General features: G+C 59.2%; 56 protein-coding genes (1 of these 56 cut by a window edge). 10 read left to right on the top strand and 46 right to left on the bottom strand.

Annotation, left to right across the window (positions count from 1 at the left end; genetic code table 11):
- The 8 genes from M516_RS0116935 to M516_RS0116900 form a co-directional block, all read right to left on the bottom strand.
- A protein-coding gene (locus M516_RS0116935) for a Ger(x)C family spore germination protein (protein WP_051188264.1) crosses the window boundary here: on the bottom strand, positions 1-575 show its 5' portion. It extends 511 nt beyond the left edge of the window; only the first 575 of its 1,086 coding nucleotides appear in the window; its start codon is at positions 573-575; its stop codon lies off the left edge, out of view.
- Entirely contained in the window at positions 559-1,692 is a 1,134-nt protein-coding gene (locus M516_RS24405) for a GerAB/ArcD/ProY family transporter (protein ID WP_051188263.1), read from the bottom strand. Before M516_RS24405 ends, M516_RS0116935 begins: the two co-directional genes overlap by 17 nt.
- Entirely contained in the window at positions 1,689-3,194 is a 1,506-nt protein-coding gene (locus tag M516_RS0116925; RefSeq protein ID WP_238550991.1) for a spore germination protein, read from the bottom strand. The genes M516_RS24405 and M516_RS0116925 overlap by 4 nt, the downstream gene beginning before the upstream one ends.
- Positions 3,195-3,352: 158 nt before the next feature.
- Entirely contained in the window at positions 3,353-4,354 is a 1,002-nt protein-coding gene (gene ftsY, locus M516_RS0116920; protein ID WP_029100172.1) for a signal recognition particle-docking protein FtsY, read from the bottom strand.
- 12 nt (positions 4,355-4,366) lie between these two features.
- The gene (smc, locus tag M516_RS0116915; RefSeq protein WP_029100171.1) at positions 4,367-7,939 is read right to left on the bottom strand and encodes a chromosome segregation protein SMC; all 3,573 of its coding nucleotides are present in this window, start codon (positions 7,937-7,939) and stop codon (positions 4,367-4,369) included.
- A gap of 467 nt (positions 7,940-8,406) precedes the next feature.
- Entirely contained in the window at positions 8,407-9,753 is a 1,347-nt protein-coding gene (locus M516_RS0116910; protein ID WP_029100170.1) for a glutamine synthetase family protein, read from the bottom strand.
- Between the two features lie 45 nt (positions 9,754-9,798).
- Positions 9,799-11,127, bottom strand: coding sequence for an APC family permease (locus tag M516_RS0116905; protein WP_035289970.1), 1,329 nt, complete (start codon positions 11,125-11,127; stop codon positions 9,799-9,801).
- Positions 11,128-11,138: 11 nt separating this feature from the next.
- Positions 11,139-12,296, bottom strand: a complete 1,158-nt coding sequence (locus tag M516_RS0116900; protein ID WP_029100168.1) for an amidohydrolase family protein — start codon at positions 12,294-12,296, stop codon at positions 11,139-11,141.
- A gap of 257 nt (positions 12,297-12,553) precedes the next feature.
- Between M516_RS0116900 and M516_RS0116895 the strand changes: the two genes are divergently transcribed.
- The gene (locus tag M516_RS0116895) at positions 12,554-14,338 is read left to right on the top strand and encodes a sigma-54-dependent Fis family transcriptional regulator (RefSeq protein ID WP_051188262.1); all 1,785 of its coding nucleotides are present in this window, start codon (positions 12,554-12,556) and stop codon (positions 14,336-14,338) included.
- Between the two features lie 59 nt (positions 14,339-14,397).
- On the opposite strand, the gene rnc is transcribed toward M516_RS0116895, so the two are convergent.
- From rnc to M516_RS0116820, 16 genes are all read right to left on the bottom strand, one after another.
- Positions 14,398-15,099, bottom strand: coding sequence for a ribonuclease III (gene rnc, locus M516_RS0116890; RefSeq protein ID WP_176703237.1), 702 nt, complete (start codon positions 15,097-15,099; stop codon positions 14,398-14,400).
- Between the two features lie 39 nt (positions 15,100-15,138).
- Entirely contained in the window at positions 15,139-16,374 is a 1,236-nt protein-coding gene (gene fabF, locus M516_RS0116885) for a beta-ketoacyl-ACP synthase II (protein ID WP_029100165.1), read from the bottom strand.
- Positions 16,375-16,512: 138 nt separating this feature from the next.
- Entirely contained in the window at positions 16,513-16,746 is a 234-nt protein-coding gene (acpP, locus tag M516_RS0116880; RefSeq protein WP_029100164.1) for an acyl carrier protein, read from the bottom strand.
- A gap of 93 nt (positions 16,747-16,839) precedes the next feature.
- The gene (gene fabG, locus M516_RS0116875; protein ID WP_029100163.1) at positions 16,840-17,580 is read right to left on the bottom strand and encodes a 3-oxoacyl-[acyl-carrier-protein] reductase; all 741 of its coding nucleotides are present in this window, start codon (positions 17,578-17,580) and stop codon (positions 16,840-16,842) included.
- Positions 17,574-18,524 (bottom strand): ACP S-malonyltransferase, encoded by a 951-nt coding sequence (fabD, locus tag M516_RS0116870; RefSeq protein WP_029100162.1) that lies wholly within the window; start codon positions 18,522-18,524, stop codon positions 17,574-17,576. The genes fabG and fabD overlap by 7 nt, the downstream gene beginning before the upstream one ends.
- 15 nt (positions 18,525-18,539) lie before the next feature.
- Positions 18,540-19,544 (bottom strand): beta-ketoacyl-ACP synthase III, encoded by a 1,005-nt coding sequence (locus tag M516_RS0116865; protein WP_029100161.1) that lies wholly within the window; start codon positions 19,542-19,544, stop codon positions 18,540-18,542.
- Between the two features lie 5 nt (positions 19,545-19,549).
- The gene (plsX, locus tag M516_RS0116860) at positions 19,550-20,557 is read right to left on the bottom strand and encodes a phosphate acyltransferase PlsX (protein WP_029100160.1); all 1,008 of its coding nucleotides are present in this window, start codon (positions 20,555-20,557) and stop codon (positions 19,550-19,552) included.
- A 21-nt stretch (positions 20,558-20,578) separates the two neighbouring features.
- Positions 20,579-21,163, bottom strand: coding sequence for a transcription factor FapR (gene fapR / locus M516_RS0116855; protein ID WP_029100159.1), 585 nt, complete (start codon positions 21,161-21,163; stop codon positions 20,579-20,581).
- Between the two features lie 136 nt (positions 21,164-21,299).
- A complete protein-coding gene (locus tag M516_RS0116850; protein ID WP_029100158.1) occupies positions 21,300-21,992 on the bottom strand; it encodes an ATP-binding cassette domain-containing protein in 693 nt (230 codons plus the stop codon).
- Positions 21,989-22,537 (bottom strand): ABC-2 family transporter protein, encoded by a 549-nt coding sequence (locus tag M516_RS23735; protein WP_051188261.1) that lies wholly within the window; start codon positions 22,535-22,537, stop codon positions 21,989-21,991. The genes M516_RS0116850 and M516_RS23735 overlap by 4 nt, the downstream gene beginning before the upstream one ends.
- Positions 22,538-22,544: 7 nt before the next feature.
- Entirely contained in the window at positions 22,545-23,093 is a 549-nt protein-coding gene (locus tag M516_RS23730; protein ID WP_238550990.1) for an ABC-2 family transporter protein, read from the bottom strand.
- Positions 23,094-23,505: 412 nt separating this feature from the next.
- Entirely contained in the window at positions 23,506-24,270 is a 765-nt protein-coding gene (locus M516_RS0116835; protein WP_029100157.1) for a DeoR/GlpR family DNA-binding transcription regulator, read from the bottom strand.
- A 275-nt stretch (positions 24,271-24,545) separates the two neighbouring features.
- A complete protein-coding gene (gene rpmF / locus M516_RS24925) occupies positions 24,546-24,716 on the bottom strand; it encodes a 50S ribosomal protein L32 (protein ID WP_081656575.1) in 171 nt (56 codons plus the stop codon).
- A 138-nt stretch (positions 24,717-24,854) separates the two neighbouring features.
- Positions 24,855-25,370: a YceD family protein gene (locus M516_RS0116830; protein ID WP_029100156.1), complete on the bottom strand. Its 516-nt coding sequence runs from the start codon at positions 25,368-25,370 to the stop codon at positions 24,855-24,857.
- A gap of 85 nt (positions 25,371-25,455) precedes the next feature.
- A complete protein-coding gene (locus tag M516_RS0116825) occupies positions 25,456-26,523 on the bottom strand; it encodes a SepM family pheromone-processing serine protease (RefSeq protein WP_029100155.1) in 1,068 nt (355 codons plus the stop codon).
- On the bottom strand, positions 26,520-27,314 hold the full coding sequence (locus M516_RS0116820; protein WP_029100154.1) for a patatin-like phospholipase family protein: 795 nt from the start codon (positions 27,312-27,314) through the stop codon (positions 26,520-26,522). Before M516_RS0116820 ends, M516_RS0116825 begins: the two co-directional genes overlap by 4 nt.
- A gap of 220 nt (positions 27,315-27,534) precedes the next feature.
- On the opposite strand from M516_RS0116820, the gene ylbJ reads away from it, so the two are divergent.
- Positions 27,535-28,764 carry a sporulation integral membrane protein YlbJ gene (gene ylbJ / locus M516_RS0116815; protein WP_029100153.1) on the top strand — a complete coding sequence of 410 codons (1,230 nt, stop codon included), beginning with the start codon at positions 27,535-27,537 and terminating at the stop codon, positions 28,762-28,764.
- Positions 28,765-28,768: 4 nt separating this feature from the next.
- On the opposite strand, the gene coaD is transcribed toward ylbJ, so the two are convergent.
- Both coaD and rsmD read right to left on the bottom strand, forming a co-directional pair.
- The gene (gene coaD / locus M516_RS0116810; RefSeq protein WP_029100152.1) at positions 28,769-29,254 is read right to left on the bottom strand and encodes a pantetheine-phosphate adenylyltransferase; all 486 of its coding nucleotides are present in this window, start codon (positions 29,252-29,254) and stop codon (positions 28,769-28,771) included.
- Positions 29,251-29,859, bottom strand: coding sequence for a 16S rRNA (guanine(966)-N(2))-methyltransferase RsmD (gene rsmD / locus M516_RS23725; RefSeq protein WP_051188260.1), 609 nt, complete (start codon positions 29,857-29,859; stop codon positions 29,251-29,253). Before rsmD ends, coaD begins: the two co-directional genes overlap by 4 nt.
- A gap of 381 nt (positions 29,860-30,240) precedes the next feature.
- Between rsmD and M516_RS25705 the strand changes: the two genes are divergently transcribed.
- On the top strand, positions 30,241-30,384 hold the full coding sequence (locus tag M516_RS25705) for a hypothetical protein (RefSeq protein ID WP_176703238.1): 144 nt from the start codon (positions 30,241-30,243) through the stop codon (positions 30,382-30,384).
- 101 nt (positions 30,385-30,485) lie between these two features.
- Here M516_RS25705 and M516_RS0116795 read toward each other — a convergent pair whose 3' ends face one another.
- Positions 30,486-30,986: a GNAT family N-acetyltransferase gene (locus tag M516_RS0116795; protein WP_029100151.1), complete on the bottom strand. Its 501-nt coding sequence runs from the start codon at positions 30,984-30,986 to the stop codon at positions 30,486-30,488.
- A gap of 73 nt (positions 30,987-31,059) precedes the next feature.
- Positions 31,060-31,356: a hypothetical protein gene (locus M516_RS23715; protein WP_035289960.1), complete on the bottom strand. Its 297-nt coding sequence runs from the start codon at positions 31,354-31,356 to the stop codon at positions 31,060-31,062.
- A gap of 133 nt (positions 31,357-31,489) precedes the next feature.
- Here M516_RS23715 and ku point away from each other — a divergent pair, with 133 nt between their 5' ends.
- The gene (ku, locus tag M516_RS0116785) at positions 31,490-32,416 is read left to right on the top strand and encodes a non-homologous end joining protein Ku (protein ID WP_029100150.1); all 927 of its coding nucleotides are present in this window, start codon (positions 31,490-31,492) and stop codon (positions 32,414-32,416) included.
- A 43-nt stretch (positions 32,417-32,459) separates the two neighbouring features.
- Positions 32,460-33,596, top strand: coding sequence for a cation:proton antiporter (locus tag M516_RS0116780; protein ID WP_029100149.1), 1,137 nt, complete (start codon positions 32,460-32,462; stop codon positions 33,594-33,596).
- Here the strand turns inward: M516_RS0116780 and M516_RS0116775 are convergent.
- Both M516_RS0116775 and M516_RS0116770 read right to left on the bottom strand, forming a co-directional pair.
- Positions 33,593-35,074: a YcdB/YcdC domain-containing protein gene (locus tag M516_RS0116775; protein ID WP_029100148.1), complete on the bottom strand. Its 1,482-nt coding sequence runs from the start codon at positions 35,072-35,074 to the stop codon at positions 33,593-33,595. The genes M516_RS0116780 and M516_RS0116775 overlap by 4 nt on opposite strands.
- Before the next feature lie 153 nt (positions 35,075-35,227).
- The gene (locus M516_RS0116770) at positions 35,228-36,106 is read right to left on the bottom strand and encodes a cation diffusion facilitator family transporter (protein ID WP_029100147.1); all 879 of its coding nucleotides are present in this window, start codon (positions 36,104-36,106) and stop codon (positions 35,228-35,230) included.
- Between the two features lie 436 nt (positions 36,107-36,542).
- Between M516_RS0116770 and thiC the strand changes: the two genes are divergently transcribed.
- The 3 genes from thiC to M516_RS0116755 all read left to right on the top strand — a co-directional run bounded on the left by thiC (position 36,543) and on the right by M516_RS0116755 (position 39,675).
- Positions 36,543-38,324, top strand: coding sequence for a phosphomethylpyrimidine synthase ThiC (thiC, locus tag M516_RS0116765; protein ID WP_029100146.1), 1,782 nt, complete (start codon positions 36,543-36,545; stop codon positions 38,322-38,324).
- Between the two features lie 51 nt (positions 38,325-38,375).
- Positions 38,376-38,546, top strand: a complete 171-nt coding sequence (locus M516_RS25700; protein ID WP_162836737.1) for a hypothetical protein — start codon at positions 38,376-38,378, stop codon at positions 38,544-38,546.
- Positions 38,547-38,724: 178 nt separating this feature from the next.
- On the top strand, positions 38,725-39,675 hold the full coding sequence (locus M516_RS0116755; RefSeq protein ID WP_029100145.1) for an ATP-dependent DNA ligase: 951 nt from the start codon (positions 38,725-38,727) through the stop codon (positions 39,673-39,675).
- Between the two features lie 4 nt (positions 39,676-39,679).
- Here M516_RS0116755 and M516_RS0116750 read toward each other — a convergent pair whose 3' ends face one another.
- Genes M516_RS0116750 through M516_RS23710 form a run of 4 tightly spaced genes read right to left on the bottom strand, consistent with a single transcriptional unit; the run spans position 39,680 to position 44,070 of the window.
- Complete coding sequence (locus M516_RS0116750) at positions 39,680-41,038, bottom strand: GerAB/ArcD/ProY family transporter (protein WP_029100144.1); 1,359 nt, start codon at positions 41,036-41,038, stop codon at positions 39,680-39,682.
- 12 nt (positions 41,039-41,050) lie between these two features.
- Positions 41,051-41,287 carry a hypothetical protein gene (locus M516_RS0116745; RefSeq protein ID WP_029100143.1) on the bottom strand — a complete coding sequence of 79 codons (237 nt, stop codon included), beginning with the start codon at positions 41,285-41,287 and terminating at the stop codon, positions 41,051-41,053.
- A complete protein-coding gene (locus M516_RS0116740) occupies positions 41,280-42,443 on the bottom strand; it encodes a Ger(x)C family spore germination protein (RefSeq protein WP_029100142.1) in 1,164 nt (387 codons plus the stop codon). Before M516_RS0116740 ends, M516_RS0116745 begins: the two co-directional genes overlap by 8 nt.
- A 4-nt stretch (positions 42,444-42,447) precedes the next feature.
- Positions 42,448-44,070 carry a spore germination protein gene (locus tag M516_RS23710; RefSeq protein WP_035289956.1) on the bottom strand — a complete coding sequence of 541 codons (1,623 nt, stop codon included), beginning with the start codon at positions 44,068-44,070 and terminating at the stop codon, positions 42,448-42,450.
- A 159-nt stretch (positions 44,071-44,229) separates the two neighbouring features.
- Here M516_RS23710 and ligD point away from each other — a divergent pair, with 159 nt between their 5' ends.
- Together ligD and lgt are read left to right on the top strand one after the other, a co-directional pair.
- The gene (gene ligD, locus M516_RS0116730) at positions 44,230-45,135 is read left to right on the top strand and encodes a non-homologous end-joining DNA ligase (RefSeq protein ID WP_029100141.1); all 906 of its coding nucleotides are present in this window, start codon (positions 44,230-44,232) and stop codon (positions 45,133-45,135) included.
- 134 nt (positions 45,136-45,269) lie between these two features.
- Positions 45,270-46,070 (top strand): prolipoprotein diacylglyceryl transferase, encoded by an 801-nt coding sequence (gene lgt, locus M516_RS0116725; RefSeq protein WP_029100140.1) that lies wholly within the window; start codon positions 45,270-45,272, stop codon positions 46,068-46,070.
- A 268-nt stretch (positions 46,071-46,338) separates the two neighbouring features.
- Here lgt and M516_RS0116720 read toward each other — a convergent pair whose 3' ends face one another.
- The 12 genes from M516_RS0116720 to M516_RS0116665 form a co-directional block, all read right to left on the bottom strand.
- Entirely contained in the window at positions 46,339-47,124 is a 786-nt protein-coding gene (locus M516_RS0116720; RefSeq protein WP_029100139.1) for a 2-keto-4-pentenoate hydratase, read from the bottom strand.
- A gap of 13 nt (positions 47,125-47,137) precedes the next feature.
- Positions 47,138-48,166, bottom strand: a complete 1,029-nt coding sequence (gene dmpG, locus M516_RS0116715) for a 4-hydroxy-2-oxovalerate aldolase (RefSeq protein WP_029100138.1) — start codon at positions 48,164-48,166, stop codon at positions 47,138-47,140.
- Positions 48,167-48,188: 22 nt separating this feature from the next.
- The gene (locus M516_RS0116710) at positions 48,189-49,076 is read right to left on the bottom strand and encodes an acetaldehyde dehydrogenase (acetylating) (protein ID WP_029100137.1); all 888 of its coding nucleotides are present in this window, start codon (positions 49,074-49,076) and stop codon (positions 48,189-48,191) included.
- Entirely contained in the window at positions 49,069-49,854 is a 786-nt protein-coding gene (locus tag M516_RS0116705) for a 2-keto-4-pentenoate hydratase (protein ID WP_029100136.1), read from the bottom strand. The genes M516_RS0116710 and M516_RS0116705 overlap by 8 nt, the downstream gene beginning before the upstream one ends.
- Before the next feature lie 25 nt (positions 49,855-49,879).
- Positions 49,880-51,349 (bottom strand): aldehyde dehydrogenase, encoded by a 1,470-nt coding sequence (locus M516_RS0116700; RefSeq protein WP_029100135.1) that lies wholly within the window; start codon positions 51,347-51,349, stop codon positions 49,880-49,882.
- 11 nt (positions 51,350-51,360) lie between these two features.
- Positions 51,361-51,822 (bottom strand): RidA family protein, encoded by a 462-nt coding sequence (locus tag M516_RS0116695; RefSeq protein WP_029100134.1) that lies wholly within the window; start codon positions 51,820-51,822, stop codon positions 51,361-51,363.
- A gap of 2 nt (positions 51,823-51,824) precedes the next feature.
- Entirely contained in the window at positions 51,825-52,835 is a 1,011-nt protein-coding gene (locus tag M516_RS0116690) for an amidohydrolase family protein (RefSeq protein ID WP_029100133.1), read from the bottom strand.
- Positions 52,820-53,365, bottom strand: coding sequence for a 3-hydroxyanthranilate 3,4-dioxygenase (locus tag M516_RS0116685; RefSeq protein WP_029100132.1), 546 nt, complete (start codon positions 53,363-53,365; stop codon positions 52,820-52,822). Before M516_RS0116685 ends, M516_RS0116690 begins: the two co-directional genes overlap by 16 nt.
- Positions 53,362-53,571 (bottom strand): 2-hydroxymuconate tautomerase, encoded by a 210-nt coding sequence (locus tag M516_RS0116680; protein WP_029100131.1) that lies wholly within the window; start codon positions 53,569-53,571, stop codon positions 53,362-53,364. Before M516_RS0116680 ends, M516_RS0116685 begins: the two co-directional genes overlap by 4 nt.
- Positions 53,558-54,115 carry an NADPH-dependent FMN reductase gene (locus M516_RS0116675; protein WP_029100130.1) on the bottom strand — a complete coding sequence of 186 codons (558 nt, stop codon included), beginning with the start codon at positions 54,113-54,115 and terminating at the stop codon, positions 53,558-53,560. The genes M516_RS0116680 and M516_RS0116675 overlap by 14 nt, the downstream gene beginning before the upstream one ends.
- A 39-nt stretch (positions 54,116-54,154) precedes the next feature.
- A complete protein-coding gene (locus tag M516_RS0116670; RefSeq protein ID WP_029100129.1) occupies positions 54,155-55,633 on the bottom strand; it encodes a 4-hydroxyphenylacetate 3-hydroxylase family protein in 1,479 nt (492 codons plus the stop codon).
- 167 nt (positions 55,634-55,800) lie between these two features.
- Positions 55,801-57,123, bottom strand: a complete 1,323-nt coding sequence (locus M516_RS0116665) for an MFS transporter (protein WP_152523424.1) — start codon at positions 57,121-57,123, stop codon at positions 55,801-55,803.
- Positions 57,124-57,156: the final 33 nt, after the last annotated feature.

Raw genomic sequence — 57,156 nt, 5'->3', positions numbered from 1 at the left:
TTTGCGGTGAACAGCGGCATCTGCGGATCTGCATAAGGGGAAAAATACGCTTCCATAAACCGGTGCAGATTGGTCACCGTGATTTCCCCCTGCCGCTCATAGTGAGCCAGCATCTTGTACAGATAAAAATCGATCATTTCCTGCTGTTTTTCGACCTGCTGGTTCAAGTACGCGAGAAAATCTCCTTCCACGACGATCAGATACAGGCGGTCGGAGATTTCGGGATCAAGCATCATGGTGTTGACAATGGGCAGGAGGTCTTCCCGGGCGAGACGTTTGGAAATAAAGAGCATGCGCAGCTGCCCGCTTTTCATCTCGCGGTAGTACTTCTGGTTCAGTTGGATTCGTCCTTCCTTCATCAGCCTGACGTTTGCCGTGATCATCCGTTTCTTTTCCTCGCGCAGAGGCGGGATCAAGGTTGCCTGCTCCAGGTGTTTGTCCGCGCCCCGGTCGACATACAGCAGGATTGTCGGCGAGATTTCTTCAATGATGCTGTTTTTCACCGGCCATGAGCCGCAGCCGGACAGCATCAGCAGCATCGGGACGATCATCAGGCTGTTACTGCGCTTTTTCACTTTTTCGCCTCCTGGATTGCATGGCATGCAGCACAAGAAACAGGGCGGGAGTCAATGCAAAGGATGCCCCGCCGACAACCATCTGCAGTTGTTCCCACATGCGTCTTTGGATTTCCGATGTCCACAGCCAGCGATCGACAATCAACAGATACCCTCCCACCGCCAAAAACACCATGAACAACCCTCCCGCATGTGGCGGCTTGCGGATTCGCTTCAGCAGAATGCGAAGGGCCCCGTATACATAAAGCATCAGCAGCGCGATCACCAGGACAACGGGGGCCATGTAAGCGGGCACCACGATCATTTCCACGCGTTCAAAAAAAGGAAGCTGGATGTAACGAACCAGTTGGATCAGCGCAATATCAACGGTTTTCAAATAGGGAGAACCGAAAAACAGCAGCGAAACGAAAAAGAAATACACGTATTCGAAGAGTGACACAACGTGCCCCGCCAGGAAGTATTTGGTCAGCGGCTTTCCCCCTGTCCACGGCCCCAACACAACGAAATATTCCGGCCCGGCAAACGCCGCCCATACGAACAGCAGGGATTCGAGCCAGTGGGAGGGCCACTGCAGCGGGATGATCGGATACAGATGGGAATAGTTCGCTTCCGGCGGCAACAAAAAATACCCGTACAGGACGAGGATCCAGGCGGACATCAGAAAGGCGATCACGCCAAAACGAAGCACCGTCCACATCCCGTGTTTCGCCAAATAATATCCGGCGAACATCATCAGAACGATGAACGTCCCGGTATTGACGGAGGGAAACAGGATCTGGTGCACGATGCCGACATACCCTTTCACGACAATCGTCAATTTCAGCAGCATGATGACCAGGCAGGGGACCATCAACACGCGCATCCACACGCTCCCCATAAACGGCCGCCATCCTTCCGTTTCATGCTGCTGGTAACTGGCTTCCAGGCCCTTTCCGATTACCCACAGGTTGAGAAGAGCCAAACATCCGGCAAGCAAAATGATCCAGACCATATACGGTTGAACCAGCACGTTCGGCAGGATCAGCATGAAGTAGCCGACTTGCATCCTGTTCACCAAAACAGCCCACATCCATGGCTGAAGCGGCTTGTCATGGGCAAACAACGAACTGCTCTTCATCGGATCTCCTTTTTCATTCTCGATTTCGCCACCGGTCGCAGGTGCCCAGGCCGCTGTTTCATCATCTTCAACGGCAGCCGAACGATCGTATCCTTCCAATCTCGCCAATACATCGGGGTAAGGGGAGCAAAATACGGCTGCTTCAAGGACGTGAGCCCGGTTAAATGGATAAGCACCCACACCATTCCGAAAATGATTCCCCACATCCCCAGCCAGGCGGCAAGGATGAGCAGGGCGAACTGGATCAATTTGCTGGAATTCGTCATCAGGTAATTCGGCACCAGAAACGACGCGATGGCGGAGACAGCAATGTGGATGATCAAAATATTGCTCGCGACATTCGCTTCGACGGCAGCCTGACCGACGACAATTCCCCCGACAATCCCGAGCGTCTGGCCGGACTTGGTGGGCATCCGCAAGCTGGCCTCCTTCAGAATCTCGAGGGTGAGCAGCATGAACATGGCCTCCCAGATCGGGGTAAAGGGAATCTCGCTCCTCGACTCCATGAGCAGGTACAGCACTTCCAGCGGAATCGAATAGTAATGGTGCGTGGTCAGCGCCACATACACCGGCGTCAGGACGATGGCAAACAAAAAGGCAAAGAAACGAAGGGACCGCAAGAAGCTGCTGACCATCCAGCGGTGGATGTAATCCTCGGGAGACTGAAACAAATCAAAAAACGTAACGGGGGCAATCAGCGCAAACGGCGTATTGGCGACCAGCCAGACAATTTTTCCGCTGGCCAGTGCGGCGGCTACCGCGTCCGGCCTGTCCGTCTGCTGAAACTGCGGAAAAACGCTGCCCATGTGATCCTCCAAAAACGCACTGACATGCGACGAGTCAAAAAATACATCGAAATCAATGTTCGATGTCTTTTCAAATGCGAGCCGGATGTTTTCCGGATTGGCAATTCCCTCGATGTATAGCAGCGCAACGTTTGTTTTGCTCAACGTTCCCAGGGTAAACAAACAGTACTTCAGTTCCGGCACGGGCAAACGCCTGCGGATCATGGTCAGATTCTGATCCAACTGCTCGCTCAGGCTGTCCTTGGGTCCGTAGACGATGGCTTCCTGCTCCGAGCTTTCAATGGAACGGCTGATGGTGCTGGGAATATGCACGGCAAATACCTGCCCCTCGCCAAACACGATGACGGCGCCCTGCAGGGTTTGTTCAATCGCCTTTTCGAGATTCGGGACCGGCTTGACCTGATCGGAAATGATGGCGCGGCTTGCGCAGTCGTAATCCCCGTGTACCAGCGGGAGCAGAATCCCCTCCCGCAACTGCTCCGCATCGATCAGGGAGCGAACGTAAAACAGCGTGACTGCCTGGGCATTTACCTGCAATTCTTTCACACAGGCATCATGAACATGGCAGAACCGTTTCTGAAGCTCTTCAACCGACAGGGACGAATCGGTCCGGGTCTGTTCGTCCCCGTGTGCAGGTTCGTCTTTGGCATGAAACGCCGAAAACATGGCAGGGAACAGCCTTCGAAGAATGTTCATATGACACACCGCCTTTTCGTGCACCCTAAATAGGGAGTATTTCCTACGAGGGTGACAGGCATACAAACGAATGGGGGAACTTCCGGTTCATCCCATACGAAAAAAAACCCGTATCGCCGTAAAAGCGATACAGGTTTCCTGTCCCTATCTGCATCTTGTTACTGCTGCTCCTCCGCGGTCTCCTGCGCAATCAGCCCGGCAAACAGCGCGTGCACAAACTGCTCAGGGTCAAACGGCTGCAGGTCGTCCATCTTTTCCCCGAGGCCGACGTATTTGACGGGGATGTTCAGTTCGTTGCGGATGGCGATGACGATCCCGCCTTTGGCCGTCCCGTCCAGCTTGGTCAGCACAATGCCCGTCACGCCGGCCGCCTGGCCGAACGTCTTGGCCTGGGAGAGCGCGTTTTGCCCCGTCGTCGCGTCCAGCACGAGCAGCACCTCATGCGGGGCTCCCGGCAGTTCCCGCTGCACGACGCGGTGCACCTTGCTCAGCTCTTCCATCAGGTTCACCTTGTTTTGCAGGCGTCCTGCCGTGTCGCACAGGAGTACGTCCACGCCGCGCGACTTGGCCGCCTGGACGGCGTCGTAGATGACGGCGGCGGGGTCTGCTCCCTGCTGGTGCTTGATCACATCCACACCGACGCGCTCGCCCCACACCTCGAGCTGTTCGATCGCGGCCGCCCGGAACGTATCCCCTGCCGCCAGCAGCACCTTTTTCCCCTGCTGTTTGAACATGTGAGCCATCTTGCCGATCGTGGTCGTCTTGCCCACGCCGTTGACGCCGACGAACAGGATGACGTTCAGCCGCCCGTCCTGCACGTTCAAGCCGGCGTCCCGGCTCTGGTCGTTTTTCAGCAGGGCGACCAGCTTTTCCGACAGGATCGGCTGCAGATCCATGGCGTTCTCGATTTTTTGCTTGCGCACCTCGTCGCGCAGTTCGTCAATCAGCTCCATCACGGTGTTGACGCCGACGTCGGCCGTGATCAGGATCTCTTCCAGTTCGTCAAAGAAATCGTCGTCGATTTTTTTGTACCGGCGAACCAGATCTTCCACCTTTTCCACCAGCAGATCCCTGGTTTTGGCCAGACCTTCGGTAAATTTTTGCGTAACCGCCTCCGACTTTTGCACGATGGCGTCACGCAGACGCTTGAAAAAGCTCATGGTCATCTCCCTTTACGAAGCGGATTCGATGAATGTTTTGGTATCCTCTAGCTTGACCGAGACGATTTTGGACACGCCGCCTTCCTGCATCGTCACCCCGTACAGCACATCGGCGCTCTCCATCGTCCCCTTGCGGTGGGTGACACAGATGAACTGCGTCTGGCTGCTGAACTGGTGCATGTACTCGGCGAATCGGTTGACGTTGGCTTCGTCCAGCGCCGCCTCCACCTCGTCCAGCACGCAGAACGGCACCGGCTTGACCCGCAGAATGGCAAACAGGAGAGCCATCGCGGTCAGCGCCCGTTCGCCGCCGGACAGGAGCGCCAGGTTTTGCAGCTTTTTGCCGGGCGGCTGCGCGACGATGTCAATCCCCGTCTCCAGCAGGTTGTCCGGATTGGACAGCAGCAGGTCGGCGCGTCCTCCGCCGAACAGCTGCACGAACACGTCGCGGAACTGTTCCCGGATGGCATCAAACGTCTCTTTGAAACGGCGGGACATCTCGGTGTCCATCTCTTCGATCACTTGATAGAGCATCGCCTTGGCCTCGTTCAGGTCGGCCTCCTGCGCGCTCAGGAACTGATGGCGCTCAAAGAGCCGCTCGTACTCTTCGATGGCACCCAGGTTGACCGTGCCCAGCGCGGCGATCTCTTTTTTCAGGCGGTTGACGATCTGCTGCTCCTCCGCCATGTCGCCGCGGGGCGGGTATTTCTGCTTGGCCAGGTCGTAGCTGATTTCGTATTCTTCGGAGAGTTTGTTCAGGAGGTGATCCAGTTCCACCTCGAAGCGGTTGGCCTTCACCTCTTCCTGATGCAGTCCTTCCTCGAGCGCCTTCACCTGCTTGCGGATTTCCCTGACCTCCTGCTCCACCTGCTCCTGCTGATGGTAGAGCGTGGCCCTCTCGCTACGCCGCTCCTGGATCAGTCCCGCGACGCGCTCCTTGTCCTGCCGCAGCTCGGCGATCTTCTGCTCCAGTTCGCCGCTGGACGACTCGTTGGTCCGCTCCAGCTCGTCCAGCGAGGCCAGCGTCCGGTTCAATTCCTCCCACTCCCGCAGAAGCGACGCGCGCTGTTCCGCGAGCCGCTCCAACTGCTCCACGCGGGACTGGTGTTCCTGCTTGACCTGGGCGTCCAGCACCTTCAGGCTGGTGATCTTCTGGTTCATCTCTTCCTTGGATTCGAGCTGCTCCTGCCGCTTCGCTTCGGCGGCGGCGATCCGTTCGGACAACTGCTTCTCTTCTTCTTCCATGACGGCCAGGGCGGCCTCCAGTTCCGCCAGTTTCCGTCCGGCTTCCTCCATCTCCCGGCGGTACCCCGCGACGTCCTGATCGACGAGCATGGCCCGTTCCGCCAGCGAGCGGCCTTCCGCTTCCGTCTGCTGAAGCAGCCCCTTTACTTCCTGTTCCTTCAGCCGCAGCGATTCCCCCTGGGTGCGAAGCTGCTCCTGCTCCTGCTCGATCCGCTTGAGTTCTTCGGCCAGTTGTTCCATACGCGTAGTATGCCCGGCAATGGCCTCTTCGATCTCGGCCATCTGCGCCTCCAGCTCTTCCGCCTGACGGCTGCGGCCCAGCAGGTTGGTCGTATTCTTTTTCAGCGCGCCCCCGGTCATGGAACCGCCGGCGTTGACGATGTCCCCTTCCAGCGTGACGACGCGGCAGCGGTAGTTCAGCGCCCGCGCCACGCGGTTGGCCTGCTCCAGCGTCTCTGTGACGATGACATTGCCCAACAGGGATTCGACAATGGGACGGTACGTCTCCTCAAACGAGACCAGTTCGCTGGCGATGCCGGCCACGCCGTCCTGCCTGCCCAACAGCCGCTTCTCGTCCGGCTGCAGGCTGCGCGGCCGGATGACGTCCAGCGGCAGGAAGGTAGCCCGTCCCGCATTGTGCTGTTTCAGGTAGGCGATCGCCGCCCGGCCGGCAGCTTCGTCGTCGACGACCACGTTCTGCAGGGCGCCGCCCAGCGCCACCTCCACGGCAGTCTCGTACTTTTCCGGCACCGTGACCAGTTCGGCGACGGCCCCGTGAATCCCTGCAAAGCCGCGCTCGCGGGCCTTGAGGATTTCCTTGACCCCCTGCTGGAACCCGGCAAATTCCGCCTGCATCTCCCTCAACAGGTCGAGCCGCGATTTGGCCGCTTCCCGCTTCTGCTCCCACTGACGCAGTTCCCGGCGGGACGCCTCCAGGCGGGCTTGTCCCTCGCGAATCCGCTCGATCGATTCCTTGTAACGGGTGAGTGTCTCCTGAATCGACCGGTCAACCTCCTGAAGCTGTTCGTTCAGCTCGGCCAGCTTGGCCTGGCGGGCCGCCTCTTCCTGATTGAGCCGCTCTTTTTCCTGCTCCAGCCGCTCCGCCCGGGCCTGGCTGGTCTGGCTCAACTGCTGCTGGTGGCGGATTTCGTTGCGCAGATTGGCCATCGCGTTCAGTTTTTCAAAGTAGTCCCCTTTCAATCGCTCCACGTCGTCGGTGAGCGACTGGATCATGGCGGAAAACTGGTCTTCCGCCTCCTTCAGCGACGCCTGTGCATCGGCCATGCGCCGCCTGGTTTCCTCGACCCGCTGCTGTTCTTCTGCCAGCTCGGCCTCGACGGCGTGCCGCTTTTCCGTGATGCGGTGCATCTGTTCCATCGTCTGCTGCCGGTTGGCGGCCAGGTTGCGCAGCCGTTCCTTGAGCACTTCCCGCTGACCTTCCACTTTCTCCGTCTCTTCGCTCACGGAAAGCAGCACTTGCTGCAGTTCCTCGATCGACTGGTCAATCTGGCTGACGTGAAAGCGGGCCTGCTCCAGGTCGGCTTCCCGCTTCGAGGCCTGGGCCGTCTGTCCGGCCAACTGCTCCCGCAGCTCCTGCACGCGGCGGCTCGCTTCCTCCCATTTGGCGTGCGCCGCTTCGATCTGCTGGACGTAGAGCGCCACCTCGTGCTCCATCAGCGTCTGACGCAGTTCGTTGTATCTGCGGGCGGTGTCCGCCTGCTCCTTCAACGGACCGATCTGTTCGTTGATCTCGCTGACGATGTCGTGAATCCGCACGAGGTTTTGTTCCGTCTCGTCCAGTTTCTTCTCCGCTTCCCGCTTGCGGGTTTTGTACTTGACGATGCCGGCCGCTTCTTCAAAAATGCCGCGGCGGTCCTCCGCCTTGGTGCTCAGAATCTCCTCGATTTTTCCCTGCCCGATGATGGAGTAGGCCTCTTTGCCGAGACCTGTGTCCATGAACAGCTCCATGATGTCCTTGAGCCGGCAGGCCCGGTTGTTTATGTAGTATTCACTCTCACCCGAACGGTAGACCCGGCGGGTGACAGAGACTTCCGTATATTCCACGTCGAGAGAACGGTCGGTATTGTCCAGCGTCAACGTCACTTCTGCGAAGTTGAGCGGTTTGCGCGTATCGCTTCCGGCGAAGATGATGTCTTCCATCTTTGCCCCGCGCAGCGATTTGGCGCTCTGTTCGCCGAGCACCCAGCGGATCGAGTCGGACACGTTGCTCTTGCCGCTTCCGTTCGGCCCGACGACCGCAGTCACTCCGGGCACGAATTCCAACTCGGTCCGGTCGGCGAACGATTTGAACCCAACCAGTTCCAGGCGTTTCAAATACATACTGATGGTTCCTCCTTAAAAACCCGTCCGGCGCATGCGATCACACACCCGCTGCGTCCGGCGCTGCCGCCTGCCGAGCGGGCCCGTGTCGCCGCCGGGCGGGGGCCCTGAAAGAAAGCCCCTGCTGGGAAACAGGAGCGAGTCATCTGCGTAAAACCCAATGTGAGATAAGTGTACCATAGAATAACGGCCGAACGAAGACCTTTCCCCACCAGGCATAGACTAACCCGATGCTGCCCGTTTTTGGCAGACGGAAAAAAGTCTGCGCCGCTTGCATGGTTCGTCGTCCCGCCTGCGGTACAGAGGCACGTCCATGGCAAGACCGATCGCGAAGCAGGCAGCGTTTCGAGATGGCCCGCAACTGTAATAGTTTATCACAGAACGGCTGTTTGTCGAAGAACAAAGAAGCTCCTCCCCGGCATCCCGCCGAAGAAGAGCGTGTTCCGTTCGCCTGCGTCCCTTTCTGGTCAAAACCGCTGCGCAAACAGCCGGCGTTCCCAGTCGCTTACGTGCCGGGTGTATTTCTCCCATTCCGTACGCTTTACCTTGATATACTCTTCCCAGATCTCGCGGCCGATCGCCTGAGCCAAAATGGTGTCCTGACTCAGGCTGTCCATCGCCTCCTCCAGCGTCCGCGGCAGGCGGGCAATCCCCCGTTCCTGCATCTGCGCCTCGGTGAGCCAACTGACGTCATCACTCGCCGGTTCGCCGGGATGAATGCGATTGTGAATGCCGTCGAGGCCGGCCGCCACGAGACAGGCGGACAGCAGGTATGGATTGCAGGTGCCGTCTCCCCCGCGGAATTCAAACCGGCGAGTGCGCCGCTTCTCCGGGATGCGCACCAGGACGGAGCGATTGCCTGCGCCGTAGCAGATGTGGGCCGGTGCCCACGTGCCCGGCCGCATTCGCTTGTACGAATTGATGCTCGGCGCTCCGATGGCGATCAGGGAGCGGCCGTGTTTGAGCAGGCCGCCGATAAAATGGTACGCTTTTTCCGACAAATCCAAACCGCGCGGGTCGGTGTTGTCGGCAAACAGGTTCTCTCCCGCGTCGTTGTACAGGCTGATGTGCACGTGCAGGCCGCTGCCGGCCAGGTGCTCGAACGGCTTGGGCATCAGCGTGCCGATCAGTCCCTTGTCGCGGGCGATCTGCTTGAACACCTGCTTGAACGTCACCTGGTCATCCGTCGCCTGTAAGGCATGGGTGTAGCGCAGGTTGACTTCCAGTTGGCCCGGGCCGTATTCGCTGGAAATCTGTTCGGTCCGCACGCCCATCGCCTCCAGCGCGTGAACGAACGACTGGACGAAATCCTCCTGGATATCGACGCCGTCGGAGGAAAAACAGTGGCTGTCGTCGGCGGGGACGAGCCGGCCGTTCTCCTCCCGCAGCAGGTAGGCCTCTTGCTCGTAGGCCATGTACATCCTGCCTCCCATAACCGACTCCACTTCCGCCAGTAGCCGCTTCAGCGCATGGCGGGGACAGCCCGGCCAGGGGTCGCCGTTTTCGTCCACCAGGTCGCAAAACATGCGGGCCGTCTTGCTGCGGTAGGGCAGGACGGCAAAGGTGGCGGGGTCCGGCACGGCAAAAAAGTCACCGTCCCCGGCCCCGTACATCGGGTTGGGAATGTACTCGTCGAAGCTGTCGAAACTCATGATGGCCGTACTGAAGTTGATGCCTCGCTCCATCGCGTCCCGCAAATTGTCCGGGCGGATGGTTCTGCCCCGGGTCAGCCCGGCGTAGTCCAGAAACTCCACGCGAATGAATTCGATCTCCCGTTCTTTCACAATCTTCATGACATCGTCCGCTGTGTACATCGTGCGTTTCTCTCCTTCCCTGTAATCTGCTGCATGCGAAAAAGTTCACCATTCCATCGTCGTCGACTTGTCCTTGAACACGCGGCTGCGGATGAAGAGGTACACTGCCCCCAGAGCCAGCCAGACGATTCCCGCCTTGATCGCCAGCGGTTCCATGGAGGCCATCACGTAGGCGATCACGCCCATGCCGATCAGTGGGCAGAGCAAATGGGCAATAACCTGCCGGGATTTTTGGCGGATGGTGAAATGGATAATGACGGACAGATGGAGCACCACAAAACCGGTGAGCGCCCCGAAGTTGACCAGATTGGTGAGCAGCGGCATGTGGTCTTGAAAGCCGAGACTGACGATCAGCGACACCACCGCGACGAGCATGGTGCTTACGTAGGGCGTTTGGTACCGGGGATGGACCTTGGCCAAAACAGCGGGAAGCTTGCGGTCGCGCCCCATCGAAAACAGGATGCGGGAAATGGCCGCCTGCGCCACCAGCGCCGCAGAGATGCCCCACGACAAAACGGTGGCGAGGATGGACACCGTCTTCAGCCACACCCCTCCGGCGGCGCCGGCGATTTCGTAGAAAGCCGTGTCGAGACTGGCAACCTGCATGCCGCGCCCCAGATCGCTCGCCACCCAGGTCTGCGCGATAAACAGAAAACCGACAGTGAAGAGTGCGGCCACGCTTGCCCGCCCGACCGCCTTGCTGCCCCCCTTCACCTCTTCGGAGAGCGTGGAAATCGCGTCAAACCCGAGAAACGAGAGAACCGCGATGGAGACCGCACTCATCACCAGATTCAGGTCAAAATGTTCCGCGTCATAGATCGGCTTGACAGTAAAACCGCCGCTCCCCAGCAGCGCAGTGACGCCGGTAATCAGAAACAACACCAGCACGGCGAACAGGATGATCAGCGTGATCTTGTTGGCTCTCGCCGTGAACTCCACGCCGCGCACGTTGATCACCGTGTTGACGGCGAGAAAGAGCACGATCCAAACCCAGGCGGGAATCGCCGGAACAAGGGACGTCAGCGCGTTGGCGCTCACCACGTAACAGAGGGAAGGGATCAGGATGTAGTCCAGCAGGATCGCCCAGCCGGAGATGAAGCCCACGGTTTCGTGGATGCCGCGCTGCGCGTACGCGTAGACCGACCCGGCGACGGGAAACGCCTCCGACATGCGCGCATAGCTCAACGCCGTAAAGATCATCCCGGCCATGCCGATCAGGTAGGCCAATGCCACCATGCCTTTCGAGGCTTCGGCGACGTAGCCGTAGACGCCGAACGGCGCAATCGGCACCATAAAGATCAAGCCGTACACGAGCAGATCCCAAAAGCTGAGCGCGCGCTTCAGCTCCTGCTTGTAACCGAATTGCTCAATCATGCAAGCCCACCTCACCAGGCAATCTCGTACACCTCGGTAAAATTACGGTACAGCACCCCTTCGGCGATGTGCAGGGCCACGTCGACATCCATGTAGTCACGCGCAATCCACCCTTCCAGCACGCGCGTGAAGCACTCCTTGAACAAGTGCACGCCCAGCCAGTTCATCTCCGGCAGGGTAAACGCGTCCGAACCGTACATCACCTTGGAAAACGGCGCAAATTCAAAGACGTGCGAGAGAATCCGCTCCACCCCGTGGCCGATAAACGGATTCTGCAGGGAAATGTCCAGGTAGACACGGGGCAACACACTGACGATAAAGGCGGCCTCCTCCACCCACGGATAGCCGCCGTGGACCAGGTGCACCTTCGTGTCGATGTACTTCTTGTCGCGCAGAAGATCCAGGAGACAGGCGGGGTTCGCCTTGGTCAGCACGACCTCGCCGTCGCCCACGCCGGTATGAATGTGCATCGCCTTGTCGGCTGCCGTACATTCTTCCAGGGCGACGTGCAGACAGTAATCGCGCAGCGCCTTTACGGCTGCCCGCGGATCGGAGCAGAATGCCGCGTACTCCTCCGCTGCCGCCTGCTCGTCCATCGGGCCGATCTCCAGACCGCTGCGGTAGGCGATGATCGTTTTCAACCCGAGAATGCGCTCCCCCTTCAACGCCTCGCGCAGATCGGCCCGATACCGCTCGGCAAACGAACCAAACTCCCCGCACTCGTCCCGCAGCCTGACCATGACCGGCTCGATGCGGTACACTTCCCAATAAGGCACGCCTGTCATGTCGGCGTACGCCTGCCCGGACAGACGCGGCTGCGGATAGCCGAAGTCCAGCAGCAGTCCGGCGATGTTGGCGTCACGGAACAAGGCCCGGGTGTACGCCCACGGATCGCTCGCCTGCCGGTTGCGCCAGGCCACCACCTCCTCCAGCACCGGGTCGCAGCCGAAATATGCTGCCAGGCGCTGAATGGTGATCTGCGTGTACATGTTGGTTCCGGGAACGGGCCGCTTGGGATGGCCGCGTTCCACCGTTTGGAACATGCCGGGGACAACGGATAAGGACAGCTTTCGAACAAATTCTGCAGGCGACAGTGGGGATGTCTGCTGCAGATACGGGTGGCAGTGGACGTCCACCGCCTGGATGGGACGCAGATCCAGTGTCATCATGATCCTCCTTTCAGGGGCTGTTACACGTTTCGGGAAGCAATCCGCATGCCAGCTGCTCCTTCGGCATTTAGGCGGTTTCGCAAGGGAGGCAAGCGACAAAAAAAGAGCGCCGAAAAAACTTTTGCGCAAAATATTTTTTGAATCGATTGAATATTTGGATAAATGATCCTATAGTGAAGACAGGAATGCTGCCGTGTCAAAACGGCGTTTCCGGCAAACGACAAACATTTTGCGCCAGAGGGGGTCTTTTTTTCACCATGACTGTGATTGCGCTCAACGACGTGTGGAACGCCTGCTTTGAGTGCATGGTGATCGTCGATGAGGAAGGCAGCGTGCTGGACCTCAACCGTTCGGCCATGCGCTTGTTTTCGCTCGGCCCCGGGGATTTCGCCGGTGTCTCCCTCTGCGAATTGCTGGGTGACAAGTCATTTGGCCGGTATCTCAAGGCGGACAAGGAAACGACCGGCATCTCCGTCTGCATCGGCACCCAGGAGTTGATTGCCAACGTGGTCCCGCTCTCCCGCAACCTGGAGCAGACGCGATACCTGATCATCCTCAAGAACATGACCCAGCAGCAGCAGTTGAAATACCAACTGCAGGCCATGAACGAAACCAAGGTCCTGTACGACGCCGTGCTGGACGAACTGGAGGAAGGGGTCTGTGTAGTAAACACGGAGGGTCGGATCCTCTTTTACAACCGGAAGATGGGAGAAATCGACCTTCGCGAGCCGGCGTCGGTCAGAGGCAGACGCATGTTCGACGTGTGGCCCGCGCTCGACGAGCAGTCCAGCACGCTATTGGCGGCGATGAAACTGTCCAAAACGCTGCACCATCGGGAGACGCACTTTACCCCGAACGGCCGGGCGGTGACCACGCTCTCCCGCACCGCTCCCTTGTTTGTGGGCGAACAGAAACGGGGCGCGATTCAGGTGCTGCGGGACATCACGGAGCAAAAGCAGTTGGCCGAATCCATCCAACAGCTCCGCAAGGCGGACGAGACGAAGGCCGCCTCCCCCCGGCCGCTCCCCGGGCAGAACCAGACGCGTTTCCGGTTCACGGACATCGTCTACGTCAGCCGCGAGATGGGACAAACCGTGGAACAGGCGAGACGGGCAGCGCGCTCTTCTTCCACCGTGCTGATCATCGGCGAGACGGGCACGGGAAAGGAGCTGTTTGCGCAGAGCATTCACAACGAAAGTCCGCGGCAATCGGCCCCGTTTATCGCGCAAAACTGCGCGGCCCTGCCGGAAGGGTTGCTGGAAGGCCTGCTCTTCGGAACCGTCCCGGGCAGTTTTACGGGGGCGGTGGACAGGCCGGGCCTGTTCGAACAGGCCAACGGTGGCACGCTGCTGCTGGACGAACTGAATGCGATGGGCCCCACTCTGCAGGCGAAGCTGCTGCGCGTCTTGCAGGAGAAAAAATGCCAGCGGCTGGGGTCGGCCAAGGTCGTGGACGTGGATGTGCGGATTATCGCCACGATCAATGAAGATCCGCTGGAGGCCATCCGACATGGGCGGCTTCGGGAGGATTTGTTTTACCGCCTGAGCGTCGTCAACCTGTACATCCCGCCGCTGCGCAAACGAAGAGAGGACATCCCGGCCCTGATCGACGCGTTTCTGGCCAAGCATGGCAGGGCGCTTGACGTGAAGGTAACCGGCTTTGACCCGGACGTGTACCGCCACCTGCTGGCTTTCGCCTGGCCGGGCAATGTCCGCCAGTTGGAGCATGTGATCGAGGGCTGCCTCAATCTCATGTACGACGACGGCCCGATCCGGTTCGAACACCTGCCGTACGCGTTTCGCGAGATGATCATCCGGCAGCTCCCCGACTCTTTTCCGGATGCGCCGCAGACGGTTACGGCGCCTGTTCGCCTGTCCGGCAGCCTGGAGGAACAGGTTGCGCGGCTGGAGCGGGAGCTGATCCGCCAGGCCCTGCGCGAAGCGAACGGAAACATCACCAAGGCGGGGGAGCGGCTGGGGATTTCCCGCCAAAATTTGAATTACAAGCTGAAAAAGCACGGCATGTCCAAAGACCCGGCCTAAACGAAAAACCCGTTCTCCCTCTTTGGTAGAACGGGTTTTCTCACGGATCAGCGAACGGTCTACTTCGCCCCCAGTTTGATCAGCGCCCGGGCGGCCGCCTGCTGTTCCGCCTCTTTTTTGGAACGCCCGCTGCCCATGCCGAGCGGACGGTTGTTCAGGAGTACTTCGGACACGAACTCCCGGTTGTGCGCCGGCCCCTTTTCCTCCACGATGCGGTAGTGGATTTCCCCCAGATTGTCCTGCTGGACGAACTCCTGAAGCTGACTCTTGAAGTCGGTGACCTGGGCAAACTCCCCCTTGTCCACTCGCGGATAGACGTACTTCTCCATGAAGTGAAAGACCGCGTCCAGTCCCTGATCCAGGTAAAGCGCGCCAATAAATGCCTCAAACACGTCCGCCAGCAGCGCGGGCCGCTGCCGGCCGCCTGTCAGTTCTTCCCCTTTTCCCAGCAGAACGAGATCGCCAAAGTGAAGCAGTTCGGCAAATTTGACCAATGACGGCTCGCAGACGATGGCTGCCCGCAGTTTCGTCATTTCCCCTTCGCTCATTTTGGGAAAGGTCTTGTAGAGAAATTGCGAAACGGTCAGTTCCAGGACGGCGTCGCCGAGAAATTCCAGCCGCTCGTTGTCCTGGATGCGCTTGCCGCGCTGCTCGTTGACATAGGAAGAATGGGTGAAGGCTTGCCGCAAGACGTTCTCGTCGCGAAATCGAATGCCGATGGTTTCTTGCAGCTCCGAGAAGTTCATGACGCTCACCACCATTCTTGAAGACTTCCTGCTCTTCTTTCCGGCAGGAACCATTTATGCCTCAAACCGCTTCAAGACGATCGTGGCGTTGTGACCGCCAAACCCGAACGAGTTGGACATGGCTACGTTCACGTCCGCCTTGCGCGCTTGATTGGGTACGTAGTCGAGGTCGCACTGCGGATCGGGGTTTTCCAGGTTGATCGTCGGCGGCAGAATCTGATCGCGCAGGGCAAACGCCGACGCGATCGCTTCCACACCCCCGGTCGCCCCGAGCATGTGACCGGTCATCGACTTGGTGGAGCTGACCGCCAGCTTGTAGGCATGGTCGCCAAACACGCTCTTGATCGCCTGCGTTTCCGAAATGTCCCCTTGATCCGTAGAGGTGCCGTGTGCATTAATATAATCCACTTCTGTCGGTTCAATACCGGCGTCGCGCAGCGCGTTTTTCATGCAGCGGGCCTGCCCCTCCGGAGACGGCGCGGTGATGTGGTAGGCGTCCGCGCTCATGCCGTAGCCGATCACTTCCGCCAGGATGGTTGCCCCCCGTTTTTTCGCGTGCTCCAGCTCTTCCAGGATGAGCACGCCTGCTCCTTCGCCCATGACAAAACCGTCGCGGTCGATGTCAAACGGACGGCTCGCCTTTTCCGGCTCGTCGTTGCGGGTGGACATCGCTTTGGCGGAACAGAAACCGGCAAACGCCATCGGTCGGATCGTCGCTTCCGCACCGCCGGTGATCATCGCGTCGGCGTGGCCGTGCTGGATCAGCCGGAAGGCGTCGCCGATCGCGTTCGTCCCCGTGGCGCACGCGGTAATCGCGCTGGACGTCGGCCCTTTTGCCCCGTACTGGATGGAGACGGCTCCAGATGCCATGTTGGCGATCATCATCGGGATAAAAAACGGGCTGACACGGCGCGGTCCCTTTTCCATCAGCACCTGGTGCTGCTCTTCCCAGGTAGCCAGACCGCCGATACCTGATCCGATGTATACACCCACGCGTTCCGCATTCTCAGCCGTAATCTCCAGCTTGGCATCTTCCATCGCCATTTTGGTGGCGGCCAACGCAAACTGAACGAATCGGTCTGTACGTCGGATTTCCTTTTTGTCCATGTACGCCTCGGGATTGAAATCCTTCACTTCCCCCGCAATCTGCGTAGGGTAGTCGGAGGCGTCAAACGCCGTGATGCGCCCGATTCCCGATTTTCCTTCCAGCAAGCTGTTCCAGAAGGTCTGCGCGTCGTTTCCCACGGGGGAGATGACGCCGACACCGGTAATCACCACTCGTCGTTTCATTACGATCACCTCTATTGAAAGTCAGCTCTCAGCTTCCTTGTTCTTCGCCTGGTTACGGTTGGAAAAGCTCTGCGGCAAAATCGAGCCGGGTGTGTGAAGGGAGAAGTCCCGCGTGACACGGGACTTCCACTGAATGGACTACTTGTGAGATTCTATGTAAGCCACAACCTCACCAACAGTAGTGATTTTTTCAGCGTCTTCGTCAGAGATTTCCATATCGAACTCGTCTTCCAGCTCCATCACGAGTTCCACTACATCCAGGGAGTCGGCACCCAGGTCCTCTTTGAAAGAAGCTTCCAAAGTCACCTTGGATTCCTCCACACCCAGACGATCGACGATGATTTTCTTCACACGTTCCAAAGTATCTGCCATTCTGCTTCACCCCCTCTCCCCGTATTATAGTGGATGAGCCTGCAAAACACCAGTTGAGTCAGGCTCTTGCTGCTCGAGCGTGTCGCGCGCGCCTCACATGTACATGCCGCCGTCCACGTGCAGGGTTTGGCCGGTCATGTAGTTGGCCGCGTCCGAGGCGAGGAACAGGACCACCCCGGCGATGTCATCCGCCTGGCCGAGACGGCCCAACGGAATCTGGCCCAGCATGGACGCCTTGACGTCCTCGGGCAGGGTCGCGGTCATGTCCGTGTCGATAAAACCGGGAGCGACCGCGTTTACGGTAATGCCGCGGGACGCCAGTTCGCGCGCGGCCGTCTTCGTCAATCCGATCACGCCGGCCTTGGCTGCCACGTAGTTGGCCTGGCCGGGGTTGCCCAGCACGCCAACGACGGAGGTGATGTTGATGATCTTGCCGGAACGCTGTTTCATCATCGGACGGGTGGCCGCTTTCAGGCAGTTGAAGACGCCTTTCAGGTTGGTGGCGATCACCTCGTCCCATTCTTCCTCTTTCATCCGCATCAGCAGATTGTCGCGCGTGATGCCGGCGTTGTTGACGAGAATGTCAATGGTGCCGAAGCGCTCCAGCGCCTCTTTGAACATCTCGTTTACTTCTTCGGCGTTGGCCACGTTGGCGCGGATCATGATCGCCTCGCGCCCCAGTTCCTTCACCTTGGCCACCGTTTCCGCGGCCGCCGCCTCACTTCCGGCGTAGTTGACCACGACGTTGGCCCCAGCTTCCGCCAGCCGAAGCGCGATCGCACGGCCGATGCCGCGGGAAGCGCCGGTGACCAGCGCGGTTTTGCCTGCTAGCATAATACCCCTCCGTTCAACAGTTCATGTAACGATTCCATATCCTGAACGGAAACGATGGTCGTCCCCGCCGGCGCAATCTTTTTGATCAGGCCGGCCAGCACCTTGCCCGGGCCGATCTCCACAAAGGTGGTCACGCCCTGATCCGCCATCCACCGGACGGAATCCTCCCACAGTACCGGAGCAGCCACCTGTTTCACGAGGTTGTCGACGATCGCCCCCGCTGCCGTCTCCGGACGGGCGGACACGTTGGCCACCACCGGCACCCGGGCGTCTTTCACGTCCACGTCGGCCAGCACGGCCTTCAGCTTTTCCGCCGCGGGCTGCATCAGACTGGAGTGGAACGGGCCGCTGACATTGAGCGGCAGGACGCGTTTGGCGCCGGCCGCTTTCGCCTGCTCACCGGCCAGCCGCACGCCCTCCGCCGTACCGGAGATGACGATCTGTCCGGGGCCGTTCATATTGGCCGGCTGAACGGGATGGCCGGAGGCGGTCACCGCTTCGCAGACGTCCTGCAGGGCCTGCCGCTCCATGCCAAGGACGGCCGCCATCGCTCCCTGTCCGGCCGGCACCGCTTCCTCCATAAATTGGCCGCGGGCGCGCACCACTTTCACCGCGTCGGCAAACGCCATCGCCCCGGCGGCTACCAGCGCCGAATACTCGCCCAGGCTGTGGCCGGCCACGTAATCCGGCGTCACGTCCGCCCGTTTTTCCCGAAGCGCGGCCAGGACCGCGACACTGGTCGTCAGGATCGCCGGCTGCGTGTTGACCGTCAGCCGCAGCTCTTCTTCCGGTCCTTCAAAGCAGAGGGACGACAGCGAAAAGCCGAGCGCTTCGTCCGCACGTTCAAACACGTCGCGGGCGGCTGCGGACTGTTCTGCAAGCGACCGCCCCATCCCGACGAACTGGGACCCCTGTCCCGGGAAGACAAATGCCACTTTGCTCATGAACGATTTCCTCCTTTAAGCCGGTGTGGTGGACCACTTCAACAGGGCCGCTCCCCACGTCAGACCGCCGCCGAAGCCGACGAGGACGACGTTGTCGCCTTCTTTCAAGCGCCCCTCCTCCACCGCTTCGTCCAGCGCGACGGGGATGGAAGCGGACGACATGTTGCCGTAGCGGTCCAGGTTGATCGCCACTTTGTCCTCCGACAGGCCGAAGCGCTGGATGGCCGCGTCGATGATCCGCTTGTTGGCCTGGTGGGGAACCAGCAGGTCGATCGCTTCCTTCGGCGTCCCCGACTTCTCCAGGACCGCTTCCGTCGCCGAATTCATGACGCGGACGGCAAATTTGAACACTTCACTGCCGGTCATCGAGATGTAGTGCAGGTTTTTTTCCACCGATTCGCTGGAGGCCGGAATCCGCGAACCGCCCGCAGGCTGACACAGGAGCGGTCCGCCGGAACCGTCCGCGCCCAGCTCAAACGCCTGGAATCCGAAGCCCTCGCCCACCGGTCCGAGCAGGGCCGCACCGGCGCCGTCGCCAAACAGCACGCAGGTGTTGCGGTCCTTGTAGTTCGTGATCTTGGACAGGGTTTCCACCCCGACGACGAGCACGTAACGGTACATTCCGTTGGCAATGAACTGGCTGCCCGTGGCGATCCCGTAGAGGAACCCGGTGCAGGCCGCCGATACGTCCAGCGCGGCCGCTCGGGAAGCGCCCAGCTTCTCCTGCAGGATGCAGGCGGTCGAAGGGAACATCATGTCGGGCGTAACGGTGGCGACGATGATCATGTCCAGCTCTTCCGGACTGATCTTGGCTTTCGCCAGCGCTTTTTTGGCCGCTTCGTACGCCAGATCGGACGACGCCTGATCCGGTGCGCTGATGCGGCGCTCGCGGATTCCGGTGCGAGTGACGATCCACTCATCTGACGTTTCTACCATTTTTTCCAGGTCAAAATTGGTCAACACCCTCTCCGGCGTGTAGGAACCTGTCGCCAAAATCCCTACGGGGCGCAATTCCTTCATTGGTTTCACTCGCTTTCTCCCGATTTGTTTTTCTGCAGTGCGTCTTGAATAAACCCGTTCACATCCTCAGCCACAAAGCGGACGGCGCTGGCAATCGCGTTTTTGATCGCGCGCTCGTCGGACGATCCGTGCGCCTTGATCACGGGCCGGCGCAGACCCAACAGCGGAGCGCCGCCGTATTCGGCGTAATCCATCCGCTGCTTGAAGCGGACCAGGCTCGGTTTCAACATGGCCGCACCTACTTTATTAATCAGGCTGGAAGTAAACTCCTGCTTGAGCACGGAAAAGATCGTGGAAGCCGTGCCTTCCATCGCCTTCAACAGCACGTTGCCGACAAAGCCGTCGCAGACCAGCACGTCGCACGCTCCCTGCATCACGTCGCGCGCTTCGACGTTGCCGACGAAGTGCAGGTCGGCCTGGGCCAGCAGCGGAAAGACGGCCTTGGTCAGTTCGTTCCCCTTGCCCTCTTCGGTCCCGACGTTCAAGAGACCGACCGTCGGGCGTTCGAAGCCGAGCACTTTTTCCGCGTACAGGCTGCCCATCACGGCGTATTGGAAGAGATGATGGGACTTGGCGTCCATGTTGGCTCCCACGTCAAGCGTCAGCGTCGCCCTCCCCTTGATATTGGGGATAAACGCCGCCAGCGCCGGCCGCTCGATGCCTTCCATACGTCCCGCGTACAACAGGCCGGCCGTCATCAACGCTCCCGTATTGCCCGCCGAAATGGCCGCGTCCACTTTTCCTTCCCGGGCCAGTTCGACGGCCACCACGAGCGACGCCCCTTTTTTGCGCCGGACGGCCCGTACCGGTTCGTCGTCCGGTTCAATGACTTCTGACGCCGGGTGGATTTCCAATCCTGCAGGAAGCTCCCCCGGAAGTTCGCGTCGAATCGCCTGCTCGTCGCCGACCAGCACCACCTCAAGCGACGAATCCTCCCTGACTGCCTGCAAAGCGCCCAGCACCGTGCTGCGCGGCGCGTTGTCGCCTCCCATCGCATCCAATGCAATTCGCAACCGTGTCTCCTCCTTATGCTGTCATCCATTTCGCTTTGCGACATCGGACATGCCGACGACGCGGAACGTGGCGGTAAAGACCAGCTCTCCCTGCACCTTGGTCTCCACCCGCACTTTGCATTCGTCCCCGTTTCGGCTGCGCACAACGGCCTTGGCCACCAGCTTTTCCCCCAGCCGGACCGGACGGACAAAGCGGATGCGGGCAGAGGCGGTCAGCGCCACGTCGGCGTCGATGACCGCCACCGCCAGCGAGTTGGCCTGGGCGAATATGTAGTGTCCACGGGCGATTTGCGTCCGTGCAAAGACATGTTCTTCCTTGATTTCCAACACGGAGATGGCCTGTACGTCGAGCTGCAGGTCGACAATTTCCCCGATCACTTCGTCAATCCCCAGCGATTTGACCGGGTCCAGGCTCCTTTCCGCCACCGACTTGATCCGCTCCCGCAGTTCCGGGATGCCCAGCTCCAGGCGGTCCAACCGTATTGTTTGAATGCTGACCTGAAACAACTCTGCCAGATCCTCGTCAGTGGCGAAGGGATTTTCCTGAAGCGTCTGCACCAAACGGGTCTGGCGGTCTTTCTTTGGCAAGCGGGCGATGGGTAACACCCCCTCGGCGTCCGTATTCGATCTCATAAGTTGCGAGCAGTTTTTAATACCAGGTACTAATCAAGTATAAGGGAGAAGCAGCGGAATGACAAGCGAAGATCGCCGCAGTCGGCAAAAACGGGAAAGATGTCCCCCGTCAATAGATGCGCTTGATCACCTCTTCGATGCTCGGCTCCTTCATGCAGATGTCCAGCGGCTCTCCCCACTTAGCCACTTCCGCCAGCAGGCGGGGGGACGAGGTTTTCCCCTTGTCGAAATACACCGTCACTTCGCAGCCGCTCCGCTCGATCCGCTCCACGCCTTCCGGAAGCGGGATGTCGCCGGGCTGTGTGCGATACTCCACGTGAATCACGCTGGGCAGCCCGATTTGCGCCCGCAGGTCGGCGATGCTTCCGTCCATGATCTTCTTCGCGTGGTTGATGACGATGATCCGGTCGCAGAGCTGCTCGATGTCGTCCATGTCGTGCGTCGTCAGCACAAACGATTCGCGTACGGGCAGATCCCACCAGAGCTGCGTCCGCTGGCCAAAGACGACGCCGATCCGGCCGGCCACCTGGATTCGCTGGGTCTGCGGACTGTACCCCGCCACCCGGATGCTGCCGGCGGACGGATGGAGAATGCCGGCCAGCATTTTGATCGTCGTCGACTTCCCCGCTCCGTTCGGCCCGATGTACCCGACGAACTCTCCCTCGCCGACGGTAAAGGAGATGTCGTCCACCGCTTTCCGCTCCACCCGCTCGCGGCTGAACAGCGCGCGCAGCGAAGCCAGCGGCCCCGTTTTGGGCGCGGGGAGAAAAAACGATTTGCTGACGTTTTTCGCTTCAATCATCTCGCATCCCACCTAGCTTCCCGTACTGTGGTAGGCGCCCGAATGCCCCTGTTCCAGAAGCGCACCGCGACAAACACCGACGCCGCCGCGACCAGCGGCGTCAGGAGCGGATCATACCAGTCTCCGCCCTTGCCGAGAAGGTAGCGCATCGGCACGTAGTTGACAAAGGCGACCGGGATTACGGAAAAGAACAGCCCCTTCAGCCACCCCGGATAAAGACTGACGGGATAGTTGGACGCGTTGGCCGGGGCGTAGAGGGTAAACGTCTGCAGGTCCTTGGTCTGGTGCGTCCAGAAGCAGAGGGTCGCGGTCGCAAGCGAGAGGGCAAAAAAGATCGCGCTGCCCGACAGCAGCGCCACGGGCGCGTACAGCACGACGTCCCACACCGGCTTCCCCTGTGCGTGCAGCCCGGCGACGGCGACGCCAAAAACAACGAGCCCCTGCACAATCCCGCCGATGCACCCCAGCTCCAGGTTTCGCGTCAGTAGCAGCGCGAGCGGCGAGAGGGGGCGGATCAGCAGTTGATCCAGTTCGCCCTGCAGCACATACCGTTCAAACTCGTGCAGTTCCGGCGCGAACAGCCGGTAGCACCCCGGCGAACGGCAGATACGGGGCGATCTCCCCCAGCACGCCCGGCAGCAGATCGACGGGGATCATCTGTCCGCCGATGCCGAGCACAAGCGACATGAGAATGTAGTGAGCCCAGCGGATTTCCGTCGTCCAGAAGGAGGTGATCCCGACCAGGTAAAAGAGGAGCAGTCCCAGATAGACGGCCAGGCACAGGGACAATGCGGTCCACAGCCAGACAGCCGGATGCGTTGGCAGCCGGAATCCGACCGCGATCCCCAGGACAAGGCCGATGGGCACGCTGCGGAAACAGGCGTTGTAGGCGATTCTGCCCAGCTCGTGACTGAGGACGTAGAGCATGTAGTTGATCGGCCGGATCAAATCCAGGCTGACGGCACTGCTTCTCACTCCCGTCTGAATGCCCAGTCCGGGGGAAAGAAACACGCTCACCCACAGCACGCATTGACACAGGCTGATGTAGGCGGCCATCGTCCGGATGTCGTACGGGCTGCTCGCTTCCTTTCCCGCCAGCACCCCGCCCAGATGGCGATGTAGACCAGCCCGAAGATCGCGCTTGCCAGATTGTTGACCAGATGTGACAGACGATACTGAAGATTGCGTCGATAACTGCTGCGGACAATGCGCCAGTAAACCATCCGATCCCCCCTCGACACAGCGTCGGCGGCTTGCAAACAAATGTGAAGCCTCCACAGAGAGTCAGAGGAACGATTTTACCAACATGAGGAAAAGGTGTCAACGGGAAATGCTGCGGAGGACGAATCTTCCCAACTGCGAACGGAATGGTTTCTATCGAACTCCTGCGGAGATGAATCCATGGAAAAGGGAAGCCCCGTAAGAGAGCTTCCCTTGATAAATTTGCCTGCTGTCACGCTGGTTCACCCGATCACGCCAGCCAGACAAAGTTTATCCCCGCCTTTAGTCCGATTCATTCCGAACCGGTTACGATCAGTTCCACTTCATGGACGCGGAGCGCCTCGGCGATCTCCTGTTCGGGGGCGCGGTCCGTCACGATCAGATCAATCCGGCCCAGGTCGGCGATCCGGTACAGCATGCTGCGCCCAAACTTGGAATGGTCGGCGAGAACGATTACCTGGTCCGCGCGCTTCATCATTTCCTTGATGAGAAACCCGTGCTCCTCCGAGGTGGAAACCAGCCCCGACGCCGTTATTCCACAGGCGCCCACGAGCAGTTTGTCCACATGGTAATCGGCGAGCATCTCCACCGCTCTCGAGCCGTACACGTACCGTCCTTCGGCGTGCACGTCTCCGCCCAACTGCTTTACTTGGATGCCTGGTCGTCCAGCCAAGAGCGCAGCCGTTTCAAACGAATTGGTAATGACCACATGGCCCGTCGTTTTCATGCATTCCGCCGCAAACTGGACAGTGGTGGAGGCATCCATCAGCAGGTAGTCCCCGTCTTTCATGAGGCGGGCGGCCGCCTCGCCGATCTTCCGCTTCCCGCTTACGTCCATCTGCAGCCGTTCCTGGTAGCTGTAGTCCTTCTTGGAGAGCGTTGGCAGGATCGCGCCGCCGCGCGTCCGCAAGATGGCTCCCCGCTCCTCCAGCTTGACGATGTCGCGCCTGGCCGTATCGCGGGATACGCCGAAGTGTTCCACAATCTCCTGCACGCTGATGCGCCGATGTTGTTCCAGATGCCGCATAATCGCGGCCAGCCTCTCTTCCTGATACATCCAGGGTTCAACTCCGTCCATTCGTCGGCCTTATTCTTCTACTTTCATTGTAAGCGATGTACGGCAAACACACAAGTAAAAACAAGTGTTTGTAAGTAAATATAAGCGATATTACTTGGAACGTGGATGTTTTTCCGCGTTTTCAAGGAGACCTTGTGCGGAATCGGGCATGGACCTCGCGCGAATACGGGGCATGAACGACAAGAGCCGGGACCTCCGGCTTCTCCCGTCCCCCAAAATGAAAAAAGCAAGGTGATTTCTCACCCTGCTTTTTCTTACTTCGCTACTTTTACACCTTTATAGTGTCCGCAGCTCGGGCAAACGCGATGCGCAAGCTTGTATTCGCCACAGTTATCGCATTTGATCATGCCTGGAATCTCTAATTTGAAGTGCGTACGACGCATTCTTTTACGGGTTTTGGAAGTTCTCCGCTGAGGTACTGCCATCTTCCTTACACCTCCTTCAACTGGCAAATGCTAAGAAGCTCTATTGGGTGGATGGTAAAGGCGCGAACGCTTCCGCCATCCTTCAAAAATGAGACGCTCGATCGACGGATCGGCTGTCCCATCTTGAAAACATAAGCATTACTTGCTGTCTTTGAAGAAGTCAGCCAGTCCGGCCAAACGCGGATCGATCCGCTCGTTTTTGCACTCGCACGCCTGCTCGTTCCGATTCACTCCGCACGTGGGACACAGTCCTTTGCAGTCTTCCTCGCACAGGGGAAAGGCGGGCATGGCGAGCAGGAAATCTTCCTGCAGCAGCGGGTCCAGTTCGATCTCGTCGCCTTCCAGCGGCAGAATGTCGCTTTCTTCGTCCTCCCCCTCCGCAGAATCGGCAGGGGCGAAGGTTTCCGCAAAAGGCACGGCCGTGTGCCGGGTAAAAGGCTTCAGGCATCGCGCGCAGACAAAGTCCACGTCCGACTTCATCTCGCCTTTCACGTAGTAGAGGTTGCCCAGCTTGGCTGCCTCGCCGCTCGCTTCGACAGGGGTCAGCCCGCGAATCTCCTGATGGCGGCGCTTCAGCTCGTCGGCGTCCAGCGTCAGCCGAAACGGCAGCGGCTCACCTTTTCGATGGTCCAAATCGTTTACTTTGATGTTCACACCTTTTCACCTCAAGCACAACAAGGATGATTATAGCCTTTGCCCTTTGCTTTGTCAACCAATTTTCCTTGACAGCTCATCCGCATTACGAGCCTTTCGGTTTTTGCGCCTTGAGGAAAGCCAGCGCGTCGTCCACGGTTTTGACCGGGACCACCCGCATCCGGGACCCGATCCGCTTGGCCGTCGCCAGCGCTTCCTGGTAATTGGACACCGGCCCCTCGGCGTCGTCCGGCGCAAAAAAAATGTCGGCTCCCGCCTGGTCCGCGGCCACGACCTTGTGGTTGATGCCGCCGATTCGGCCAACCGAACCGTCCGGCGAGATCGTACCGGTCCCGGCGATCTTGTATCCCCGCGTCAGGTCGATCTCCTTGTTCAACTGGTCGTAAATCTCCAGCGTCATCATCAGCCCCGCCGAGGGACCGCCGATGCCTTGGGCAGTGATGCTGACCCGCTTCGGGACGATGATCTCTTGTTTGTTGTCGGGACGGATGCCGAGGCCGGGCGTTTTGGAATCAGGCAGCGGTGCCAGGGCCAGCTTGCGCTTTTCCTCCCTGCCGTCGCGGATCAGCGTCACTTCCACCTGGTCGCCCGCCTTTTTGGTCGACAGGTAGTGGAGCAGATCCTTGGCTTCGCGCGTCGGTCGGCCGTCCACCGCCACGATCACGTCGCCGATCTGCAGCACGTTTTTCGCCGGCATGCCCTCGATCGTGCCCATCACCCAAACGCCCTGGTTCTCGATCTTCACATCGTATCCGGCCAGGCGGAACGCGACGGCTTCCGCGATCTTCTGGGAGTTGTCCATCACGGCCAGCTCCCGTTTCGTAAAGTCTTCGTTGCTCTCGCCGCTGCCGACTACCAGTTCCTTTTTCATCAGCTCCGCGTCGGGAGACAGATGGGCGTAGAGATACCAGGCGAGATTGGCCTCTCCCATCCTGACCGTCGTCAACATGAACGCCCCTGATTCGTCCTTTTTCCCGCCCTCGACGTCAATCATCGGGGCCAGTTCAATGGCGGAACCGGGCCGCGTCACATAGTACGGAGTCGGCACGAAAAACACCATCCCCAACAGGACGACGGCCAGCACAAACAGCCAGGGAATGGAATGTGCCCCCCGGCCCGTCCGGTTGCGCGTAATCAGCCTCTCCTCACTCATTGCTTTGCCTCCCAGTCGGCGATCAATTCCTTGATCCGTTCCACAGAGTCCAGTCCGGCGCGTTCGCCGAGGGCGATAATCTCCTCCACGCCGGTGTACGCGATACTGCTATAGTGTCCAACATCGGGACGGATTACGAGATCGGCAGCCAAAATCTGATGCCGCAGAATCTCCCGCTCCATGACGTCGATCGTCTGGGCGATCACGTCAAAAATCGTGGTGACCTTCATCGGCGTGTCAAACTGGGCGACATCGACGGCGATGACGAGATCGGCCCCCATGTCGCGAATGACCGTGATCGGCACCCGATCGATGACCCCGCCGTCCACCAGCAGGCGGTCTCCCACCCGTTCGGGTACAAAAATGCCCGGGATGGAAATGCTCGCCCGAACGGCCTGATCCACCGGCCCCTCCCGAAAGACGACTCGTTCCCCCGTCTCGATGTCGGTGGCGACGACAGCCAGCTCTTTGGGCAGTTCTTCGATGCGTTTGCCATGGGTCAGCAGGCGGATCAACTGCTTGATTTTTTCGCCCGCGACGAACCCCAGACTGGGAACGGTCAGATCCAGCCAATGTTTTCGCTTCAGGTTCAGCGCCAGTTTTTCCATCATGTGAGGCTCGATGCCGTTGGCGTACACGGCGGCGATCAAGCTGCCCATGCTGCTTCCGGCCAGCATGTCAACTTCGATGCCGTTTGCCTCCAGTGCCTTCAGCACACCGATGTGGGCAAAGCCTCGGGCTCCTCCCGAGCCGAGCGCCAGTCCCACTTTCGGTTTGCGCGTTGTTCCCATGCGCCACTCCCCCTCTCACAAACGTATGCAGGGTACCGCCGATCCTTTCGGACAAAGCAGACGGGCGGAGCATAGTTTTTGGTTCGGTCACGTAGACATGTACTATCTCGGCCGGTCGCCGGTCTTGCCACGCCGCCCATGAGCACTGCGGCACCACCATCGCCGGCTGCAGGGCCCGCCGGGGTTTCCCATTGCTCATTCGCTGGTATAGGAGGTAGCTATGTCGCGCCGCTCTCTGTTTCTTACGCTGCTGTTCGCCTTGTCGGCGATTGCCCTCGTCGTCATTTTGGTGTCGCACCCGCAGACGTCGTTTGAGGCGGCGCTCCGCGGCTTGAAAATCTGGTGGGAGGTGGTGTTTCCCTCCACCCTGCCCTTTATCGTTCTCTCCGAGATTCTGATGGGCGTCGGTGTCGTCCACTTCGCCGGCGTCCTCCTGGAACCGCTGATGCGTCCGCTCTTCAACGTACCGGGGACGGGCGGCTTCGTCCTGACGATGGGCTTTGCCTCCGGCTATCCCGTGGCGGCTAAGCTGACGACCCGCTTGCGGGAACAGGGCAGCGTGACCCAGGCGGAAGGAGAACGGCTCGTGTCGTTTACCACGACAGGGGACCCGCTTTTCGTCATCGGCGCGGTCGCCATCGGCTTTTTTCACAGCGAGCAGATCGGGGTCGTCCTCGCGTTCAGCCATTATGTCTCAGCCGTCCTGATCGGGCTCATGTACCGCTTTTACGCACCGTACGCTCCCTTGAGCAAGCCGCTGGAAAAAAACAGGCTTCCCCTGCCGCTCCGCGCGCTGCAGGCGATGCATCGGGCGCGTCTGCGCGACCGCCGACCGTTTGGCCGACTGATGGGGGAAGCGGTCCAGTCCGCCCTGCACACCCTGTTGATGATCGGCGGCTTCATTATCGTCTTTTCCGTCCTGATTCAGCTTTTCGCCACCATCAACCTGACCCGGTTTCTCAGCAGCCTGCTGGCGGTGCTGCTCGGTCCGCTCGGTCTGCCGCCCGCCCTCTCCAACGGGATCATCGCCGGTCTCTTCGAGGTCACGCTTGGCGCACAGGCCGCGAGTGAAGTCCCCGCATCCGTCCCGATGATCTGGCAGGCGGCCATCGCCAGCGCGGTCATCTCCTGGGGCGGCTTGAGCGTGCATGCCCAGGTGGCCAGCATCCTCGGCCAGACGGATCTCAGGGTGGCGCCGTACCTGCTCGCCCGCGCGATTCACGCGGCCCTTTCGGCGGCGCTCACCTTTTTGGCGTGGGAACCGCTCACCGCATCTTCCTGGTTCAGGGGAAGCAGCGTCCCGGTCTTTCTGCCGTCCACGTCCGGGATTCCGGTCATGGGCTGGTGGGATACCCTGCTTCACTCCGGACTGATCGCCGTCGTGATTCTCGCCGCATTGGCCCTGCTCAGCCTGCTCGTGCGCCTCGCCAGCAGGCACCAGACACATTGATCGCTCAGGATTGTGCGGCAAATTTGACGCGCAGCGCACGCTCCACGACGGGCGGCACCAGGTCGCTCACGTCGGCGCCGTACCGGGCCAGTTCCTTGACGATGCTGGAACTGAGAAAGGAATAGCGATGGCTCGTCATCATGAACAGCGTCTCGACATGATCATCCAGCTTCTTGTTGATGGAAGCCATCTGCATCTCGTACTCAAAATCGCTGACGGCCCGCAGTCCGCGAATCACCGCCCGCGCCTGACGCTGGCGGACGTAGTCGATCAAAAGGCCGTTGAAGGATTCCACTTCCACGTTGGCCAGGCCGGCCGTCGCCTCGCGCAGCAGTTCGATGCGTTCTTCCACACTGAACAGGGACTGTTTCTTGGCGTTGATCAACACCGCGACGATCACCTTGTCAAAGATTTTGGCCCCGCGGGAGATGATGTCGAGGTGTCCGTTCGTCACGGGATCAAAACTGCCTGGGCATACTGCGATGGTCATGAGATGGATGCCTCTCCTTCCGACGCCGTTTGCTCGGCGTGATCGTGTTCTTCCAGCTCGTGGGCATAGAGCGTGACCGTCGTCTCCCCGTAGGTGGCGACGCGCTCCACTACACAGCGGCCAATCGTTTCCGGCAGGCGGATGGCGCTGTCGTGTTCCGCCACGATCCACGCCCCGTCCGCAAGCAGTCCCAATTCCTGCATGACGCGGAGGTCTTCGGCAATGTTTTGCTGGGCGTACGGCGGGTCGAGAAAGACCAGGTCAAACGCGACGCCGCGTTTCCCCAGTGCCTTCAGCGCCCGGGAAGCATCCGTGCGGTACAGCTCGGAACGGTCTTCCAGCCGGCAGGCGGCGATGTTTTGCTTGACGACCGCATGCGCTTTTGCGTCCCGTTCCACGAAAACGGCCCGTTCCGCTCCCCTGCTGAGCGCTTCGATCCCCAGCCCGCCGGTTCCGGCATAGAGATCCAGGGCCCAGCCGCCGGAAAAGTACGGGCCGATCATATTGAAAATGGATTCCTTCACCTTGTCGGTCGTGGGCCGCGTGCCTTTGCCGGGGACGGCCAACAGCCTGCGCCCCTTGTGTTCACCTGCGATGACTCGCATAATGCCTCACCTTTGTATGTATGGAGAATGAGAATGATTTCATACTAACACAACCGGTCTGCCGCGTAAAATTGTGCCGTGGAAAAAAATTGCGCCGTCCATGTATAAGAGCTGGAAGGTCTGGCAAAGAATATGGATAGCGACGCAACGGTGTCGCTGACAACCGCGGAGAAGACTTACGTTTCCCCATAAGCTCTTCCTCCGGTTTCTCCTCTCCCATAATTGAAAGGCGGTTTACTTTGGCGCGCTGCGTGTCTGATAGGAACATGCCGTGCCCAATCTCCCTTGGGGAGAAGTTAAACCGCTGCCTCATCGCCAATGGCGGTGGGGTATTTTTTTGTGTTCCGGGCGGCACACTATTCGAAAAAGGAGGCGGACCCCATGGCAGAAAAACGGCCGTCGAAGCAAAAACAGGAAGCCTCTGCCGCCCAGTCCCTCGCCGACCGCACCGGCGTCGGCACGGAAGCGGCGCGCCGCATGCAGTCGGAAGCCGACCAGTCTGATGTGACCAAACACGGGCAGTAAATGACGGAAAGCCAGCCGTGATGAGAAACGGCTGGCTTTGTATCGGAATCGGCTGGATGATGAAGCAGCGCAGCCGGGGATGTGCCTTGCGCCGGGCGTTGTCAGGACTGTTCCCACGCGTAAACGTGCACCTGTTTCTCCCTGATGACAATCTCTTTTTCCCGGATCATTCCGATCTTTTGGGCAACTCGTACGGATGCGGCGTTTCCCGGTTGAATCAGGCAGATCAATCTCCTCAGCCCTTTCGCCGCTGCCGCGTACTCGCGAAACGCTCTCGCCGCTTCGGACGCGTAGCCGTTTCCCCAGTATTCCTTCGCCATCCAGTAACCGATCTCCGTCTCCGGCTTCCCGTCCACCGTCTGCGGCACCAGTCCCGCATGGCCGATGGGCCGCATATCCTGTTTCCGCACCGCCACCATCAGCCCCAGGCCGGAAGCGTAGGACCGCTGCACCCAATCGTAAAAGCGGGCGACCTCTTCATCCGTTCTCGGCCTGCCGTGCCCGATGAAGCGGACCACGTCCGGGTCTTTCAGCAGACAAGCAAGAAAAGGAAGATCGTCCGGGCAATACGGGCGAAAAAACAATCGGTCGGTTTCCAGCATGCGAAATAACACTCCTCCTGTTATGGCCGGGCGTGCACCTCCCCTGCTCACCGCGATGTGCAGGTGGGCGCTGTTACTGGTTGGCCACCGCTTTTTTGAGCAGGCGAATATCCGTGTCGTGCTCTTTCACCAATTCCTGCAAATCGCGAATGACGCCCTCCGACTCCGTGTTACGAGCGACCTGCGCTTTGATCAGCACCACCTGGTCCTTGATCTCGCGCAAGTCGCTTTCGATGATGTCCAAGCGGTGCTCAAACCGGTCCATTCGCTGCTCAAGCCCGCCGATCCGCTGCTCAAGCCCGCCGATCCGTTCGTCCAGCCCTCTCAACTGCTGCCCCAATCCCGCGATCATGCTTTTCAACTCTTCCATCGCTCTCCCCCTTTTGCTTTCACTGTACAAAAAGAAAGCATGCCTTGTCGAGCAAAATGACCTGCATTTCCCTCCCGCTCGCTGACTCGTAGTGCAAATACTACGGACAGCAAACCCTGACAGGAGGTCTGACATGCACACGGTCTGGAAAGGTTCGATCAGCTTTGGCCTGGTCAATATCCCGGTGCGGATGCATACCGCGACGGAAGAGCGGGACATCCGCTTTCGCCAGCTTCACAGCGAGTGCCACACGCCGATCAAGTACGCCAAAATGTGCCCGCACTGCCAGCGGGAAGTGGACGCGTCGGAGATCGTGCGGGGATTTGAATACGAAAAGGGCAACTTCGTGATCATTCGCGACGAGGATCTGGAAGCGATTGCCCCGGAAACGCGGAAAGCGATCGAGATCCTCGATTTTGTCGATCTGAACGAAATCGACCCGGTTTACTTTGACAAAAGCTATTTTCTCTCCCCCCAGGACACCGGAGAAAAAGCGTACGCCCTGCTCCGGGCAGCGATGGAAGAAACGGGGAAAATTGCCGTTGCCCGCTTGACGATGCGCAACCGCCAAAGTCTGGCGGTGGTCCGGCTGTACGAACACTGCATCATGCTGGAAACCATCTTTTATCCCGACGAGGTTCGCCCCGTCTCACAGGTGCCGTCGCTTCCCGAAGCGGACGTCCCGCTGGCTGACAACGAGCTGAAGATGGCGGCGGAGCTGATCCGCAACATGACGACGCCGTTTGATCCGGCCAAGTACAAAGACGAATACCGCAGCCAACTGCAGGCGATGATCGAGAACAAGCGGAAAGGAGAGGAAGTGGCTGTCGCTCCGGCGGCTCCACGCGCCAACGTGATCGATTTGATGCAGGCGTTGAAGGAGAGTCTCGCCGCAACCGGCGGCGCGTCTGCTCCCGCCAAGCTGGAGCCGGAGCCGACGCCGGCCGCGCCCGCCAAAAAACGGACGGCGGCGCGCAAAGAGCCCTCTCAGGAGCCGGCCGCCGGCGCCACCACGACGACCACCAAGAAACTGAGGCGCAAAAAGGCGAAGTCGTCCTGATCCGCTGCATGTCCGTATTCCCTAGTAGAAAGGATGAGCGAACGTGCTCTTCTCCCTTCAAGTGTTCATCATCCTGCTGGTGACCAAGCTGGCCGGCGAGTACAGTGTGCGCCTGGGGCAGCCGGCCGTCCTCGGCAAGCTGCTCAGCGGCATCCTGATTGGTCCGGCCGTGCTGGGGGTAATCGAGCGTACGGAAGTGCTGCATGAGCTGAGCCAGGTAGGCGTCCTGCTTCTCATGTTCCTCGCAGGATTGGAAACCAATCTGGACGATTTGCGCAGGAACCGGAACGCCTCCGTGGCCGTTGCCGTCGGCGGGATGCTGGTACCGTTTGCAGGCAGCTATCTGGCTGCCCGTTTTTTTGGCCTGGAGCCAATCAACGCCGTCTTTCTCGGCCTGCTGCTGTCGGCCACATCGGTAAGCATCTCGGTCCAAACCATAAAGGAGCTGGGCAAGCTGCACACGCGCGAAAGCACGACCATTCTCGGCGCGGCGATTGTGGACGACATTCTGGTGGTCGCAGCCCTGGCGATCCTGATGAGTGTTCTCGGCGGCGCGGAAACGCCACTGCTTCTCGTCCTCGGCAAGAAAGCGGCGTTTTTTGCCGTCATCATCCTGCTGGGCTGGAAGGTTGTCCCCTGGGTGATGAAAAAGCTGGCCCCATTGCGCGTGGAAGAGGCGGTGATCAGCGCCGGGTTGATCGTGTGCTTCTTTTTTGCCTGGCTGGCCGAATCCCTGGGTGTGGCTGGCATCATCGGCGCGTTTGCCGCCGGACTGTCCATCTCCCGGACCGATTTCAAGGAGGCGGTGGAACACAAGCTGGAACCGATCGCCTACGCGATCTTCGTGCCCGTCTTTTTCGTCAGCATCGGGCTGTCCGTATCGTTTGCAGGTATCGGCGGCCAGGTGTGGCAGATCGTGGTTCTTTCCGTCATCGCCGTCCTGACGAAACTGGTCGGCGCCGGAGCGGGCGCACGTCTTACCGGTTTTTCCCGGCCGTCCGCCTTCGCCGTCGGCAGCGGCATGGTGTCGCGCGGGGAGGTGGCCCTGATTCTGGCGGCCATCGGTCTGGAGACAAAGCTGCTGCCGGCCGGCCAGTTTACGGCGCTGTTGATTGTGGTGATTGTGACGACCATGGTGACGCCGCCGATGTTGAAGCGCGCCTTTGCCAAAGCGCTCTAACCGTGCCGCCTTTCGCAAATCACCTCGCCGCTGCAGGCGTCAATGAGGCGGACCGGCAGTCCCGACTCCTTGTGAACGGCCGCGTACTGCAGGCGGTAGAGGGACTGGCCGCCATCTCGGCACCGCTCCCACTGCAGGCGAAATACGGTTTCCTCCCGGAGACGACGCAGGGCTTCTCGAGGCGGCAGGGCGGGAATGATCGGCGCATGAATCAAGCCGTTTGGAGGCGCATCGAGCCCGGAAAAACGTTCGATCCGCCCTGTTGAGGAATGAACCGTGACGAAGAGGAACCCCGGTTCGCAGGGGATGCCGCCTCTTCGGACGCGAAACCGAAAATGTTCCCGTTCGCGGCGCTCGTCCCCTCCCTCGTCCGGGACATCCGATGCCAGTTCCAGCAGGGGCAGCAGTTCCGGCACCGCCCGCCGCAGGAAGGAAACGGCCCGCTCCAAACACTCCTCACGGGACAGGCGGAGCGTACCTGCTTCCTCTTCCCATCGCCAAAAGCTCAGCAAACGTCCCGTGTTCGCATCAAGCTGGGCCATGGCCGCACGTTCTTCCTGCCGCCTGAGGAAAAACTCTCCAATCGAGCGGTATGGGCGATCGGGCTCCTGCGAGACACGGTCGCGACGGCCCCAAACCACAGCCGTCTGGTTCTCCGCGGCGAACAACGCGGTCTGCTGAATGCGTTCGTAGTGGACAGGGTCAATCCCGATCAGTTCCTCCAGCGATTCGACGCCTTGTTCACAAGCTGAAACGGCTTCAGCCGACAGGGGGAGCCAGTTCACATCCTCTTCGTCCGCCGCCGCTTTTGCCTGCGGGCCTGTTTCCGCCGAAAAAGTCAGGCAGACCGGCTCCGGTTCATACACCAGCCGCCACGTTCCTCCACCGCCGGCGAATACGCTCTCCGGAAGCAGCTTCAGCACGAGCGTAAGCGTTACGTCGTTTTCCAGGAAACGCTCGCACACCGCCTCCTCCACCAACCGTGCGGGCGTTTCCGGCAGCGGCTGCACGCCGAAATAGGTAAAATCGGTCACCGCGCCGCTCTGGTGCACCTTGACGCGGCAGCCTGACAGCGGCAGCGGCAATCCCAGCGCCTCCTGGCGAAAGTGAACCCAGACGCCGTTTTTTTCTGTGGTCACCGTCACGTGAGAGAATGCTTCCAGCGCCTTGGGTTCGTGGCTGGAAACGAACTGTTCCGCCCGCCGCCTTAATGCATCAACCGGCAGCACCGGGCGACGATTCCACTCGTCGGGAACATCCTGCGTAAATTCAACCAGCTTTCCCTCCGAACTGAACGTGACCGCAATCCCTTCCTCGCTGTCGGGCTTGACCCAGAGAAACGTGGCCTTCCCTTCTTGGTGACGCCCCCCATCTTCGATCAGCAGCCTGTACGACGATGGGATGTCAAACAGTGAAACCGCCCGCTTCCTTAGTCCGTTCAGCGCAGTCTCCATGTCCGCTGCAGCCTGTTTCCGCACGGTGCACAACCTCCTGAAACCTTTCGTTTTGTCTCCCTGATTGCCATGCTGATTGCCATGTTCATCCTGTTTCATCCACATTATACCAAAGACAGAAAGATGAAAAAAACCTGTCCCTTGCCCGCTAACGGGCAGTGACAGGTTTTCGTGTCGTCAGCGCTGGGACCGTTCGTCCGGCTCGATGTGGATGTGCACGGCGTTGACGTTGTGTGCGGCCCTCATCCGCGCCTCGATATCCTCGGTGATCGTGTGGCTCTCCGTCACGTTCAGTCTGGGATCCACGTGAATCACGACATCGACCAGCACGCTGCTTCCGTGGTAGCGCGCCTTGATGTCCTTGATGTCCTTGACGCCGGGGATCTGGGCGATGGTGGAGCGCAGCGCTTCCAGTTCTCCGCGGTCAAACCCGTCCGTCAACCGGTGCGCAGCCTCGCGGAAAATGGACCACGCCGTTTTCAGGATGATCCCGCCCACCACGAGCGCGGTCAGCGGGTCCAGCCAATGCAGTTGGAACTGGGCGCCGGCCACTCCCGCAAAGGTACCGACGCTGACCAGAGCGTCGGAGCGGTTGTCTTCCGCGGCAGCCATCAAGCCCTGGCTGTGCGTCGCCCGCGCGAGCCGCCGGTTGTAGCGGTAGACGCCGAACATGACGGCAGCGGTTGCCAGGGCGGTCCAACCGGCCAGCATGTCGGGCGCTTTCATCTCCGGGTTGAACAGCGAGGAGATCGCCCGGCTGAGGACTTCGATCCCGACCGCCAGCATGATGAAAGATGCGACGAGGGCCGAAATGGTTTCCGCGCGAAAGTGGCCGTAGGGATGGTCGTGATCGGGCGGCTTTCGCGAAATGCGCAGGCCGATCAGCACGGCGACGGAAGCGACCACGTCGGTCGTGTTGTTCAGTCCGTCCGCCAGCAGCGCTTCCGAGCCTGCCGCAAGCGCCACCCCCACTTTCACCAGGGAGCAGCAGACATAGGCGATAATGCTGACCCACACTCCCCGTTCCCCCTGCTTCAGATTCGCGTACACATCCACCTGCATCACCTCAAGACTCCTTTTCACACGACCTTCATCGTACCAGACGACTCCCGAGTGGGTCTACAGAAACAGTTTTAGTCCGGGTCAGCATGATAGGGAGGAGGAAAATAAGTTGGACAGCTCCAAAACCTCTTGCCGGAATATTATGAAAGTGGTAAGCTGGTTCCGTACAACATTACACACATGCACGGGAGCTTGGGGAACCAGGCTGAGAGGATGGCTGATCCGCCGTCGACCGTTGAACCTGAACTGGGTAATGCCAGCGGAGGAATGTTCTTGACACCGAGAAACGGGGTGCGCGTCTGTTCGCGCACGCTCTTTCTTCAACTGCGTCTGGCGTCGCATGGTTCCATGCGGCGTTTTTTCGTGACGCGGCTTCTCCGCCTCCCGCAGGGTTCACGCCACGTGCAACCGTGACAAGGAGGTTTTTTTCATGTCCACTTCATCTTTCCCCTTCATCTCCGCATCGGCCGTCCCGCCGTTTCCGGGCAGCCGCAAAACGTACGTCCAGGGCTCCAGACCGGACATCCGCGTGCCGATGCGGGAGATTTCCCTGCAGCCGTCCATCACCCCCAACGGCGAAGTGCCCAACCCGCCGCTGCGCGTCTACGACACCAGCGGGGAGTATACGGCACCCGACTACATCGCCGATATCCGCAAGGGGCTGCCCGCCCTGCGCAGCAGTTGGATCGCGGAGAGGGGCGACACCGAGGAATACGACGGCCGCGAGCGCAGGCCGGAGGACGACGGCTACCGGCACAACCGGGAGGGGGCGTCCGTCCCCGTCTTTCCCGCCAACGGACGCAGGCCGCTGCGCGCCCGCCAGGGACAAAACGTCACCCAACTGCACTACGCCCGCCGCGGCATCATTACGCCGGAGATGGAGTTTGTGGCGATCCGCGAGGGCGTCTCGCCTGAGTTCGTGCGTCGGGAAGTGGCCAGCGGCCGGGCGATCATCCCCGCCAACATCAACCATCCGGAGAGCGAACCGATGATCATCGGCCGCCATTTTCACGTCAAGGTGAACGCCAACATCGGCACCTCCGCCGTCACCTCCTCCATCGGCGAGGAAGTGGAAAAAATGATCTGGGCCGTCCGCTGGGGGGCCGACACGATCATGGACCTGTCCACGGGCAAACACATCCACACCACCCGGGAATGGATCATCCGCAACAGCCCGGTTCCGGTCGGCACCGTCCCGATCTACCAGGCGCTGGAAAAGGTGAACGGCAAGGCGGAGGAGCTGACCTGGGAGGTGTACCGTGACACGCTGATCGAACAGGCGGAGCAGGGGGTGGACTACTTCACCATCCACGCCGGCGTGCTGCTTCGCTACATTCCGCTGACGGCCAAACGGGTGACCGGCATCGTCTCCCGCGGCGGTTCCATCATGGCCGCCTGGTGCCTGGCGCATCACCGGGAAAACTTTTTGTATACCCACTTTGAGGAGATTTGCGAGATTCTGAAAACGTACGACATCGCCGTATCGCTGGGAGACGGCCTCCGTCCCGGCTCCATCGCCGACGCCAACGACGAGGCCCAGTTTGCCGAGTTGGAAACGCTGGGGGAACTGACCCGGATCGCCTGGAAGCACGATGTCCAGGTGATGATCGAAGGCCCCGGCCACGTGCCGATGCACCTGATCCGCGAGAACATGGAACGGCAGCTCACGGTGTGTCAGGAAGCCCCCTTCTATACGCTGGGGCCGCTTACCACCGACATCGCCCCCGGCTACGATCACATCACCTCCGCCATCGGAGCGGCCATGATCGGCTGGTTCGGCACGGCCATGCTGTGCTACGTGACGCCCAAGGAACACCTCGGCCTGCCCAACAAGGAAGACGTCCGCAACGGGCTGATCGCCTACAAGATCGCCGCCCATGCCGCCGACCTGGCCAAGGGACACCCGCGCGCCCAAGAGCGGGACGACGCCCTGTCCAAAGCGCGGTTCGAATTCCGCTGGAACGACCAGTTCAACCTGTCGCTTGACCCGGAGCGGGCCCGCGAGTACCACGACGAGACGCTCCCGGCGGAAGGGGCGAAAACAGCCCACTTCTGCTCGATGTGCGGACCCAAATTTTGCAGTATGAACATCACGCAGGAAATCCGCAAGTACGCGCAGGAGAACAACCTGACCGTGGAGACGGCCGTGGAACAGGGGCTGAAAGAGCAGGCGGACGCCTTCCGGAAACGGGGGAACCGGCTCTACACGTAGGCGGCGCTTCCCGGCGCCGCACGCGCACCTGCAAGACGAGGAGGAGATCGTGTGAACCAGGCGGAACAGCTTCTCGCGGAAGCAAAACGGCTGGAGGCCGAATGGCTGAGGGTGAAGCAGCAGTTGGCGAAGCTCCAGTCCGAGTGCGAACACGACTTTGCCGACGGCCCGCTGTCGATGACCTGCCGCAAATGCCTGTACGCTGAAAGCACGTACTACTGAACCGCAGCCGAGGCGATGAGACGGATGCCGCTCATCGCCTCTTTCGCTTGTTTGCCGCTCATGCGGAATCGGCACAGACTTCCCCGGCCAATTGGGGAACAATCATGATGAGGCCGATCCGGACGGCTCCCTTCGTTCCGTCCGGCGGCAAATCCCGTTTACGTGGATGAGGTGGAACATGAAACCGATTATCCCGATGGAGCCAGTGGGGAGCGACACCATACCCCGGGACCCGGGCTGGATTGCCCAGGTGAAATGGGACGGCGTTCGCGTCCTGACCTATCACGACGGCAGGAACGTGCGGCTGTTCAACCGAAAGGGAAACGAGCGCACCCTGCACTACCCCGAAATAACGGATCTCGGCACGTACTGCCGAGCCGACTCCGTGATCCTGGATGGCGAGGTGATCGCGCTGGGAAGCGACGGCAAGCCCTCCTTTCACGAAGTGATGCGCCGGGACGGGATTCGCCGCATGCAGAACGTGCCCCGCATGCAGCAGACCGTGCCGATCACCTACATGATTTTTGACTGTCTGTATCTGAACGGGGAATGGATCAACCAACATTCCTTGCAGGACAGGCTCAGGCTGCTGACCGAAACGATCGAACCGAACAGCCACGTTCAAGTGGTGTCGTCCCATGATAACGGCACCGCCCTGTTTGAGGTGATCCGGCAGCACGGCATGGAAGGCATCGTCATGAAGCGGCTGGATGCCCCCTATCTCATCGGCGCGAAAAAAGAGGTGTGGCTGAAGATCAAACACTACCGGGATGTGATTGCCGCCATTGGCGGTTTCACCTTGAACGGCGGGGTCGTCAACGCGGTGCTTTTGGGCCTTTACGATGAGAACGGCCGGTTTTGGTACATCGGCCACGCGGGAACGGGCAAGCTGTCCCGCCAGGAGTGGCGGGAGCTGACCGACAGGCTGATGCCTGCGGTCATCCGTGAAAAACCCTTCGTGAACAAGCCCGAGCGTCACAATGACGTGTTCTGGGTGACCCCCACGCTGACGGCCAAAATCAAGTACGCGGAATGGACGGAAGGGCGATCGCTTCGCCAACCATCGATCCAGGCGATTGTGGACGTGCCGCCGCACGCCTGCAGGCTGGACAGGGTGATGATGAGATGACCTCCTACTGCTCTGCGGCGGCTGTTTCTTTCCCCTGCGTCTGCTTGTGTTTCAGGTGATTGATCGCCTGCATTTCCAGATAGGAGCTCACCAGCGCCACCAGATAGCAGAAAAAATACGTCGCGCCGCTGACCAGGCCGGCAAATCTGATCCGCTCCTCCAGCAAGGCCCCGCCGACGATCGACACCACACACACAAGAAGCGCCAGCTTGTTGATCCAGGACCACGTCCGGAAGCGCTTGTACTCTCTCGTATGGACGGGAAGCGGGTCATGTCCGCTTCCCCGTTCGCGCAAGCGGGCTGCGGCAAACAGGAATGCCAGCAGGGGAAGCTGAAGGATGAGGCTGATGGCCGGCATGCCGTAGCTGATGAAGCGCAGCACGTCATCCGTTTTGGGAAACGACAGGAGCGAGGAGACCACGACGAACAAGCCGCACGGCCCGTTGCAGGCGGCGTAATGATGCTGGCCGGCGAACGATCCGACGCCGACGAGAAAGGCGATGTAGGTGATGACCACCTTGATCGTGAAGGCGGGAAACCAGATGCTGAACAGGATCACTTCCACGCGGTCCAGGAAGTCGGTAATGTGGATCTGCTGCACCAGCGTGTGGAGGGGGAAGCTCAGGCGGCTGGTGATCAGATACCCCATCACGCCCAACTGAATCACCATCACCAGCGTCAGCGAAAATCCGGCGATGATCGCCCCGTGCTTCATGGTGGAATACAGCAGCCGGGAGTGGGAAATGGCATGCAGAAACGCGCCGAACAAAAAGATGTCGCCAAACATCCCGGACGCGACGAGATTGATGAGGCCGACCGCCGCAATCTTGCTCTCCAGCACCGGCTCCAGCCGTTCAACCGCATACTCGTTGCTCAGTGTAAAGTACAGCAAGGTGGCGATGAGAAAAAAAACGGGGAAGTACATTTCATTGACGCGGGCAGCCACTTCCGTGCTTGTTCTGCCGTAGTACATCAGCACCAGGACGAACACCAGGAGAATGATTTCCAGCGGCGTCCGGGGCAGCAGCGTCAAATGCAGGTAGAAGCTGACCCCCTTGATGTCCGCCACGATCAACAGCCACAGGTAGAACAGCACGATGGCGTTGACGATGCCGCCGATCCACCTGCCCCCTACCAGAAAGATGATTTCAAACAGGTTTTTTCCGGGGTAGGCCCGCGTCAGCCTCGCGAAGACCAGGGCCACCAGCATGGCGTAAAACGTCGGAATGATGTAGGCAAACCACGCGTCATTCTTGGCAATTTTGGCCAGCGTTTGCGGCTGGCTGATCAACGCCCCCGTGATCAGGACGCTGCCGATCAGCCAGGCAATCTGCCGGTGATTGATCACCTGTTTATGGATCATGACAGGTCCTCCTTACCGGATCTTTTCCAGCCACTGCTGGAGGCCAACGGAAAAGACGTCGGCCAGGTAATTGGTCGGCATGATCACGTTGAGTTGAAACTGCAGCGCAGCGAACAACCCGATCGTGATCAGGTAAAAGAAGCCCACCACCCGCCTCTGCTTGACCGGCATGTTTTTTCGCTTCATGAAAAACTGGATCAGGGACGCAAGCAGCATTAGGCCGTACAAAACCAGGAACACCCTATTCATCGTGATCTTCCTTTGTGATGTTCTCCGTTGTCTGGCCGATGTTGGTGATTTCGGCTTTGGTCTGGACGTGGAACTCCACCTGCGCAAGGCGCTCGTTCCAATCATCCCGCAACTGGCTTCGCCACTCCCGGGGATACTTGCGGGCCAACACCAGGCCCAGCCCGATTGTATCCGTCCGCTGCCGTCTCATCTGGGCCAGCGTCTTTTTTACCGTTTCGGTGATGTGCATGGACAGTTTTCGTTCCAGGGCAGTCAGGTTGGCCGCCCTGCCCAGATCCGCGTTGGTCAAGTTTTCAATGACGGTCGCCGAGGCGTACACATTGATCAAAAACTGGATCCGGCCCTGCTTGATCACAGGCTTGATTTCCGCCTTCCCCTTGTCGAACTGGACGTTGACGTTCTCCCTGTCTGTCAGGGCAACCTTGGTGGCGAAGGGCGTAAACTGACGGCGAAACCACCGCAGCCCCCCTGCCGCTTCCTCGTTGAACACCCCCACCATTTTGTCGCCGCGGAATTGTGCCACCCCGAGGATTTGAATCTCCTTGGACTTGCCTTTGGGATGGGAATGGACGGACATCACGTACGGCAGGTAGGCGTCCACGCCAGGTGTGCTCAGCATCTGTGCCATGTCTTTGACGGTGACGGGAATTGTTTCCTTTTTGATCAGTTCCCTCATCGCCTCACCCGAGAACCGTTCAAAACTGGGCTGTGCCTGCAGCATGGTAATGCCCTTCCCCTTGGCCAGCACCAGGTACGCGGTCAGACGGTTCTCCGGGAAACGGGCCACAATATCCAGCACCTTGCTCAATCCGTCCCGGGCCAACTCTTCCCCGATGACAATCACGCGATGGTGGGCGTAGAACAACTGCCGGCTCATCCTGGCCTGAAGCACGCTGTTTGCTTCCCGCAGCGTCTTGCCCGTGGCCGAGTCGACGTAATAGGTCTTATCCCCGCTGGTGCCTCCGCCGCCCCCGGTCGGTCCGCCCAGGTTGCTCACCAGCGGAACCTGAACGGACAAGCGGTACTCGCCATTGGCCTCCTTGTCGATGGAAAAGGCAATCACGATGGCGAGGTCGTTCACTTCCACCCGGTCCCAGCAGCCGGCCATCAGCAGTCCGCAGAGCGCGGCAACGCATCCCTTCATCCATCGTCTCATTCCTTCATCCCTCTCCTCGCGTGCGGCCTCCGTCACCTGTCCCCGATCCGCCTTGGCGAACGGTGCCGGAGCTGCCTGCGTCGCGCTGCTGTTGGCTGGTATGGCCGGCCCGCAGCCGACGGGCGTCCTGCACGCCGAGAAAGCTGGGCCGTTTGTTCATGTAGGACCAGGGAGCACGAATCAGCACGTCCTTCAGGTCGCCCACCGACATCGGCGCGATCGGCGACAGGTAGGGGACGCCAAGCGAACGCAGGTTGGCCAAGTGTCCCATGATCAGCAAAATGCCGACGAGAATCCCGTAGATGCCCAGAATCGAGGCGGCGATCATCAGCGGAAAACGCAGCATCCGGAGCGCGATGGAGGCGTTGAAATGGGGGACGGTAAACGAAGCGATCCCCGTAATGGACACGACGATCACCATCGGCGCCGACACAATCCCAGCCTCCACGGCCGCCTGCCCCACGACAAGAGCCCCCAGGATGCTGACCGCCTGACCGACCGTTTTGGGCAGGCGGACCCCGGCCTCCCGCAGCGCCTCAAAGGAGATTTCCATGATCAGCGCCTCCACGATCGCCGGAAACGGGATGGATTCCCGCGCCGCCGCGATGCTGAGCAGCAGGGTGGTGGGCAGCATCTGCTGATGAAACGTGGTGATGGCCACATAAGCGGCGGGCGTGAGCAGCGAAATGAGCAGAAACAGATAGCGCAGCCAGCGGATCAGGGTAGCCATCTGGAACCGTTCGTAGTAGTCTTCGTTCGCCTGCAGCATGATCCAGAACGTGGTGGGCACGATCAGCACCATGGGCGTTCCGTCGACCAAAATGGCGACCCGCCCTTCCAGCAGCGCTCCCGCCACCCTATCCGGCCGCTCGGTATACTGGACCTGCGGAAACGGAGAGTAGATGTTGTCCTGAATCAATTCCTCGATGTACCCCGATTCCAGGATCCCGTCGCTCTCGATCACGCTGATTCGTCGCGTGACTTCTTCCACCAATTCCCTGTCGGCGATTCCCTCTAGATACGCGAGCACCAGGTTGGTATTGGTTTCCCTGCCGATCACCAGCGATTTCATCTTCAGCCGGGGGGTCTTCAGCTTGCGCCGCAGCAGGGAGGTGTTCGTCCGGATGTTTTCGATGAAGCCCTCCCGCGGGCCGCGCACCACCGCCTCCCCCTCCGGCTCGTCGACAGAGCGCTTTTCCGGGCCGCGCATGCCCAAGGTGAGCGCCTGCGTGTTTCCGTCCACCATAATGCCGGTGTCGCCCGACAGCACGGCCTGCAAAAACTCTTTGTAATCCTTCGCCTTGGAGATTTGCGAGACCGGCAGAAGAGCCTCTTCGATCACTTCGACGTCGTCATCGCCGCTCTCCAGGATCATCAACGCCTCCAGCGCCTGGTTGACCGCTCTCGTATCGATCAGGCCGTCGACGAATACGGCCACGACCGGGACGCCGTTTTTCATCTTGAACTCGCGGATGACAAAGTCGGAGCAGTCGGAAAACAGCCGTTTCAAAAAGAGCACATTCTCCTGCAGGGCGGCGAAGACAGGAACCCCCTCCAGATCGGTCAAACTGCAGGTATTGATCGTTTTGAGCCATTCTTCCTTGTTGGGTGTTCCATTGTGAGCCATCGCATTCACCAACCGTTGGCAAGCTATCCGTATTATGGATGACAGACCGGCAAAATATGCAGACGGCGCCGCCGCATAACTGTCCCGCGCCGGGGCATAGTAGTGGCAAAACATCGGATGCCATCCCGAACATTTCTCCGGAAAGAGGGTGTCAAAGCCATGCCGACCGCCGCGGCCGATCTCGTCTTGACCGTCGAAGGCAGGGAACTGACCGTCACCAACCCGCAAAAACCGCTTTGGCCGGAAGCGAACGTCACCAAATGGGACTATATCCGCTACCTGTTGGAGGTGGCCCCTCCCCTGCTGCGCTACGCCAAAAACCGCCTGTTGACCGTGATCCGTTATCCGCACGGCATTCACGACAAGCATTTTTACCAGAAAAACCTGCCCGAGTACGCGCCGGACTGGATTGCCACGAGCCGCTGGGAAAACACGCGGTATCCGCTGTGCAACGACACCGCCACGCTTGTCTGGATGGCCAATCAGGCTGCGCTGGAGTGGCACGTGTCGTTTCATCTCGCCCACGATGAAACGCCGACCGAGCTGGTGTTCGACCTGGATCCTTCCACGCCCGAGTTCGCCCCCGCAGCCGAGACGGCGCTGCTGTTGAAGGAAGTGCTGGACGGGTTGAATCTGCCCTCATTCGTTAAGACATCGGGGGCCAGCGGTCTGCAGGTCTACATCCCGATCGAGCGGCGCTACAGCTTTGACGAAACCCGTCAGGTCGGTCAATTCGTCGCCACCTATCTGGCGGAGAAACACCCGAGCCTGGTCACCATAGAACGCCTGGTAAAAAACCGGGGAACCAAGCTGTACGTCGACTATCTGCAGCACTGGCGCGGCAAAACGCTGCCCGCTCCCTATTCCACGCGCGCCCGCCCGCAGGCGACCGTCTCCACTCCGATCACGTGGGACGAGGTGCCCCGCATTCATCCGACCGACTTTACCGTCCATACCGTGCCGCCGCGGCTCAAGGCACGGGGAGACCTGTTCGCGCCGGTCCACGATCCGGACCGGCGGGCATCCCTGGACCCGATTCTCTCCTTTCTCGCCAAGCGGAGGTAATGGAAGAGGAACCCCCGGCGGACCTCGTCCTTCCTCCCGCTTTGCGTTTTCTTTCGCCTTCCCTCAATTGGAACTGGCTGTGCTGTTTGTGCTATACTGGGCATCAGATGGTTGAAGGCAAGGAGGAATTCATCATGATTGATCCGATTGCGTTGTCGCTCGGCCCCATCAAGATCCACTGGTACGGTGTGATTATGGGGCTGGCGTTTTTCCTGGGCACCTATTTGGCCCGCTACAACGCCAAACGGGCCGGGATCGATCCCGACCACGTGCTGAACATGGTCGTCCTGATCATCCCGGCCGCGATCATCTGTGCCCGCTTGTACTACGTCATTTTTGAGTGGGAGCAGTATAAAGACAACCTGTTTGACGTGATTGCCGTGTGGAAGGGCGGACTGGCCATCCACGGCGGGTTGATCGGCGGTTTTCTCGCCGGTGCCTGGTACGTCCGCAAGCACAATCTTCCGTTTCTCAAGCTGGGGGACGTGCTGATTCCCAGCGTCATTCTGGGACAGGCGATCGGCCGCTGGGGCAACTTTATCAACCAGGAAGCCCACGGAGGGCCGGCCACGGAGGAGTTCATGTCGCACTTTCCCGCGTTTATCCGCGAACAGATGTACATCGGCGGCCAGTACTACCACCCCACGTTCTTGTACGAATCGCTGTGGAACCTCGTGGTCTTTGTCATCCTGATGGTCATGCTGTACCGGTTGAAACGCTTTGACGGGCAGGTGCTGTTCAGCTACATGATCCTCTACTCGCTCGGCCGCTTCTTTATTGAGGGCATGCGAACCGACAGCCTGATGCTCGGCCATACGCTGCGCGTCGCCCAGCTTGTCAGCCTCAGCCTGATCGCCGTCGGGGTCGTGCTGCTGCTGGTGTATGCCCGCAAAAGCAGGCAGCAGTCCGATCACTCCCAACAGTCGTCGGAATGACGAACACATACGCCCAAAAAACCGATCCGTGTAGTATGCACCCCTTAAACGTAGACGTTGGAACCCCCAGGGTTGACCGATCAATACGTTAGGGGGTGCATTCTTTTCTTACAGTCAAGGGCCAATCGTTCCCACCAGCTCTTGTCCCTGAGACGCCCGGAAAGCAGTTGAAATACATAAGGACGTGTCTGGACTGATCGGAACAGATACGGTTGAAACAAAATAAGCCGACCCCGGTCGTGTACCGGGGCCATCTAGCAGATTACGGTCATTCCTTGACGGTAAACTCAATGGAGCCCAGTCCGTCCCATTTGGCAGAAACGACATCGCCGACAGCAAGTGGCTGCGCTCCGGTAATGCCGCCGGTCAAGATCAGTTGGCCGGCGTGCAGCTTGCGCCCTCTGCGAGACAGCATGTTGGCCAACATGGCGACGGAATGGGCCGGATGTCCCAGCACTGCCGCCCCTGCGCCCAAATCTTTCAATTCCCCGTTGATGGAGAGGGTAACTCCGACCAGATCCAGTTCCAGCTCATCCGGTCTGCGCAGCCTCGATCCGATGAACACACGGGAAGCGGACGTGTTGTCCGCGATCACGTCGGGGAGGGTGAACTGAAAATTCAGGTAGCGGCTGTCGATAATCTCCAGGGCGGGAACGACGTATTCCGTGGCGGCCAACACGTGAGCGCCCGTCACTCCCGGTCCTTCGATATCCCTGCCGAGGATGAACGCGATTTCCGCTTCCACTTTCGGATGAATCAATTCACGGAAAGACAGGACGCCGCTGTCAACGGACATGTAATCAAACACATGGCCGTAGATCGGCTCGTTTACGTTCATCTGCTTCATTTTGGCCCGGCTGGTAAAGCCCATTTTCAGCGCGATCACCCGATGGCCCTGCTCGCGCTTGATGGCAACCAGCTCATCCTGGATCCGGTACGCATCCTCTACCGACAAGTCTGGATATTCAGCCGTAAGTTTCACCACTTCCTGCCGGTTGAACTCCGCATCGACCAGCTTTTGCGCCAATGATCTGTAGGAATGTTCCGCAAGCAAGCTGTCCACCTCCTTATCGCAGTCCCGCTGCACTGCGCTGCTTCAAGATTTCCGCAGCGACATCAATGATCATGTCTTCCTGACCGCCTACCGCTTTTCGCTTCCCGAGCTCAATCAGGATATCGCGGGAATCAATTCCGAACTTCTTCGCGGCACGCTCCGCATGTAGCCGGAAGCTGGAATACACGCCTGCGTATCCGAGGACCAGGCTGTCCCGGGTAATCTCCTGCGGAACCTGAAGGATGGGCGCAACGATCTCTTCCGCCAGATCCATCATTTTGTAAAGATCAATGCCGGTTTCGATGCCCATCCGTTCCAGCACGGCGACCAGTACTTCCGTTTGCGTATTGCCCGCGCCGGCCCCCAAACAGCGGACACTGCCGTCGATGCGCGTTGCCCCTTCCTGAATCGCCGCCAGCGTGTTGGCCATCGCCAGGGACAAATTATTGTGCGCGTGGAACCCGATCTCAACGCCGATGCTTTGCTTTAATGCCCTGATTCGTTCGGCCACTTCATGAGGCAGCAGGGCGCCGGCCGAATCAACCACATACACCGCATCGGCTCCGTAGCTCTCCATCAGTTTCGCCTGCTCGACCAGTTTTTCCGGAGGTGCCATGTGAGACATCATCAAAAAACCGACGGTGAAGAGGCCAAGTTCTTTGGAGCGGGCAATGTGTTGAGCGGAAATATCGGCTTCGGTAACGTGCGTCGCGATCCGCGCCATGCCGACACCCAGCTTCGCAGCGGCATTCAAATCCTTGATTGTGCCGATTCCCGGCAGGAGGAGCACACCTACCGTCGCCTGTTTGCAGACGGCAACTGCCGCCTCGATCAGTTCCATCTCATTCGTTCGGGACAGCCCGTACTGCAAGGAAGAACCGGCCAGACCGTCTCCATGGGAAACTTCGATGAAGGGAACATTCGCCTCGTCCAAAGCGCGGGCCACGCTCACCACCTGTTCCACGGTAAATTGATGGTTGATCGCATGGCTGCCGTCGCGAAGCGCCACTTCCGTGATGAGAATATCCCGTTTACCACTCATCTGTTTCGTCTCCTTTCCAGTTTCAGACGGATGCTGCGTTCACGTGGTGCGCGGCAAATTCCTCCGCCACTTTCACCGCCGTCGCTGTCATGATGTCCAAATTGCCGGAGTAGGTGGGCAGGTAATCGCCGGCCCCTTCCACTTCCAAAAAGACGGTGACTTTGTTGCCGTCGAAAATGGGCTCGGTACGGAGACGGTATCCGGGTACGTACGATTGAATATAGCCTGCGGTTTGCTCAATGGATGCAGCAATCGCCTGTTCATCCAGCGTTTCTTCGTCAACCAGCGCATACACCGTGTTCCTCATCAAAATCGGCGGCTCTGCGGGGTTCAGGATGATAATCGCCTTGCCTTTCTTCGCGCCGCCAATGGCTTCGATGCCGTGGGCGGTGGTTTCCGTAAATTCGTCGATGTTGGCGCGGGTGCCCGGACCGGCGCTTTTGCTGGAAATGGTGGCGACAATCTCAGCGTAGTTGACCGGGCTCACGCGGTTAATCGCGTGAACGATCGGAATCGTCGCCTGGCCTCCGCACGTAATCAGATTGATGTTTTTTTCGTGCAGGTGGGAACCGAGATTTACGGCCGGAACGACATATGGGCCGACTGCGGCCGGAGTCAGGTCGATGGCAAGCTTGCCCGCTTCCCGGAGGGCCTTGGCGTGACGAATATGCGCTTTCGCAGACGTGGCGTCAAACACGATGTCGGCAAGTTCCGGACTGTTTTCCAAAAACTGCTTCAGTCCACCGTCGAACACTTCATAACCGCGCTGCTTCGCCATGCGCAGTCCCTCCGAGTCGGGATCGATGCCGATCATCGCGGTAAGCTCCAACTGGCTTGACCGGCCCAGCTTCATCATCAAATCGGTGCCGATGTTTCCGGAGCCGAGAATGGCAACCTTTACGTTAGACATGAAATCTCACTCCCACTTCCCCGAGATGGGCGATTCGCGCGCTAAAACAGTCTCCGGGGGCCGCATTGACCGCCGCAGACAGGGCACCAGACAGAATCACTTCCCCGGCTTTCAGCGTAATCCCAAACTCAAACAGCTTGTTGGCCAGCCATGCCACGCAGTTGGCAGGGTTGCCCAGCGCCGCTGCTCCCACACCGGTATTGACCAACTCGCCGTTTTTGTATAGGACCATACCAGCCAGCGCGAGGTCGATTTGATCCGGCTTCACGGGGCGTCCGCCCAGCACGTACAAACCGGAGGAGGCATTGTCTGCAATCGTATCCTGCAGCTTGATCTTCCAATCCGCGATCCGGCTGTCCACAATTTCCAGAGCAGGGAGGAGATAATCGGTCGCCTGCAGCACGTCTGACGCGGTAAGGCGAGGCCCCTGCAAGTCGCGCTTTAACACGAAGGCAATTTCCCCTTCCACCTTGGGCTGGATCACGCGCTGAAACGGAATCTCCCCTCCGTTTTCAACGGCCATGCCCGACAGCAGATGACCGTAATCAGGCTGGTCGACCCCGAGCAGTGTCTGCATGGCTAACGAGGTCAACCCGATTTTCTTTCCGACAACGACGTCGCCGGCCTTCACCTTTCGCTCGATTGTGTGCAGCTGCACGCGGTATGCTTCTTCTGTCGTCAAATTGGGGTCCAGGGCCGTTAACGGCTCTACCCCGCGGCCGCTTCGTTCCGCCTCCGCCAAATGGTCGGCAAATTTCGTGATTTTTGCCAAGTCCAACGACGCTACCTCCCTGTGTGAGATTTCATAGTTTCATGGTAACGGTCTTTGCTTCCGTATAGAATTCAAAGCTGTGCCGCCCACCTTCACGGCCGATGCCGCTCGCTTTTGCCCCGCCGAACGGCGTGCGAAGGTCGCGCACATACCAGCAGTTGATCCACAACAGGCCGGACTGCACCTGAGCTGCCACCCGGTGGGCACGTCTCAGGTCGTTCGTCCAGACCACGCCGGCCAATCCGTAGATCGAGTCATTGGCGATGCGAATCGCTTCTTCCTCCGTTTTGAACGGAATGACGACTACGACCGGGCCGAAAATTTCCTCCTGGGCCACCCGCATTTTATTGTCTACGTCATAAAAGACGGTCGGCTCGTAGAAGTTTCCGTCACCCAGGCTGGTGATTCGCTTGCCGCCGTAAGCAAGCTTGGCGCCTTCGGCCAGACCGATCTGCACGTAGTCATCGACCGTTTTCAGGTGGCTGCGCGATACGAGCGCCCCCATATCCGTCTCCGGATCCAGCGGATCGCCCACCTTGATTTGCTGCACCGCCTTCACGAATTTGTCGAGGAACCGGTCGTAAATGCTTTCCTGCACCAGCAGCCGCGACCCGGCCAGGCAGATTTCTCCCTGGTTGCGGAAAATCGCTTCGATGGACCCCTTCACCGCTTCATCGAGATCGGCGTCTTCAAACACGATGTTTGCCGACTTTCCGCCCAGTTCGAGAGAGACCGGGATCAGCCGGGAAGCGGCGTTTTTCATGACCGTCTTGCCCGTCGTCGTCTCGCCGACAAACGAAATCCGACGTACGTAGGGATGCGTGGTCATCGCCGTGCCGACGGTTCCTCCCGGGCCGGTCACGATGTTCAAAACGCCCGGGGGCAGGCCTGACTCATTGGCAATTTCCCCCAGCATCACGGCGCTCAGGGGAGTATAAGAGGCCGGCTTCACCACCACGGTATTGCCGGCTGCCAGGGCCGCGGAAGCTTTCCAGGTCATCTGCATGAACGGCAGATTCCACGGAATAATCAGGCTGGTCACCCCTGCGGGAGCGTATTTCGTGTACGACATGAAATTGCGCATCTCGTAGTTTTCATGAATCAGGTATTTGGCCATCTCGGCAAAAAAGCGCAAGTTCCAGGCAGCTCTGGGAATGTCAAAGCCGTGGCTCTCCTTGATCGGCTTGCCGACATCGAGCGTTTCCACCCAGGCCAATTCGTCCACCCGTTCCATGACGAGGTCGGACATTTTGCAGAGAATCTTCGCCCGTTCTTCGACAGGCATACCGCTCCAGACGCCGCTTTCAAAGGTGCGCTGCGCCACTTCAATCGCCTTGTTCACATCTTCCTCGCCGGCATTGGCCACCGAGGCCAGCTTTACATTGGTCGCCGGGTTGATCGTGTCGAACGTCTCGCCGGATATGGCGTCGATGTATTCGCCGTTGATGAACAGCTTGGCGTCTTTTATCTTTCTTTCTCTTTCCTGTGCAGTCTGGCTCATCTGCATCCTCCCTACTCCTCAATTTCCACGATCATCTCAACTTCGACCGCGTTGTTGTGCGGAAGCTGCGCCATGCCTACCGCAGAACGTGCGTGTTTGCCTTTCTCACCGAAAATCTGCACCAGTAAATCGGAGGCGCCGTTCATCACCTTGGGTTGATCCGTAAAATCAGGAGCGCTGTTGACAAAGCCCAGGAGTTTGACAAACCGTTTCACTTTGCTCAATTCGCCGATCTCCCGTTTGACGACCGCCAGGAGATTCAGCATGCACTGTCTTGCCGCCAGATAGCCTACTTCCACCGTAACGTCTTCTCCCAGTTTGCCGCGGTACTCATCCGTCCCTTGACCGGCAAGAAACAGGAGATTGCCGGTGCGAACGCAGCCCACGTAATTTCCCGCAGCCTGCCGCGGTGCAGGCAGCGTCAAGCCCAGTTCCTGCAATCGCTGTTCGGGTGTCGCAGCATGTATCGTCATCGTTACCTCACCTCCACCTGGCTCATGTTCAGGAAGCGAAGCGCGTTTTCCCCCAGCATCGCCCGCTTCTGTTCTTCCGTGACCGTCAGCATCTGGTCAATGACCTCGCCCGGGGGAATTTCCCGAAGCAGGAACGGGTAATCGGAGCCCATCAGGATCCGCTCGTGGCCAAAGCGGTCAATCATGTACTGGATGTTCGCCGGATCATAGACCAACGAATCAAAATAGAAATTCTTGGCGTAATGGCTGGGCGGCTGTTCCAGCAGCCGGAGATGGGGCCATACCTTCCAGCCCTGGTCCAGCCGGGGAAGAATGTAAGGGAATGATCCCCCGCCGTGGGCCAAACAAATCCGCAGGCGGGGGAATTTCTCGATCACGCCCCCAAGGATCAAGCTTGCTGCAGCGAGGGCCGTTTCGCTCGGCATCCCCACGGTGTACATGAGATTGTGGCGAGGCATCCGCTCTCTGCCCAACGTCTCCCACGGGTGGACAAACAGCGGCACGTCCCACTTCTCGCACATCTCGAAAAATTCCAGGAAAGCAGGGTCATCCAGATTGTTTCCGTTCACATTGGTGCCGATTTCAATCCCTTTCAGGCCCAGTTCGTGAACGCAGCGATCCATTTCGCGGATGGCGACGGCCGTGTTCTGCAGAGGAACCGTTCCAAGACCCACAAACCGGTCGGGATGCTGTTTCACGGTTTCCGCAATGAAATCGTTTTGGATGCGGGCCATCACTTCCGCTTCTTCAGCGGGCGCCCAATAGGAGAACGTGACGGGAATCGGAGACAGCACCTGGATGTCCACCTTTTCCCGGTCCATATCCTGGATCCGCTTCGCAGAGTCCCACACCTGGTCGGTTACTTCGCGGAACACCTTTCCCCCGACCAGGATATGGGCGCCGCATGCGCACGTCCGGTGCAGGACAGGCCAGCGTTCCCCCTTGAATGTTTCGGCGAAGTTCGGCAGGTCTTCCGGGATGATATGGGTATGAAAATCTACTCGCATTTCCATTCGCTCGCTTCCGGCGGCATGACGTACCCGCAGTTTTTGCAAGTCCGCAGCTCCAGGCTGCCGTTGAATCCTTCGATCGCTTGTTTTACCTGCGTTTCGATATTGGTCAGCTGGACGGTAACGCGGTGCATTTCATGGTCGCATTGATCGCAGAACCAGACAAAGTCCTCCAGCTCTCCCTGAGCCCTGCTGCGCTCAATGACAATGCCGATGGTATCGGCCACCCTGTGCGGCGAGTGCGGAACATTGGCCGGGAGCAGGAACATTTCACCTTCCCGCACGGTGATCACTTCGCGTTTGCCTTCCTGATTGATAATTTCGACGTAACAATCCCCCTTCAACTGATAGAAAATTTCTTCGGAGGGATCGACGTGGAAGTCGCGCCGTTTGTTCGGTCCGCCCAGCACCATCACCATCAGCTCCGCGTCTTTCCAGATCACTTTGTTGTTGACCGGAGGTTTCAGCTGGTCCTTGTTTTCCTCGATAAATTTCCACAAATTGATCGGTGCGAACATGCTCGTCGTACTCATGTCAATCGCTCCTTTTCCGCTTGGATTTCTTTAACCGTCTTTCCGCCAATCGCCCAATGGTTCAACGGAATCTCGTAAAGGATGATCCTGATCCGTTCGGGTGCGACCTGCAGGGTTTCGGAGACCGTTTGCGTTACATCGGCAATCAAACGCTCCTTCACCTCTTGATCTCGTCCCTCCAGCAGCTTGATCTCAAGAATAGGCATGAATATCACCGGCTTTTAACGCTTTTTGCATATGGACCACTTCTTCGGCCAGATTCCTGATCCGCTGCAGTACGTCTTCGTCCACCAGTTCATTCTGCCGGTTGAAGTGGTCGGTATTGGCGTACACATAGCCGGGTGCGACGTACGCCCGGAAGTATCCGGCGATGGGCTTCAACTGATTTTCAATCACCAGAAAATGCTGATACGTGCCCCCGTTGGCGACAAACCCCATCACTTTATGGCGAAGCGCCTCTGGATTCACCAGGTCGAACAGGTTCTTCAGCACGCCGGTGATCGATCCTTGGAAAATCGGCGTGCCGATGATGTAGAAATCTGCCGAAGAGACGATGTCGATCATCGTTTTCGTATCACCGGTATAGGTCGACGGATCGCGTCCGTCACAGAACTGGACATCGTACTGCTTCATATCCAGCAGTTCCACTTCCAACTCCGGATCCAATTTCTTCGCTTCCTCCAGAACCTTTTCCACGAGTATGCGCGTTTTTGCCCCCACGATCGTTCCTGATATGCCTAACAACTTCATCCCGTTTTCCTCCTTTGCCTGATAGCGGCAGTCCGTTTATCACGCCTTGGCAACCAGCTCATTGAGATCAAGCACGCTCAGCGCTTCATCAACCATGTCAAACGTGCGCTCCCGTTTGTAATTGTTGTAAAAGATCGCCCGCTTGCGGATCGGATCTCCGGTATAGTACCGCTCGTATTGCAGGAGCCGCTGGCCGAATGCTTCTCCGCACAAATCCCAAGCCAACTTGAACAAACGGACGCGTTCCTTGCCGGAGATTCCCGATCGACCGGCGTAATACTTCTCCATATCTTCCGCCAATTCCGGATTGGCAAAATCGGCCCCTGTCGGAGACATCAGCAAACCGCCTGCACCGATGATTTGCAGCACTTCCACGGCGCGCGGGTACATCTTCGGCAGCAGTCCGCGTATCGTTTCCAGCGGCACCCAACCCGGCATGATTTCGCCCGACGGCAATACGTCGCACTCCTGTTCGGCGATCCGCAGCAGCGCCCTGATCGATTCCACCGACTGGATCAGCTCGCCCAAGTCGTTCTGGACATTCAGGTAGACATCCACCCCGATGGAGTCGGCCAAGCGGACCGCTACTTCCGTGGCAAACTGCAGTTTGATCAGCCCGCGTACACCGGTCTGATGAGCCGGCTGCTGCGCGATGCCCGTTTTCGGATACAGCAGGTTGGCCGCTTCCACGTTGTTGTACAGGAACACCCGGTCCCACGGCACCAATACATCGTGGAAGACCAGCACCGCATCCATTTCTTCAAAGCGGGACGCCAGCGGATGGTCAAACAGCGAGCGGGTTCCGTCCTGCATCGGTTCGCGGCAGAGAATCCGCAGTCCCGGCGTGTCAATCGGAATGGCAAAGGCAAGCGCGTAGCGTTCATCGCCGGGCTTGAATCCCGGGAACGAGTAGATGATCACTTCATCCGTGATCGGTGCCAGGGTGGCCAGCATTTTCGCGCCTCGGACGATCAGTCCTTGCGGCGTCTCCCTGACCGCGCCCAGATGGGTAAAGAGATCCTGCTGTTCGTGCGATGACTTGCTGCGGTCGTTTTGCGGATTGATAATCGCGTGCGTCAAGAACAAATCGTTGTCGCGGATGTACCGGTAGTACGCGCGGATATTTTCCGCCCACTGCGGATCGTATTTTTCCAAAAAGGAAGCGTTGCTGAACAGCGACGTAAGCACAACATTGAGAAAATCCGGGGTTCTGCCCATCAAGCCGAACGTGGCTTTGGCATACGCTTCAAACAGCGCCCGGCGAGCCTGCAAATCCTCGTGGGTTTTCGGGACCAGAAACGCATTGTTCACCCGTTCCCCGGTTTCGGCACAGATGTGCGTAATCCTGTCCTGGTACTCCGGATCATGCTGCATGTCGTACAGTTTTGCGATTTCACGTATCGGCTGCTGGAACACAACCTCGTCGCATACATTGGTCACTCTCCGCCCGGACAGCCAAATCTCCGGCTGCCGGGATTTCAATCCGTTGATGTACTGGGCACCTGTTCGGATTCCCATGGTAATTCCTCCCTACTTTCTTGGTTAGGATGAGTTCCTGTCTTGTGATTGCATTATAATATTGAACAATTTTGAAAATTGTAGTGCGGTTAACGTTTTCAGCCGATTTTTGAAGTGCCGTCAGAAAAAAAGGCTGCCGATCGTATCGACAGCCTCCCACGCGTTGGTTAGATGTTCCCGTCGCGGTGCTTCGGGATAAACAACACCATGACCGAAGCGATAATTCCCGCGATGGCAAAGGTATAGAAGTTCCAGGCGGGCCCCATGTTCCAGGACATGAACAATCCGATCAGCACCGGGCCGGAAATCGCCCCGATCCGACCGAACCCGATCGCCCAGCCCAGCGCGGTCGCCCGGTTATCCGCGGAGAAGTACTTGGAAATGTAGGCGTTCATGATCAACGTGGTACCGATCGTCCCGAAACCGGCGAGGCCGACCAGGGCGTACACCACCGGCATCGACGATTTTACACTCAAGAGGGCCATCGAGACCCCGGCGAGGAGGTAAGAGATGCTGATGATCTTCTGCGACCCCCACCGGTCTGCCGCCCTGCCCGCCAACAGCGCGCCTACCGCTGCCGACAGGTTCAGCATAAACAGGAAACCCAGACTGGATCCGAGCGGATACCCCGCCTCCTTCATCATTTTCGGCAGCCATGTGCTCAACCCGTAAATCATCAGCAGGCCCATGAAAAAGGCGATCCAGAAGCAGACGGTCGCGCGGATGTTTTGTTTGGCGAACAGCGCGGCGACCGAGGCGAATTGACCCTGTCCCTCGTTCGCTTGATCCGGCTTGTATGCTCCGATGGTATCAAGCGGAATGTTGTACCGGCTGGCAATTTGCTCCGCCTCTTCGCGTCTGTTCTTCGCCAGCAGGAAGCTGATCGATTCGGGCAAATACTTGAGAATGAACGGCACGAGGAGAATCGGGACGGCGCCGAGCCAGAACAAGAACCGCCAGCCGAAATCCTGCAGGAAATACATCGACAGCAGCGCACCGAGCAGACCGCCGACCGGGTACCCTGTGTACATCACGGCGTACATCAACGACCGCCGTTCCACCGGCGAATACTCGATGGTGAGGGCGGACGCCGTGGGAATCACGCCGCCCAGCGCGATACCTCCAAGAAAACGAAACAAACCGAACATGTCAGGCGAGGGTGCCATCGCGGCAAACCCCATCATGATGGAAAACAACGATACGCAAAAAGCCAATGTCTTTTTGCGCCCGATCATGTCCGTGACAGTTCCGACACAGATGGCTCCCACCAACATGCCGACCAGCGCATAGCTTCCAATGGCCCCCGCTTTCGCCGGAGACAGCGCCCAATCCTTGTACTCCATCAACGAAGGCAGCACAGCGCCGTAGATGCCGAGATCATACCCGTCTGCCAGCATGCTGAACCAACAGATGACAACAACGAGCAGCGTGATGGCTGGCATTGTCCTGGCTGCCGGTTTCGACGACGGATCGAGAACGGGCGCATCCATTTGCAGATTCCCTTTCATCATATCCTCCCCCTG

Origin of the sequence: Brevibacillus thermoruber 423, from assembly GCF_000454065.1 — a bacterium.
Classification (GTDB): Bacteria; Bacillota; Bacilli; order Brevibacillales; family Brevibacillaceae; genus Brevibacillus; species Brevibacillus thermoruber.
Note: the sequence above shows the minus strand (reverse complement) of the source record. Positions and strands in the feature narration are given on the sequence as shown.

Excerpts from the sequence above, each read along its gene's own strand:
- M516_RS24405 (WP_051188263.1), bottom strand. The coding sequence starts at position 1,692 with ATGAAGAGCAGTTCGTTGTTTGCCCATGACAAGCCGCTTCAGCCATGG.
- M516_RS0116925 (WP_238550991.1), bottom strand. The coding sequence starts at position 3,194 with ATGAACATTCTTCGAAGGCTGTTCCCTGCCATGTTTTCGGCGTTTCAT.
- ftsY (WP_029100172.1), bottom strand. The coding sequence starts at position 4,354 with ATGAGCTTTTTCAAGCGTCTGCGTGACGCCATCGTGCAAAAGTCGGAG.
- smc (WP_029100171.1), bottom strand. The coding sequence starts at position 7,939 with ATGTATTTGAAACGCCTGGAACTGGTTGGGTTCAAATCGTTCGCCGAC.
- M516_RS0116910 (WP_029100170.1), bottom strand. The coding sequence starts at position 9,753 with ATGTACACAGCGGACGATGTCATGAAGATTGTGAAAGAACGGGAGATC.
- M516_RS0116905 (WP_035289970.1), bottom strand. The coding sequence starts at position 11,127 with ATGATTGAGCAATTCGGTTACAAGCAGGAGCTGAAGCGCGCGCTCAGC.
- M516_RS0116900 (WP_029100168.1), bottom strand. The coding sequence starts at position 12,296 with ATGATGACACTGGATCTGCGTCCCATCCAGGCGGTGGACGTCCACTGC.
- M516_RS0116895 (WP_051188262.1), top strand. The coding sequence starts at position 12,554 with ATGACTGTGATTGCGCTCAACGACGTGTGGAACGCCTGCTTTGAGTGC.
- rnc (WP_176703237.1), bottom strand. The coding sequence starts at position 15,099 with ATGGTGGTGAGCGTCATGAACTTCTCGGAGCTGCAAGAAACCATCGGC.
- fabF (WP_029100165.1), bottom strand. The coding sequence starts at position 16,374 with ATGAAACGACGAGTGGTGATTACCGGTGTCGGCGTCATCTCCCCCGTG.
- acpP (WP_029100164.1), bottom strand. The coding sequence starts at position 16,746 with ATGGCAGATACTTTGGAACGTGTGAAGAAAATCATCGTCGATCGTCTG.
- fabG (WP_029100163.1), bottom strand. The coding sequence starts at position 17,580 with ATGCTAGCAGGCAAAACCGCGCTGGTCACCGGCGCTTCCCGCGGCATC.
- fabD (WP_029100162.1), bottom strand. The coding sequence starts at position 18,524 with ATGAGCAAAGTGGCATTTGTCTTCCCGGGACAGGGGTCCCAGTTCGTC.
- M516_RS0116865 (WP_029100161.1), bottom strand. The coding sequence starts at position 19,544 with ATGAAGGAATTGCGCCCCGTAGGGATTTTGGCGACAGGTTCCTACACG.
- M516_RS0116850 (WP_029100158.1), bottom strand. The coding sequence starts at position 21,992 with ATGATTGAAGCGAAAAACGTCAGCAAATCGTTTTTTCTCCCCGCGCCC.
- M516_RS0116835 (WP_029100157.1), bottom strand. The coding sequence starts at position 24,270 with ATGTATCAGGAAGAGAGGCTGGCCGCGATTATGCGGCATCTGGAACAA.
- rpmF (WP_081656575.1), bottom strand. The coding sequence starts at position 24,716 with ATGGCAGTACCTCAGCGGAGAACTTCCAAAACCCGTAAAAGAATGCGT.
- M516_RS0116825 (WP_029100155.1), bottom strand. The coding sequence starts at position 26,523 with ATGAGTGAGGAGAGGCTGATTACGCGCAACCGGACGGGCCGGGGGGCA.
- M516_RS0116820 (WP_029100154.1), bottom strand. The coding sequence starts at position 27,314 with ATGGGAACAACGCGCAAACCGAAAGTGGGACTGGCGCTCGGCTCGGGA.
- ylbJ (WP_029100153.1), top strand. The coding sequence starts at position 27,535 with ATGTCGCGCCGCTCTCTGTTTCTTACGCTGCTGTTCGCCTTGTCGGCG.
- coaD (WP_029100152.1), bottom strand. The coding sequence starts at position 29,254 with ATGACCATCGCAGTATGCCCAGGCAGTTTTGATCCCGTGACGAACGGA.
- rsmD (WP_051188260.1), bottom strand. The coding sequence starts at position 29,859 with ATGCGAGTCATCGCAGGTGAACACAAGGGGCGCAGGCTGTTGGCCGTC.
- M516_RS25705 (WP_176703238.1), top strand. The coding sequence starts at position 30,241 with ATGGCAGAAAAACGGCCGTCGAAGCAAAAACAGGAAGCCTCTGCCGCC.
- M516_RS0116795 (WP_029100151.1), bottom strand. The coding sequence starts at position 30,986 with ATGCTGGAAACCGACCGATTGTTTTTTCGCCCGTATTGCCCGGACGAT.
- M516_RS23715 (WP_035289960.1), bottom strand. The coding sequence starts at position 31,356 with ATGGAAGAGTTGAAAAGCATGATCGCGGGATTGGGGCAGCAGTTGAGA.
- ku (WP_029100150.1), top strand. The coding sequence starts at position 31,490 with ATGCACACGGTCTGGAAAGGTTCGATCAGCTTTGGCCTGGTCAATATC.
- thiC (WP_029100146.1), top strand. The coding sequence starts at position 36,543 with ATGTCCACTTCATCTTTCCCCTTCATCTCCGCATCGGCCGTCCCGCCG.
- M516_RS0116755 (WP_029100145.1), top strand. The coding sequence starts at position 38,725 with ATGAAACCGATTATCCCGATGGAGCCAGTGGGGAGCGACACCATACCC.
- M516_RS0116750 (WP_029100144.1), bottom strand. The coding sequence starts at position 41,038 with ATGATCCATAAACAGGTGATCAATCACCGGCAGATTGCCTGGCTGATC.
- M516_RS0116745 (WP_029100143.1), bottom strand. The coding sequence starts at position 41,287 with ATGAATAGGGTGTTCCTGGTTTTGTACGGCCTAATGCTGCTTGCGTCC.
- M516_RS0116740 (WP_029100142.1), bottom strand. The coding sequence starts at position 42,443 with ATGAGACGATGGATGAAGGGATGCGTTGCCGCGCTCTGCGGACTGCTG.
- M516_RS23710 (WP_035289956.1), bottom strand. The coding sequence starts at position 44,070 with ATGGCTCACAATGGAACACCCAACAAGGAAGAATGGCTCAAAACGATC.
- ligD (WP_029100141.1), top strand. The coding sequence starts at position 44,230 with ATGCCGACCGCCGCGGCCGATCTCGTCTTGACCGTCGAAGGCAGGGAA.
- lgt (WP_029100140.1), top strand. The coding sequence starts at position 45,270 with ATGATTGATCCGATTGCGTTGTCGCTCGGCCCCATCAAGATCCACTGG.
- dmpG (WP_029100138.1), bottom strand. The coding sequence starts at position 48,166 with ATGAGTGGTAAACGGGATATTCTCATCACGGAAGTGGCGCTTCGCGAC.
- M516_RS0116710 (WP_029100137.1), bottom strand. The coding sequence starts at position 49,076 with ATGTCTAACGTAAAGGTTGCCATTCTCGGCTCCGGAAACATCGGCACC.
- M516_RS0116700 (WP_029100135.1), bottom strand. The coding sequence starts at position 51,349 with ATGAGCCAGACTGCACAGGAAAGAGAAAGAAAGATAAAAGACGCCAAG.
- M516_RS0116695 (WP_029100134.1), bottom strand. The coding sequence starts at position 51,822 with ATGACGATACATGCTGCGACACCCGAACAGCGATTGCAGGAACTGGGC.
- M516_RS0116690 (WP_029100133.1), bottom strand. The coding sequence starts at position 52,835 with ATGGAAATGCGAGTAGATTTTCATACCCATATCATCCCGGAAGACCTG.
- M516_RS0116685 (WP_029100132.1), bottom strand. The coding sequence starts at position 53,365 with ATGAGTACGACGAGCATGTTCGCACCGATCAATTTGTGGAAATTTATC.
- M516_RS0116680 (WP_029100131.1), bottom strand. The coding sequence starts at position 53,571 with ATGCCTATTCTTGAGATCAAGCTGCTGGAGGGACGAGATCAAGAGGTG.
- M516_RS0116675 (WP_029100130.1), bottom strand. The coding sequence starts at position 54,115 with ATGAAGTTGTTAGGCATATCAGGAACGATCGTGGGGGCAAAAACGCGC.
- M516_RS0116670 (WP_029100129.1), bottom strand. The coding sequence starts at position 55,633 with ATGGGAATCCGAACAGGTGCCCAGTACATCAACGGATTGAAATCCCGG.
- M516_RS0116665 (WP_152523424.1), bottom strand. The coding sequence starts at position 57,123 with ATGGATGCGCCCGTTCTCGATCCGTCGTCGAAACCGGCAGCCAGGACA.